The organism is Acidithiobacillus ferrivorans (assembly GCF_016250455.1).
GTDB lineage: Bacteria > Pseudomonadota > Gammaproteobacteria > Acidithiobacillales > Acidithiobacillaceae > Acidithiobacillus > Acidithiobacillus ferrivorans.
This window is the reverse complement of sequence record NZ_CP059488.1, coordinates 517,962-573,864: the sequence shown is the minus strand read 5'-3', so window position 1 is coordinate 573,864 and position 55,903 is coordinate 517,962. Positions and strand designations below refer to the sequence as shown.

The following is a 55,903-nucleotide window of genomic DNA, read 5'->3' as shown; positions in this document are numbered from 1 at the left end:
CTCCTTGCCCAACGCCAGGTCCGGGAGGTAGAAAAACGCGCTGATGGCTTGTGCCTGCACTTCCAGGATGGGGACTGCCTTGGCGGCTTGGAAACCATCATCTGGGCCATTGGTCGTCGTCCCAACAGCACCGATCTCGGCTTGGAGCAGGCGAATATTACCACCGACCCCCAGGGGTTCATCGCCGTAGATGCGTTCCAGAACACTGAAACATCGGGTATCTATGCGGTTGGCGATGTGACCACCGGCCCGGCACTCACGCCCGTCGCCATCGCCGCCGGGCGCCGTCTCGCCGACCGCCTCTTCGATGCGCAGACAGAGCGCCATCTCGACGTCCAGCTGGTCCCCACCGTTATCTTTAGTCACCCGCCCATCGCAACGGTCGGGCTCAGTGTGGCAAGCGCTCAGGCGCAATATGGTGAAGAAGCGGTAAAGGTGTATCAAACGATCTTCACCCCGTTGGTTCGCGCCTTTTCTGCGGAACCGGAAAGAACCGCGATGCAACTGGTCACGGTAGGTCGGGAGGAAAAAATAGTCGGTCTGCACGCCATTGGCGACGGCGTGGATGAAATGCTTCAGGGCTTTGCGGTGGCTCTACGTATGGGAGCCACCAAACACGATTTTGATGACACCATCGCCATTCATCCCACCAGCGCCGAAGAGTTCGTCACCATGCGCTGATGCCCACCGTACAGCCGTCGGGGATTACTTTTTGCTATGTAACTGTTTGAGGGCTTCCGGCCCCACCCCAGTGCCACAACTGCACTGGGGACAAACCGCGAGCAGCGGCACGGCCTGTTCCAACACCTTGCGCACCCGTTCCATCCCCTCGTGCATGACCGCGTCGATGGCCTCCATGGTAATGGGCTCTGCCGACTTGCCCGCCGCCGGATTAACCACCAGCGACAAAGGCGCGTAGCACAGTCCGATTTCCCGTGCCAGCACCGCCTCTGGAGCGCCCGTCATCCCCACGACATCCCCGCCATCCTGCTCAATGCGGCGGATTTCCGCCTTGGTCTCCAGACGCGGCCCCTGCGTAGCCGCATAGGTACCACCACCAACCACGGCAATGTCGGCAGTTCCTGCGGCTTGCAGCAGACGCGCACGCACTCTCGGGCAATATGGCTCGGAAAAATCGATATGCACCACCATGCTCTCCCCTCCTTCAAAGAAGGTACTCGGACGCCCGCTGGTGTAATCAATCAGCTGATCAGGCAGACAAATAACGCCTGACTGCATAGCTGCAGAGATTCCGCCCACCGCCGCCACCGCAATAACATGGGCCACCCCCACATGGTGGAGTGCCCAGATATTAGCGCGATAATTGACCAAGTGCGGAGGAATGGTATGGCCGTAACCATGGCGGGCGATGAAAACAACCTCCTGCCCGCCCAGCAGACCGAATGTCAGGGGGCCAGAAGTCTCGCCAAAAGGGGTACGGATGACCCGGCGGTTGTTAATCTGCAGATTCTTGAGACGGGTCAGGCCACTGCCACCGATAATGCCGACCACACCCATCAATCATCCTCCAGCAAAACAAAAATGCCCGGTGCATTACGCCCCAAGCCTCGCGCGTCCAGTCCGTAACCAAAAACAAAATGATCCGGCACTTCCAGTCCGACGTAATCCACCTGCACTTCTACCGTGCGCGGACGCTTTTTCCGCACCATCACCGCCGTATGAATAGCCGCGGCACCTTCCGCCACGCAGTATTCCTGCAAGGCCTGTAGGGTAATCCCCTCATCCAGGATATCATCCACCAGTAACACAACCGCGCCCGCCAGGGTTTCTTTGGGGCGTGTGCGCCACTGCAAACTACCACCACTGGTTTCCGCGCCGTAGCGACTCACTTGTACGCAGTCGAGCACCAGGGGGAAATGCAGGTGAGGCAGCAGTTGACCAACCACCACCACGGCCCCCGTCAGCACGCAAAGCAACACCACCGGACGCCGCGGCGTCAGATGTTCAAAATCCTTATTAATGGCAACGGCCATCTGCTGGATGGCCGTCTCCACCTCTTCCGCGCTAAACAGATGCTCGGCAGGTCCCAAATGGGTAGGGGTCATAATATCAGTAGGTAAAGGTAACCACGTTGTCGTCCATGGCCTGCTCAATAACATAAGCGCCACCAACGATATCCTGGATTTCGGGAATCAAGTCTTCCTTGGTGCAATCCCACAATTCAAGGGTTGGGGTGCAGACAAAGAACTTTACGCCCGCCTCATGAGCGTCCTTGATAAAGTCATAGACACTCTTGGGGCTGCCCGGCATAACAAACATTTTCTCTGCAACACCCTTCTTGGCCAGCTCGCCCGCGCGGGCGGTCAGCACAACTTCCACCTCAAAATCCATCGCGGCAGCCACCGTCGCCTGAAAGAAAGGCGCACCCAACTCCTGGGGGTTGGAAGGATCGGTGTTCACCATAACCATCAACAATTTATCAGCCATGCGTATCTCCTAAAAAAATCGGCCCGTCTATCATAGCTGCCGCAGAACAGCGCCGCGCCATGAAATGATTGATTACACCATAAAAAGTCGCAAGGCCTTATCAAGAATTCTCAGATGTCTGTGTCCAGTGTCTCCATACGGCGCGCCCGGCTGGCTCGGGTCAGAATATCCCGCTCCTCTGCCAATGCCCGCTTGGCCACCTGAATGGCCTCTTGCAGATCCTGGCGCTTGGACTCAACCAGGTCACCACCAGCATCCATCAGGCGTGCGGTTTTCTCCTGGATTTCATCAATGAGTACGCCGATACGTTCTTCCGCCAGCGACTCCAGATTACGCAAGCGATCCCGTCCCTTATCCATAGCGCGACGCAGCTCCTGGCGCGTCTCTGCGCCACTGGCCGGGGCCAGCAACAGGGCACCAACCGCACCAACCAGCACTCCGATAACAAAGCCTTCCGCATTCTTCATAGTGCTCTCCTCGCTGTTTCCAGCTAATGTTTCCGGGAAAAATAACGCCATCCCGTGCGCAGCGCACGGTACCATAAGCCCAGTTCGTGAAGCGGCTGAACCAGGGTATCCGTCGTGTCCATAATCTCCCGACTCAGATATTTGAGCGTGGAATCCACCCGTCCCATCTGTGCACGCCCAGTCTGGGTGATATGCTTAATGTCCGCCAAGGCTATCTTAATATCAAACAGCAGCGGTCCAAGGTCCTGCTCAACCCTGGCCAACAGCCTTTCCAGACGCAAGTGAGTCCGTATCAGCACAGCCGCCGTCACCGCAATGATCAACAGAATAATGATCATGACAATGGCAATGATGGTTACTCCTGTGCCGACACTCATCTTTTCCCCCAGAACTTCCGCATACCGGAAGCAAATCCCTTAACGCAGTGAAGAGCAAAAACTTCGGCCATAACGCTTTGCCCACCCGCCGTCTCGTCCTATTATAGGCTGTATCTGCAGCCTGGGTAAAATTGCAGGTGCCGATGTGATGCGCACAGACTTCATTAGAATGACAATACCTGCCCCATCACCGCCAGTCCGGCGATACCCAGCAACCCCAAAGCCACTCTGCTCCAAATCTGTCGCGCACCGGTCAGTACATATTGTGGATGCCGGTGATGATACGTTCGCCAAACCACCCAGAGCAGGCCCAGCCATAAGCCGGACAGCAACCACGCCCCCAACACATCGCTGGGCCAATGCACCCCCAGGATCAGGCGGCTCCAAGAGATAGCGGCGACCAATGCCGCGAGCAATGTCACCATCGCCAGACGCAGACCGCGATGCCGCACCATAGTAAGGAGGTACAGGGCCAGAAGGCCATAGACCACCAGACTGAAACTCACGTGTCCGCTGGGAAATGCAGGCGACAGCATTTTTATTGCGGTCGGCGACCGGGCACGCGCCGTAGTCACCTTTATCAATTGAACGAGCACGGCGAATACTGTCGTACCTGAAACCACCAGAATACCATCGAAGAAACGCCATGCAGCGAAGCAGGCCGCCGCCATCAGCGCCACCAGCCAAGGCAGAAAATCTGGCCCACCGAGCCGCGTCACGCCGGCCCAGAACGGCTGCCAGGCAAGGTCACGAAACTGCAGAATCTCCGCCTCCCAACGGGCATCCTGCAGCACCATCCGATGCACGAACACACCCGCCAGAAAATCACCCGCGTAAAGCCAGAGCAACGCTGCCACCCCCAGACCGAGCAGCAATAAAGCCAACAACTCCCAGCGTTGTGGTCCCCGCAAATTTCAAAACCCCATATGAAAGCGTCGCCACAACAGCAACGCGGCAATCAATAGCGCAGCGATGCTCAGCACCAACACCGCCGCCGCGCCATAATCCTTGGCGCGCGCCACCAGAGGATGATATTCCGGGTTTACCAAGTCAGCGATGGATTCTACGGCGCTGTTGAGCAGCTCTGCCGCCAACACTGCACCCATAAGCAAAATACCAACCCCCCACCAGATGAGCGATGCCTGGGTCCAGTACAAAAGGATCACACCCACCACAACTGCCAACAACTCTGTCCGAAAACTGGCTTCCTCACGGGTCGCGACCCACAGCCCATGCCCCGCAAAAAAGGCACGCCGCCAAAGTGCGCTGTTTTTTTTCACCAGCCCCCCCGTTCGCGCAGGGACAAGGGTTCGCCATCGCCGACAATAAAGTGATCCAGCAAACGCAGGTCAACCAGTTGCATGGCCTGATCCAGACGCCGCGTCAGGGAAAGATCTGCCGCACTGGGTTCCGCTACGCCGGAGGGATGGTTGTGCGCAACGATGAGCGCCGCAGCATTCAACTCCAGGGCACGCTTGAGCACTTCGCGAATATGCACGGTAGCACCGTCAATGGTCCCCAGGAACATCTCCTCAAAACGCAACACCCGATGACGATTATCCAAAAAGATCACCGCAAAAACCTCACGACAGCGATCGCGCAAAGTGGCAGACAGATACTGTCGCACCCGCTGCGGCGAATCAAGACGATCTCCTCGCTGCCATTCCTCGGCGAGGTGACGCTTGCCCATTTCCAGCACCGCCTGCAAGAGCGCATATTTAGCATCTCCGAGCCCTTTATGCGCACAAAAATCATGATGAGACGCGGTGAGCAATGCCCGCAGACTGCCAAAGTTTTGCAACAAGTCCCTGGCCAAATCCACCGCACTTTTGCCCACCACGCCCACCCGCAGAAAAATCGCCAGCAACTCCGCATCCGACAGTGTCGCTGCCCCTTTTTGCAATAATCTTTCCCGCGGACGCTCATCCGCCGGCCAATCAGTGATGGCCATACGCTCCCTCCTTCCCATTACACTAGGAATGTGATATCCATTGACGCCACCTTGTGACACTCTCCCGCATCGACTAATTGATACATAACATCATCTCGAGAGTGAAGGATTATTAACCGGCATGGCTACGATACGTAAACAGAAGGATCGCTGGCAAGCGATGCTGCACGAAAAGAATGCTGGACACATGAAACTCTTGTTCACCGGTGCCAACGGCTTCGTCGGCCAGCATGTGCAGGCGGCACTGCGCTGCGTGCAGTTGCCCCACGGGCTGGATCTGCGCGACCGCGCAGCCCTGACTGCCGCGGTGGCCGCCATCCAGCCTGACACCGTCCTGCACCTGGCGGCCCAGAGTTTCGTGCCGGCCGCCTTCGAGAATCCCCGCGAGACCTTCGACATCAATTTCTATGGCACCTTGAATCTGCTGGAGGCCTTGCAGGCCGCGAAGTTCAAAGGGCGGATGCTCTTCGTCGGCTCGGGTGACGCCTATGGGCAAGTGGAGGAGCGAGATCTGCCGGTGCGCGAAGATCACCCCCTGCGCCCTCGCAATCCCTATGCCGTGAGCAAGGTGGCCGCCGAGGCGCTGTGCTACCAGTGGAGCCAGACGGCGGCCTTCGAGATCGTCATAGTGCGGCCCTTCAACCATATCGGACCCAGCCAGAGCCCACGCTTCGCCATTGCCGACTTTGCCCGGCAGGTGACGGAAATCCGCCTGGGCCTCCGTGCGCCAGTCCTGCAGGTGGGCGACATCGACGTCACCCGAGACTTCACCGACGTACGCGACGTGGTACGCGCCTATAGCCTGCTGTTGGAGCAGGGCCGGAATGGCGGGATCTATAACGTCTGCTCGGGGCGGGAATACAGTATCCGCGACCTGTTGCTGCGATTGATCACCCTTGCCGGTGTCGATGCCACGATTGAGCAGGACCCGGCGCGCTTACGCCAGGCCGAACAGCGCCGGATGGTCGCCAGTTTTGAGGCATTGCATCGGGACACCGGCTGGCAACCAGCGATCTCCGTGGAAGAAAGCCTTCAGGATTTACTCAACGATTGGACGGAGCAACTACAATGACGAAACACGCCCTCATCACCGGCATTACCGGCCAGGACGGTGCCTATCTGGCTCAGCTACTCCTGGAAAAAAACTATCACGTTTACGGCCTCATCGCCCGCCGCGGGACAGATACCACGGGCCGTTTGCACGAACTGGGCATCGCCGGTCAGGTGCATTTGCTGGATGGCGATCTGATCGATCCGTCTTCCATGATCCGCGCCCTGGAAAAGTCGAAAGCCGAAGAAGTGTATAATCTGGGCGCGCAGAGCTTTGTGGCCACCTCCTGGGATCAGCCCATCCTCACGGCGGAAGTGACAGGAGTCTCCGTGGTGAAAATGCTCGAAGCCCTCCGCATCGTCAATCCCAAGGCCCGCTTCTATCAGGCATCCACCAGTGAAATGTTCGGCCAGATTCAGGAGCCGCTGCAGACAGAACGCACGCCTTTTTACCCACGCAGCCCTTACGGCGTCGCCAAGCTCTATGGGCATTGGATTACGGTCAATTACCGGGAGAGTTTCGGCATGCATGCCTCTAGCGGCATTCTCTTTAATCATGAGTCCCCCCTGCGTGGTACTGAGTTCGTGACGCGCAAAATCACCCTGGCCCTGGCGCGTATTCGCCATGGCCTGCAGGACGTACTGGAACTCGGCAATCTCGACAGCAAACGCGACTGGGGTTTTGCCGGAGACTATGTGCGCGCCATGTGGGCGATGCTGCAACAGGAGCAGCCAGATGATTATGTAATCGCCACTGGTGAGACCTGGACGGTACGGCAGTTTGTCGAAAAAGCGGCGGTGCATGCCGGGTTTGATATAGAGTGGCGGGGTGAAGCCGAGCAGACACAAGGCATCGATCGGAAAAGCGGAAAGATTATCGTCCGCGTCAATCCCGCTTTTTACCGACCTGCAGAGGTGGATGTGCTGATCGGCGATCCCGCCAAAGCCCATCAGAAACTAGGCTGGAAACGTGAGGTCAGCTTCGATGCACTGGTGCAGATGATGGCGGAGGCCGATTTGCAGCGGGCGGCAAAGTAATCGCGTTCAGCCTAACCGTTCAGACTGCGCAAGAACGCTTCCCACTGGGGCAAGATTCGCTCCGGCAGATAGCGAGCACTTTGCTCTGCACCCTCCGCACGCAGGCGAGCTTGCAAGCTTTCAGCATCAGGGCTGTAGATAATCTGCCGCAAAGTCTCGACCACACTGGCGGTATCATAGGGGTCAAAGTAGCAGGCGGCATCGCCGTAGACTTCACGGTGCACCGGAATGTCGGAGGCGGCAACCACGCCGCCGCAGCGCATGGCCTCCGCACCGGAAAAGTCGAAGCCCTCGCCGACGCTGGGACAGACTGTCACCACCGCCTGCCGGTAGAGCAGGCGCAGGGCATCGGCGGGAACGCCGTGGAGCAGAAAGAGGCTGCCCTGCTCGATCCACGGCAAGAAGCCCTCCAGAGCGGTCTGGTAATCCCAGCCGATATGGCCAACCAACACCAGTTTGAGATCGGGGTCCGCGGCGCCGCGCAGTGCCTCCCAGGCTTCCACCAGACGGGCATGATTTTTACGCGGCTCGATGGTGGAAACCATGAGTACGAAACGGCTGTCCGGCCCCAGCGCACGCGCATAAAAAGCGGTTTTCTCTTCTTCGCTCCCAAATGCGCGGGCGAGACGAAAGACCTTTAACTTTGCCTTACCTCTGATCTTGCCCTCAAACTCGCCATGCAAATGACGGCGGACGATATCGGCTACCCGCTCGGGCGCCGGTTCCGCCGGATAATAGTGTGTGGGCAGCATGTTGTGGATAGTGTGGGCCAGCGGCTCCGCCTCGGGGAAGAGGCTCAGCAGATCGCGGCGGGTGGCCTCCGATACGCAGACGAAGTGGGCACCGGAGCGCACGTTCGCGGCCATGGCCTGAAAATGGCTGGCCTGATGAAAGGCACGGTCGGAGATGGTATGCGGCATCAACACCGGAATGGCGTCGTGATAATGCACCACCAGCGCCGTCCCCTGACTCACCCGCCCCGGAAAGGGGGTCTGGGCGACAAACACGTCCAGCCCGCGGGTATCCAGCACCGGATAACGGGAGTGGGACAACACCTGCGCCCGCTCGATCCCCACCAGATGCATGCGCCGCCACGGATAGCCACAAACCCGATAGTCGCCCAGCAACACCTGTTCCCGATCGGCGGCGGGCAGGCTTCGACCATACAGCTCCTGCCAGATAAAATCGCGGAAATAACGGGTCTCGAAGTGGCCCAGAGGAATCTGCCCCAGCCCAGTCCACGCCGCATAACGCAAGCGCCAGGTCTGCCAGAGATTGTCCAGCCACTCTATGACATCGCCTTTCCAGTCCAGCGCGCTGCGGCCCTTGAGGGACACCACCACGCGCGCAAAGCGATGCACCCGCTCCGCCTCCGACAGCGCCGCATTCCCGTAGACTCCGCCGCGCACGCTTCGCATGGACATTTGCAGCAAGCCGGACAACTCCAGCTCTGGCAAGGTGGACAGCACCCCATAGAGCAGACGGGTCTCCTGGGGGATGCCGTAAAAGCCGTCCAGGGCGGGGCGCATTTCCATAAGGACGCGCAAATTTTTTGTTGAATTTTGCATAGGTAATCGCTACCAAACGGTGTGAGGGTAATACTGCGCAATCAGCCGATCTTTGCTCACTAACGGCCGTCCATACACCATCGCCTGAGCGACGATGAGCCGGTCAAAAGGGTCGCGTGTCCAACTCAGCGCAAAGGCCGACCTGCTGATCATCGCAAAGGGGATGGTGCATACCGCAAGCCCTATGGTCTGCGCCAACTCGGCAAATAACGTGTCCGGCGTTACCGTCACGACACCCTTCTCGCACAGATACTGAATCTCCAGCAAGGCCATAGGAGACACCAGCAGGTCGTGGGTCTCGATAACACGCTGACTCGCTGCCGCGAATCGCTCCACCACGCCGGCGTAGAGCCAGACCAGAGCATGGCTATCAAGATAGGCGACTGTCATCACCGCCCTGCCACTCCGACGACCAGTCCAGATGAACGATGCTTTCCGGGTCGCCCCGCAAGGCTTCGGGATGGGGCCGGAGGCGCGCGAGCTTTCCTAAAACGGGCATGGGATCGCGTGGGACGATCTGCACGTGCCGCCCCTTCCACTCAATTTCTTCTGGCTTGCCGGTACTGAGTACCCGACGCAGCACCACAAAAAGATTCGCCCTAAGCTGTGTCGCATTCATCATGCCCCTCCAGATGTACATTAACGGCTCTGACTGTACGTATTAAAAATACAAAGTGCAACCGGAAAGCGACGACCCGCAAATCAGCGCACGCGCGGGGGTTTTTCGTTCCTCTGCGCCCTAAACCACACCTCCGGGAGGGAGACTTCCCTTCTGGTGGGCAACATGGATAAAATGGGTCTGACATAATTAGGGGGAACAAATATGGATACCCATCAATACACCGTTCATGTGGACCAGCGCGGACGCTTGGTACTGCCCGTCGGCATTCGTCACCAACTGGGCATTGAACAGGGAAGCACGTTGATCATGACGATGCACGAAGATGGGATGCTGCGCTTGATCAGCCCTGCAGAATCGGCTCGCAGGGGCCGCGGCCTATTACGTGAATTGGCTCCTGACACCACGAGGGATCGGCACTTGGCGGATGAGCTGATCGCCGAACGACGCATCGAAGCGGAACATGAATAAATCGGTACTCGACGCCTCGGCCTTGCTGGCCTATCTCAACGAAGAACCGGGTGCGGAGGCCGTGGAAAAATCGCTCGCCGCGGGGAGCGCCATCGGCACGGTGAACTGGGCGGAAGTCCTGTCAAAAGCCATGGAAACCGGCATTGCCCCGGAAACACTGGCCGCTGAGCTAGAAAAGCGCGGCATTCTGGGGAATACCCTGGACGTGCTGCCCCTGACCATCGAGGACAGCATGGAGATTGCACGACTTCGGCCGTTGACCAGACCCTTTGGGTTATCGCTGGCTGATCGGGCCTGTCTGGCGCTCGGAAAACGTTTGCACATTCCGATACTGACCGCAGACCGGATCTGGGCGAAAGTGCCAGGCGTTCATGTCACCGTTATCCGATGACGTGCAGGGGGGTTACCGGACATAGAAAGATGGACGGGTTTATTCAGGGTGCGGCTGACATTGGGTTCAGCACGATGCATTCCGTCACCCGCCCCCCAATCGAATCCATGTTGGAGCGTCGGGCACCACCGAACCCCGCCACAAAGCACTCTCTGCATCCTGGGTAAAGCCGTGGGCGGACCAGAAGTCGCGACAGGCGTCATTGCGGGCGGTGGCGGTGAAATGCCCCACAAAATCCGCGTGCCCGCCCTCCCGCAGATGTCGCAACGCTTCGACCAATAAAGCACTTTCGATACCCAGACTAAATACCCGGCAGGATAGCACCACCTGCTCAATCCCATGGTCGCGCAACAGGGCCAAAGCAACGAGGCCATGATTGGCAAAGCGATCTTCGGCGCGCGCTGCCAGCAACCAGCCGCCAGAAGCCAGCCAGTCCCGCAATTCCGCATCGCTCCAGCGCTGGCCGGTGGTATTGAACTGATTGGTCCTGTTCAGCAGTTCCAGAGCGCGGGCATAACGGGAGTGCCCGCCATCGACAATGCGGTCAAAACGCAGAGTCAGCTCCAAAGACTGCAGCCAGGCGTCCCGATCCATACTCGGCGCCACTGACTCCCGCGCCGCTTTGGCCTGGATCGAATCGGTGCGAAGGGCGGATTCCTCGCTCACGCGCGCCACCTGGGTTTCGGGGGCATAGAGCAAGACATGTCGCCAGCGCTCGGGTGCCCCCGTCAAAAAGCGCATCCGCGGAAAAGCCCGGCGCACCTCTTCGATCTCCAGGGGGTGGTCATCGATGAACAGGGCATGATCGGGCAGAATGTTGGTTGTGCGCAAAATCTGAGCGATGTTTTGGGATTTGGGCTGCCAGTTGATCTGCACGGAGCAAAAATCTTCCAGACGCAAGCGCTGGCCCCACAACTGCTGGAACCGCTCGCGGGTCGGTCCCTCATCGTTCTTGCTGCAGATGGCCAGCAATATCCCACGCCGCTTGCACTCCAGCAGGGCCTCGGCATAGCCCAGCGGCCAGCCTTCGGTATGCTGCCAGGGGACGATCTCGTCCTCTTCTGCCAAGACGCCGCGCCAAAGGGTATTATCCAGGTCGGTGATGATCACTTTGACGGGGTCCTCCGCGCGCAATACCCGCATGGCGCCTTCCAGGCGCTCCAGAATATCCCGACCTATCCATTCGCCCTGCACGCTCAACGGCGACAAGCCATTATGGGTATAGTGGGACAGATAACCGTCGTACGCACTGGCATCGCCGTAATACTGGCGGATATCGTTGATTTCCAGATAATAGCCCCGCGGCGACGCGGCCAGATGGTCCTCCAGGGCATCGTTGAGGCCTCTGACCAGGCCATACAGGGAACCCTGACGGTTACGTCCCAGCACGCCCGCCACCTGCGGAGGAGGCTCCAGCAGAGACACAAAGAACACCGGCAAACCCGGTGGAATGGCGGCTAATATATGATCCACCACCTGCTGCACGTTGAGGACAGCCTGCGCCTGAATCTGCCCCATATCCAGCTCTAGGCGCAGATGAAAAAGATCGCCGTCGCCTGCTTCTACCGACATGCTGAGGAGGGTCCGCAGGGTGAGATTGACAAGGACCACATCAAAAGCATCGGCAACGATCTGTCGATCCACCTCCTGCAAGCCCGAATCCATGAGGTAATGCCGCATGGACCAGCCCATATCCAGGGCCACCTGCAGCAAGCTCTCGGCAAGACAGGTTCCGAGCAGTGCGGTGCGGGGGTTTTGTGGCGGACATCGGCGCAGTTCATCAGGCAGCAAGGGGGACTGCTCCGGGCGCAAAATCGTTTTCAGAAAATCGCGGTGCTTTTGATGCCGAGCATAACGCCGGGCCTCCGGTGCGCGCTTAAAGTCCCGCAGCACCCTAGGTCGCGTCCATCCGTGCTGCAACAAGTGCAGGTAATGCGCCTTGCCGTGGCCATCGGCAACACGACCGAGGTGACGCTGATAGAGCGCTTCTACAAAATCACCATCCGAGAGTGCAAGCAGGGCAGGCTCCAGTCGGATCGCAAAAGGCCAGTAGTGTTTCATGCGCATTTGAGAAATACCCAATTATTTGGCTTTATGTTTTTCACTCATGAGTACATCCCATGGGTTCAATAGCGGAACGCCGGTTGGCTCAAAGTCGGCCAAGTTCCGGGTGACAACCGTCATGCCATACACCAACGCGGTTGCCGCGATCAGCGCATCCCTGTCAGAACGAGGGTCAGGCACATGCAGACGGGCGCAGCGCAACGCCACACGTGTGTCGATTGAAAAGGTGCGTTCCGAGAATTCAGGGAGGATATAACCATCCATCCAGGATCGCAGCATGGCTCCTTGGGCCGGATCGCGCCGCTCGATCCGCAAAATGCCGAGCTCAAGCTCCATAATTGTGACCGTGGAGAGATAAAAAGCTGCGGCATCCACGCTGGAAAGCCAGGCAACGACATTAGCATTAGCCTTGCCGTCGCCGGCCTTGCGCAACTCGGAAATAACGTTGGTGTCCAACAGGAACATTATGAAAAATCAGCCGAACGTGCGAGTTCGCGCAATCGGGGAAATTCAACCTCGATATCTGAAAGGCCTGGCATGGATAGGGCTTCAATGATGTTCCGGTGTTGGCCCGTGAGCCGTTGATAATCCTCAATACTGATGAGCACATGGGCAGGTTTGCCGCGGTCTGTGATAAACACTGGCCCGGCGGTCGCGGCCTTCTTGGCGCGACCAGTGTCTTGATTGAACTCGCGGCTGGATATGGTCGTGATGGTCATGACAGTGCTCCTGCTTTCCAATGGCAATCCAGTTTGTATAAACGTTAATACAATGCACCGCTTTCGTCAAGTTTCACGGTACCAGCCCAAAAGTACCTAAAGTTCCCGGTCACATCTGCTCATAGGTGCAGATGGCTTCGTCAACCGAATCGAAAAAGTGCAGCTTGCCATGCTGCAAAAAGGCCACGTGATCACAGTTGTTGCGGATAATATCCAGATGGTGAGAGACCAACACCATCGCCTTGTTCTCCCGGCTTCGCAGTTCTTCTTCACATTTGCGATTAAAGCGGATATCGCCCACGGAGATGACCTCGTCCACCAAAAAGCAATCGAAATCGATGGCCATACTCAGGGCGAAGCTCAGACGGGAATTCATGCCCGAGGAATAGGTCTTGACGGGCTCATCCAGATAGGCCCCAAGTTCCGCGAAGGCCTCCACCCCCGCCACGGTCTCATCCACGTCCACACCGTATAACCTGGCAATAAGTCGAGCATTGTCCCGCCCCGTCAGACTACTGTGGAATGCCCCACCAAAGGCTATGGGCCAGGAAACATTCATTCCCCGGTGCACGGTGCCTGAATCGGGCGTGAGAGATCCACTAATAATCTGAATGATGGTGGACTTGCCTGCACCATTGGGACCCATGATGCCCCAGCGCTCTCCAGGACACACACGAAGCGACACACCATCCAGCACGACGCGCTTATCGTGACCGTGATGGATGGGGAAGGTTTTGGTGATATTGGTAAGAATCAGATCATTCATGGCCAGTTCCTGGGTCATCCTCGCACCCATGGCATATCCCACAATTTCACAAATGCATTGGTCTTTGATGCCAGTGAGATAGAGCCAGTCTTCTGCTGTAGAGATATAGGTGATGTCCACATGCCAGACGGCATCAGGTCCCTGCACGTCAAAGTGCTGGTCCAGCAGATTTGGCGCCACAGGGGAATCATGGTCCGATTGCGTGGTGATTTTGACGGGGCGGCGTTGTATGCAGTGAATGCCCATCTCCCGCCCGCGTCCAATAACAAAGCCTTCCTCTTGTAGTTCTTTGTGTAATCTTTTGGCGCCATAAGTCCTCCGGGTTTTCTCATGCGCTGCGCGAACAGCCACTTTCAGACGCTCATCTTTCTGGTGATGCTTCGACGGCGGTCGCTTCAGTCAGGCGTGAAAGCCGCTCCGGGAAACCTCGAACACACTGGCCATGACTGTTATGGGGTATTGGCTTCGCCACGCCATCATAAGCGCGTACCTTGCAACGATTCCCTGGCAAAGTACGCAGCCGCTTTTTTTACGATATCCCGCTCCATCCGCATTTGTGCCAGTTCCTTGCGGAGCTGTTTATTTTTCCACCCCCAACTCTGCCACAGTACGCGCCCCAAGGGCGCCCACCGCCCTCCCACCACGCGCGCGGCCACCCATCCTGCCAACGTGCCCCTTGGCACCGTAATGCGCTGGGCGGCCTCTTGCAAGGTGAGACCCTGTGTCAAAATCAATTTGACCGCTTCGGCCCGAAATGATTCAGGGTACCTCAGTTAGAGGCTTACGTTTAAAAAGCGAAAGCCCCCACCTTGCTGGGAAAGTAGCTCTCCAGAAAAGAGAGTTCGTAATATCTGTTATTGACTGACTCAAGCTAGCAATCTCGCCGTCCCGATCCGAGACGGCTTGAGTAAGGCCGACAATCTGCCCGTCTCGCTCTGATATGAACTGACTCAAGCTAGCAATCTCGCCGTCCCGATCCGAGACGGCTTGAGTAAGGCCGACAATCTGCCCATCTCGCTCTGATATGAACTGACTCAAGCTAGCAATCTCGCCGTCCCGATCCGAGACGGCTTGAGTAAGGCCGACAATCTGCCCGTCTCGCTCTGATATGAACTGACTCAAGCTAGCAATCTCGCCGTCCCGATCCGAGACGGCTTGAGTAAGGCCGACAATCTGCCCATCTCGCTCTGATATGAACTGACTCAAGCTAGCAATCTCGCCGTCCCGATCCGAGACGGCTTGAGTAAGGCCGACAATCTGCCCGTCTCGCTCTGATATGAACTGACTCAAGCTAGCAATCTCGCCGTCCCGATCCGAGACGGCTTGAGTAAGATCAGCAATCTGACAATCCCGAACCGCAAGTGCTTTTTGTGACTTTGATGAAGATGCCGACACAATACTTGTCAGCAAATAAATTGAATCATTTTGGCCACCCAAGGACTGAATCTGATAAATCTCAGAGCACGGCAATTGCAATCGCCAAATTTCATTCCAAGAAGTTTTTTCGATTGCCAGAACGCACGCGTTATCAACGCCAGAATGTTCAACATTTCTAGAGCGACTCAAACCAACATAGACAATATCACCAAGAACACAAATACCGCGCGTATATCCATCAAATTGCTTTCTTCGTAAAACAGTACAAGATGGCCCGTATTCAACTATTTCCATAGTCTCAGAGTTTGCTAAAATTAAGTTGTCATTTACAGAAACAAGGCTATGTGGCTGCGAAAGATCGGTTATCAACCGCTGACCGCTATGTAGATCCTGAACGAAACCTGATCCAAGAGACTTCCCTTTATAATCATAGCCAATGCTAAAATCGCCGAAAGCAGAAAAAACGATAGCCCCATTCCATTTTGCCAGACAATTAATATGCATAGAATCAATTTCACCAGGGAATACCCAGCGCTGAAGCTCTTTTCCAAACGCTGAAACTTTAACCACCTCATTTCCCGACGTTCCAACTAGGTAATAAAATTCGCCGTCAATCAGCACATCGTGAACATCGTCAAAACCCATCACCTTGTTATCGATTTCATGAACATTTGACTGATCATAGATTGTAACACCAGAGTCTTGAAAACCACGAATCAACTTTCTTCCATTTACACTTAATCCTGTAGAATAAAAATTGTCTAGTTTTACAGGATTACCTTCGCAGATAAAGTATAATCCCCCGCCATTGGGGGATGATATTATTAATTTATCAAAAATGTCATTATTCGGCATTATTAAATATCACTCGCGATACAAGACAACGGAAATGTATATCCTGCCAGACATGAAGCATGCTGCGCAGTTACAAACAAGATTTCCATAAAAACCATAAAAATAACAGGCCCGCCAAATAAGAAAGCAGAAAACTACAGGTCGTCCCCATGGACCACCACTTGCCTGTTTCGCTGCAATTAGCGGGTGATCTGACGCGTTAATATTAAAATTTTGTTTTCCCATATATTGGCTCATGACTTATCTTAGTCAACAATTGACGAAATGCTTCAAAGCTTTTTGACCAGTCGTACAAACCTAAAGTTATACTCATGCCATGCTCTAATGTTGGGTAAATATCGTCATAAGTGCTTTGAGTAATAGCATCAACTGCCGCATCAACATTACGAGGGATAACAATACAGTTATAACCATCCTTAATGTATTCACGATTACCAAAGGCTTCTGTTACAACGGGTATACATCCGCACGACATCGCTTCGAGGGGAGGGAGGCTTAAACCTTCATGTATGGAAGTCTGCAGAAAAAACTCATGGGTGTTATACAAACGGCACAAATCATGATTGTCTGGCTTGTAAATAAAACTTATATTGTGCGCGCTTGGAACCAATGCAATATCATTACCATAGACTGTAATATTGAAATAAAATTCCGATAATTTTTTAATGATATCTCGTGATAGTTGGTACCCTTTGAGTGGTTCACCCCTAGCACAAACAAGAATTGATCGCTTACGTCTTGGCGAAGAAGTACGATTAAAAGTCTCCTTGTCAACTCCCAATCCTACGTAATTAGAATTGAAATAGAATTTTTCAACAAGATGTGCAGCCAACCACTTGTAACAAGCAATATAAATAAATTCAGGCGCATACGACGCAAGTGCACGCATCTCATTGAACGTATCTCTGCCTTTATAATAGGAGCTTTCAATATCTAAAGATAGCCAAACAGGCAAACCTGAAAATAATGACGATCTCCAGACATATTCTGCTGTTTCCCACCACGTTGCTATTTTAATAGCATCTACATGCTTCAAATCATTTTCTAAAGAGCTAAAACTATTATAAGTGCGAAAGTTAACAAAATGATTCAATTCGAACCAATCAGGTTTGGTGTCAAGGCACCATATTTCAACAGAAAACTGTTCTGACAAACTTGCTAAGTATCCAGCAAACCTATAAATTACACGATGGCCGCCACCAACCCCTGTGTCCTTAGTGACAAATATTACTTTAATTCGTCCATTGCCATCTGTAACTTTACGAGTAAAGAAGGAATCATATTTAAGCCAAAAATATTTTTTCGACGAATCCTCTCTTTCACCCAGTTGTTTTCCTCTTGTAACTGATTCATGGTGAATAATTTCTGATGAACCAACATAATTAACTGGTAGCCCACATTTCCAGACACGAAGGCAGTAATCTACATCTTCAAATCCCATAGAAAACTTCTCGTCGAAAACTCCTACAACTCTACGCGTTTCCCATGGAATATAAAGCGCAGCTGCTGTGCAGTATAAAGCATTGTAAGAGGTTAATGCAGGAGGATGAAATCGATCGCGCATGCGGTATCTATGCTCGAACCACTCTGGTGCATTAAAATTTCTAAATCCGCCACCATGCTGAATTTTCATATCAGGATACAGCAGACGAGCACCAGCGACTCCTCCATTTTGCCTGCCAATTGCGCAAAGAGCAGATATTGAATATTCGGTGATTTCAGTGTCACTATTTAATAGTAACACGTCGGCGTTACTAGGAACCTTTAAAAGACCACGATTAACATTCGCTGAGAATCCAGTGTTGATGTCGCTTAGCACCACATCGATTGGAATTTTATAATTATGGTTTTTAGACTTTAGGTGCGACAAGTAATTAGAGTGCTCAGCAGTTGTGCTGCAATCATCTGATATTATTATTTTTGTCAAAAGATGCTGGCCATACTTTTGTAATGAAATTATGCATTTATTTAAAAAAATCGAATCCTCAAAACTAGGAATTACAACGTATAGATCTGGACGGTTACCGATTGCCTTCGTAAAATTATGCATATTTATTTGCTCGCGATAAAGAAAATTGCGCGGCGAATCATTTGGCAAAACCAAGGCTCCCATATCGTTGCTGCAATATATTTTATATTCTGATATGTCAATTACATTCAGAAATAGTTCCAGCAAACTACCTTTCTTTATTTGCACTCTGGCCTTATAAAGAGTCTCCTCATCAACATCGACATCAAGAATGCCTTTGTATAAATCTTTTATCCCATCTACAAGCAAGTCATCATTTAGTATAAATTCACTTGCCCATCCCACCCAATCAAAAGAAGTTTTTTTTGCATGTTTATGGCCAAAAGACGGAAGCAATGACCACTTCATTTTTCCAAGAGGTATCACTCGCAATATCTTGTATGCTTTAAGCAGTTTTTTGCTCCCTGGTGTCTGGCATGCAGCGTCTAATCGCGCATACTCTTGAGAATTCAGTATCTCGGCAATAACAAGCTCCCTGCTAGCTCTATTATGCAATCTATATGTATAATGAATTAACCCTGTAGGATCCGGCCGCCTATTCAACAGACTTGCATAAGCAAATGGAATAAAATGCTCACAATCAGCGTCTAGCAATTGCCGAATGTTTATAGCTCTATCACCTTGCCACATATCATTTTCCTTGTTTAAAATCTACTGTTTACTGTAATCGTGCCACTGGTGAACAGCTACCCTGATTTAACCTTACGGATAGCCAAATTTGAAATGGCAATACCTAGTAGCGTTAACCCTATTAATGCAGTTATAGTATATCGTAAGTGATAGTAACTTGGGACAGAAGCACCAAAATATCCGTGATGAAAATAATCCACCGCATCAATCAATGGAAAATAGAGCAAATAACCCCGATATGGTTCTGGCACCATGAATGTGGGAATAAAAACTCCGCAAAACGGCAGCATTAAATACAGGATGATATGAGATGTCTTTTCGATTGTTTCACTGAGTTCTGCAAGCCCCGCCATAATAAGCACAAAACCGAACGAAAACCAGATGATTAACAAATAGCCAACTGCCATGATTAGGAGGTTGTTTGGTAAATGACATATTCCCACTGCGATAAATATAGGAAAAAGAAACAGAAATACCGCCATTCCGCTGGCGAACTCCAGAAATATTCTGGCATAAATAATGTCCATAGGCCGGATAGGCTGATGGTGCAGCAAAGATCGGTTCCCCTCTATTGCTTTGGTCACCCTGCCTGTACCATTTCTCCAGAACAACAATGTGGGATAGCTCACAGCAAGCCATTCTGCAATGCTGATGCCATAAGGGTATCCGGCGTCAATAAACGAAAAGATAATTATCACTCCGACGACAAACATCGCCGGTTCTGCAATCATCCACAGCATGCCCAGACCTTCACGCCCGAATCGGGTGACCGTCTCCCTTAAGGTGAGTGCCCAAATCACCCGCCCCTGTAACCGCAATTGATCCCAAAATGTCAGGTTGTTGTTAGCGGGCATGGTGCTCCCGAACCCCTGCGAGCAAGATGCTCAGCACGCCCCAGATCATCAGCGACACCAGTAATATGCCCAGCACATCTTCAAAGCGTTTCGGCTCCTGTGGCGCGTCGGGCAAATTCGGCCTGCTGATGGTCTCCAGATACAGCTCCTGCTTCTGTGCCGTAAGGCGCGCCTGCTCCAGGGAGGTCACCGCCGCTTCCAGCAGTTTCTGCGCGAGAAGCTGGTTGACGTTCAGTCGCTCATACTCGGTGTCTTTGCTGGCCAGCGATTGTTTGGAGCCGGTGACCTTGGCGTTTTCCGTCTGTATCTCGCCCTGGAGCGCCTTTATGGAGCTTTGTAGCACCGGTATCTGCGGGTTACTGGGGGCGTGCGCGCGGATGGCATCAAGCTGGGTTTTTTCGGTGATGAGGTGATCCTGGAGCTTGGAAACCATGCCCAGTTGCAAAGCCGATTGGGCGGGCGGGCTGAAAACGCCGTGCCGGTTGCGGTAATTGGCAAGCGCTATGGTGGCATCCCGCAGCTTTTGCTCGGCGGAGGTGACGTCTTTCCGCGCGTAGTAAACCCCTTTAGATCTTGCCCTTTCGTTGAGCCGATTGACGATATCCTGACTTTTTTGCAGCAGGAAGGCGTTGATCTTACGCGCATCTTCTGCACCGTAGGCGCGCGCTTTGAGCTTGCTGATACCGTTGGTACTGTCCAGTTTGTCGGTGACCATGGACTGGTAATAGCGCAAGAGCTTGACATAGCTGCTATGGGGGAAGAATACGCCGCCGAAGCGGTCGAAGATGTCGATATTATCGCCACCATAGACTTTTTTGAGATCGTAAGCTTTGTTGAGGGCCATCATGGCATCCCAGGACTCCACATATGCATGGATGGTTTCTGCCGCGCTGGTGGAGTTGCTGCCACCCAGCCCGCTCAGCAGGCTGGCGAGGCCGGAACTGCTGACCTGCTGGCTGGGGCTGTAGACCACGAAAGAAGATTCACTGATGTACACCGGTGAGGCAATCAAACCGAAGTACAGGATGGCTAACCCCGTCGGCAGCAGCACCACGTAGATAAACAGTTTATTGAGGTTCTTGACCCGGTTCCAGATGGATTGCAGCACAGATGTTCCTTTTATTGCTTGGCTATCGGAGCTGATCCACTTTGCGCATCGGGTAGCGCCCGCCCATAGATATCTTCAAAACGCACGATATCATCTTCGCCCAGATAGGCGCCACTTTGCACCTCGATCAGGTGCAGGTCTATGACGCCTGGGTTACTGAGACGATGGGTTTCTCCTGCCGGGATAAAGGTGGACGCATTGGTCATGATCAAGCGTTCTTCACCGCCCACATGGATGAGCGCGGTACCGGTCACCACAATCCAGTGTTCACTGCGATGATGATGCATCTGCAAGGAGAGCTTTTCTTTGGGCTTGACCACGATGCGTTTGATTTTGAAATGATCACCTTCCTCCAGCACCGTATAACTGCCCCAGGGACGATAGCAGGTAACATGCGTGTCGACGGCGGCGTGGCGACGCGAGCGGAGGGTTTCCACGATGCGCTTGACGTCCTGGTCGCGACTTTTGTCGGCGACCAGCAGGGCATCCGGAGTGTCTACGATCAGCAGATCACGCACCCCCAGCAATGCCGTCACCCGGTCTGGGCTGTGTACTACGCAGTCCGTACTGTCCACGAGTACGCTGTCCCGAACCACCATGTGGTTGTTATGCGCGTCGACCTCCATCAAGGCACCGTAGGCATTCCAGGCACCCAGGTCATTCCAGCCGAATTCCGCGCGGATCACCGCGACGTTACTGGCCTTCTCCATAACGGCGTAGTCAATGGAAAGATCGGGCGCACCCTGAAGCGCCTCGTCCAACTCGATACTGTCTCCGTTACGACTGCTGCAGTCCCAGGCAGAAGTGGCGGCGGCGTACACTTGCGGAGCGTGCTCTGCCATGGCTTGCAGCAGCACATCGGCCCGCATGCAGAACATGCCGGAATTCCAGAGGTAATCGCCGCTCCTCAGGTAATTCGTGGCGGTTGCGGCATCGGGCTTTTCTACAAAGCGCGCGACCTGATGCCCGTTCTGCTCCAGCGCGGCACCCATCTGAATGTAACCATAGCCGGTCTCCGCAGTGGTGGGCACCACCCCAAAAGTCACCAGATACCCGGCTTCTGCCAACGCTGCGGCATGCGTGACGGCCTTGGAAAAGGCCTGGTCACCCTGAATAATGTGATCTGCTGGCAAAAACAGGAGAATGCTGTCTTCTCCCGCTTCTGCCTGCGCCCAGTGTGCGGCGGCGGTCATGGCCGGGGCGGTGTTGCGTCCGACGGGTTCCAGCAGGTACTGTGCCTTTGGGAGTGTGCAGCCATGATGTTTGGCATAAGCCGCGAAGGTATCCCGGGTGAGGAAGTAGTAATCCCGGTTGGTGACGGTCAGTATGGGGCCTTGCAGATCCAGTTGCATAATGCGGCACAGCGTTTTCTGAATGAGGGTTTCGCCATCCGGCAAGGCGATAAACGGCTTGGGGAAAGACTTGCGGGAAAGCGGCCAGAGTCGGCTGCCGGAGCCACCGGATAGAATGGTCGGTATAATCTGCATGATTTTGGCCGTCCTTAAATTTAAGTGTTATGCGCTGTTCTACTATTAGTTTATTTTATGGTACATTACGTCGGCGGGAAAATACAAGTTTCCACGATCAGGCATCTGGGGCGTGCGTCCGCCTTGGTCCGGATCCTCGGTCCCAAATTAAATGCGGAGAAAGATTGAACAAAAAAGCAAACACAGGGATGATCCGCGCTGGTGTCATGGCTGCATTATTGATGGGCATGACTGGTTGCGCCTCTTACATGCCGTATTCCGGGCCTCGCGCGGGTACTGTGGATGATGTGGCACACAATAAAACCCTGGCGGGGATTCAACTGGTGGATGTGAATTACGCCATGTCTCATTACATGAAAGAGGAGATTGGTCAGGCTCATCTGGATTCATTGAAGGGTTTCATTAATCCCAACCCCCTCCGTTACGCCGTTGGGCCCGGCGATACGCTGCAGGTGTATATTTGGGAAGCACCGCCCGCCATGCTTTTTGCCACGGGGATTTCTTCCATGAGCAAACTCTCGGGATCCATGATGACGGCTATCCCTGTACAGATGGTGGGGAGCGACGGCGATATCATGATGCCTTTTGCGGGCAAAATTCCTTGTACCGGCAAAACCCTCAATGAGATTGGTGCCGAGATCCGCGATCGGCTGATTCATATGGCCCACGATCCGCAGGTGGTGGTACGGTTGGTGAAGAATCATGCCCAGAGCATTACGGTGGTGGGCAATGTGAAAAAAAGCACCATGGTGCCCATGATTCCGGGCGGGGTCAGCGTACTACAGGCCATAGCGGCGGCGGGTGGCGTGGCCAAGCCGGTCAACAAGGTAACCATACAACTGTCCCGCGGCGGCAAGGTGCTACAATTGCCCCTGGAAGAAATCATCCGTAATCCCCGTGAGGACGTTTCTTTGCGCGGTGGCGATGTGCTGACGGCACTCTACAAACCCTTGCAGGTGACCGTGATGGGCGCCACCAAGGAAACCAAGGAAGTGGACTTTCAGGCCTCTGGCATCAGCCTGGCCCAGGCCTTGGCGCAGGCGGGGGGGCTCAATGGCAGTCAGACGGATGCCAAGGCGGTATTTGTGTTTCGCTTTGAGAAGCCATCTTTGCTGCCACACTGGCCGAAACCGGTGCAGCTCACCGCCAATGGCGAAGTGCCGGTGGTATTCCGCTTTGATTTCAGCGATCCGGCCACCCTCTTTGCCGCGCAGACCTTCCCCATCCAGAATCATGACCTGATTTATGTGGCATCGGCGCCAATCACCGATCTGCAGAAGTTCCTGGGGCTGATCATACAGATCGTCTATCCGATTCAGGGTCTGACAACGGCGGGTGTGGTCCCCTAGGAAACTCACATGAGCGGATTTGGTGATGCACCGATTTTTCTGGATGTGACTCGCCTGCTGTACCGCCTGATGCGAGGACGCATGCCGACCGGGGTGGATCGCGTGTGTCTCGCCTACGTGCGGCACTTTCACCATCGGGCGCAGGCCATGGTGATCTGGGGCGGTGTTGCGGTAGGCTTGTCCCCGTCGGCTTCCGTGGCGCTTTTCGACCAGTTGGTGGGGTGGGAAGATGGTAAGCGCCCTGCCAGTTTGAGGAACACCCTGAGGGCCTCGCTCAAATGGCCGTTGCGCGCGGTGCCTGCCGGGAGCTGGGTGCTCAATATGGGGCACAGCGGGCTGGACCAGCGGAGTTATCTTGGCTGGCTACGCCGTAAAAACATGCGCTTGCTGGTGATGGTCCATGACCTGATTCCCATTACCCACGCGCAGTTTTGTCAGGCGGGCGCGGCAAAACATCATGTCCGGCGAATGGGCTTGATTCTGGGGCAGGCAAAGGGGATCGTCAGCAACTCCCGGCATACGGCGGAGATGCTCGACGAACATGCCCGGCAGACCGGGGCAGTGGTGCCGCCGGTGGCGGTAATCCCGCTGGGCGCCAAAAAGCACTGGACGGTCTGCGAGGATACGCCTGGCGCGGTAGCGGGGCCTTATTTCGTGATGGTGGGTACGCTGGAGCCCCGCAAAAACCATGCGTTCGTGCTGCATCTGTGGCAGCGCATGCTGGACGAATGGCACGCTGCGGAGATCCCGCATCTATTGGTCATCGGGCAAATCGGCTGGATGTGCGGTGAGGTGGTCCGTCAGTTGAAGACCGACGAACGACTGAAACAGGTTGTGCATCTGATGACGGATTGTGACGATGCCCGGCTCGGGCATTATTTGCGCCATGCCCGCGCCATGCTCTTTCCTTCGCATGCGGAGGGCTACGGATTACCTCTGCTGGAGGCGATGGATTTGGGTGTGCCGGCGCTGACGAGCCCGTTGCCGGTGTTTCGCGAAGTGGCGGGCTTGGTGCCGGATTACCTCGATCTGGACGACGGGGACGCGTGGTTGGAGGCGATTCACGATTATGCGCAACCTGCGAGTGCTCGACGGGAGGCGCAATTGCACCGCCTGCGCGGATTTTCGGCACCCAGATGGTCTGATCATTTTTCCGAATTCGAAAACTTTGTGAGCCGTTTATGAAAAATAAAAAAATCGCGATCATTGGCTATGCGTCGCGCTTACCGCAAACATCGGATGCCACCTTCTGGGAGGACTTGCTGGCGGGCCGAAACCTGGTGACGCGGGTGGCGGAGGAGCGCTGGGCGCAGTACGGGCTCGAGCATCCGTCACGGGCCCATCCAGGGAGCTCGGTGACCTTCGCGGCGGGTTCGCTGGGGGATGTGGGGGGCTTTGATGCGGGGTTTTTTCGCATTTCCCCGCGCGAGGCGGCGGCCATGGACCCACAGCAACGTCTGCTGCTGGAGATGAGCTGGGAGGCTTTCGCCCATGCCGGTATCCCGGTTCTCCGCTTGCGCGGGAGTCGTTGCGGCGTCTTCATCGGCCTCGCCAGTACCGATTATGGCTACCGCTTGGCCGATGATTTGGCGGCCATCGGCACGAACTCGGCGACGGGTTCGACGGCGAGCATTGCGGCGAATCGCCTGTCCTATTTTTATGATCTGCAGGGGCCGAGCATGGTGGTGGATACGGCCTGCTCTTCGGCACTGGTCGCTTTTCATCAGGCTTGCCAGTCGTTGTTGCACGGTGAGAGCGATCTGGCGCTGACCGGGGCCATCAACCTGCATCTGCATCCTTTTGGTTTTCTGATTTTTTCCAAGGCGTCCATGCTTTCTGCCGAAGGCCGCTCGCGCCCTTTTGACGCGGCGGCGGACGGCTATGTGCGCGCGGAGGGCGGCGGGGTCTTCGTGCTCAAGGAGCATGCGGCGGCGCTGCGCGACGGGGATCGCATCCTGGCGGTGGTGGCCCATACCGCCATCAATACGGATGGACACAAGGCGGGGCTGACCATACCACGAGTGGCGGCGCAGGCGGCTTTGCTCACCGCGGCTTATGCGGCGGCGGGCATTGATCCTGATGCCGTCGATTATATCGAGGCGCATGGTACCGGCACGGCGGTGGGCGACCCCCTGGAAGTGGAGGCCATTGGTCGCGCGCTGGGCGCCCGGCGGCGCGCCGACAACCCGCTGCCGCTGGGCTCGGTAAAGAGCAATCTGGGGCATATGGAGACGGCATCGGGAGTGCCTGGGTTGTTGAAGGCCATTCACTGTTTGCAGCAGCGGATCGTACCGGCAACGATCGGCGTGACGCGACTGAATCCGCGTCTGCCGCTGGCGGACTTCGGTCTGGAGGTGGTGACTGCGGCGCGCGCGCTGCGTACTACAGGGCCGCTGACGGTCGGGGTGAACGCCTTCGGTTTCGGCGGTGCCAATGCCCATGTGATACTGGAGCGGGCGGCGGAGCCCCGACGGCGGCTACGTTCCCCCGCAAAGATGCGCCGTTCGCAGCGTTGGCCGCTGCTGCTGTCGGCGGCGACACCGACCGCTTTGCGACAGGTGGCGGCGGATTTCGCCGGGGTGCTGACGGGGGTGGCGGAGCAGGATTACGCCTGCCGCTATCAGGCGAATTTCCGTAGCGAGCGACTGGGTCAGCGCGCCCTGTTCTGGGGTGATGACGGCTCCGATCTGGCAGCGGATGTACGCGCTTTTGCCGCCGGTGAGGATGCGCCCCCGGCGGCACTGGGGAAAGGGCTGGAGACGCCGCGCGGTCCGGTATTCCTCTATTCCGGAAACGGCAGCCAATGGGTGGGCATGGGTCGGGCCCTGCTGAATGAGCCGGTGTTTACGCAAACGCTGGCGGCGATAGACGCGATCTTCCTGCCGCTGGCGGGCTATGCTTTGCGGGATGAGTTGGCGGGCCTGCTCGGTGAGGGACGCTATGTGCTGACGGAATTCGCCCAGCCGGCGCTCTTTGCGCTCCAGGTGGGGATCACGGAGTGCCTGCGCGCGTTGGAGATCGAGCCGGTGGCGGTGGCCGGGCACAGCGTTGGTGAAGTGGCGGCGGCATGGGCCTGCGGCGGTCTGAGTCTCGCTGATGCCGTGCGGGTGGTCTACGAGCGTAGTCGTTTGCAGGGCCAGTCGCGGGGGCTGGGGCAGATGACGGCAGTGGCGGCTAATGCGGATACGGTCATGGGTTGGTTGCAGGACTGGGATCTGGCGGACAGGGTATCCATTGCCGCATGGAACAGCCCGCGCGGGTCGACGGTGGTGGGCGCCCAGGACGCATTGACGGCACTGGAACGGCGATTGCGCAATCGGGGCGTGGGCTATAAACGCCTGGATGTGGATTATCCCTTTCATAGTCCGCAGATGGACGGCTTCCGCGCGGCGCTGCTGGACAGCCTGGCGGATCTGCACCCGATGGCGACGCGCATCCCGCTACTGTCGACGGTAACCGGCGCGGTGCTCGCCGAAGAGACGCTGGATGCGACGTACTGGTGGCGTAATATCCGCGAGCCGGTGCGTTTTCAGCAGGCGGTGGAAGAGTTGCTGCAGTCATGGAATATCTTTATCGAACTGGGTGGGCATCCGGTGCTGCGCGGTTATGTGCAGGATGCACTGAATGCGGCAGAGCAGGATGGGCGGATCATCACCACGCTGCGCCGTGGCGAGGAAAATGCCCAGGTGTTGACGCAGGCGGCGGCCGCGCTCTGGGTGGCCGGGGTGGCGACGGATTGGCAGCACTATTACCCGGTACCGGCCCCGGTGGTCGATTTGCCCCGTTATCCGTGGGAGCGGGAACATCACTGGCATACGGTCACCAGCGAGTCGGCGCGAACGCTCACTGCTTATCCGGTGCATCCGTTGCTGGGGCATCCGCTTGCTGGCCATGCCGGAGAATGGGAGCAGCAGATCGATACGGCGCGGCTGCCTTTTCTGGCGGATCATCGGGTGGGAGACGGGATAATCTTTCCCGGAGCGGGTTACGTGGAGTTGCTGCTGGCGGCAGCGCGCGAACGCTTTGGGAGCTCCGCGCATCTCGTCATCGAAGATCTGGAAATCGTGGCGCCGCTGCTCCTCGATGATGATGACAGTAAGGTGCTGCGCGTCAGCGTGGATGAGGGCGGCGTGGCGACCATTCAGGCGCGCCCGTTGTTGCAGGAGGGCTGGACGCTCCACGGCAAAGGGCGGATTCGCCAGGGTAATGCGGGCGCGGGACCGGATACGCTCCAGGAATGCTCGACGCCACCCTCCCGGCTCCCGGATTTTGATGCGGATCGGCACTATCGTTTGGCGGATATGGCCGGTCTCCACTATGGCCCGGCGTTTCAGTCGGTACAGGCGGGATGGCTGCAAGAGGACGGCGTGCTGGCGCGATTGGCGCTGCCGGCGCCAGCGGATGCCACGGATTATTTGTTGCACCCCGTACTGCTCGATGGGGCATTGCAACTTTTTGTGAATCTGCTGGCTGCCGAGGGTACTGCACAGGCGGGCTGGGGTTATGTGCCGGTGCGTGTCGAGCGACTGAGCTTGCTGGCGGCGGCAGAGGGCGTGCTTTGGGCGTCCGTGCGGCTGCTGCGCCGCTCGCCACAGTCCTTGTTGGCGGATCTGAGCCTGACCGACGGACAAGGCCGGGTGGTGGTACGATGTGAGGGCGTGCGTCTGCGCCGGGTGCGTTTGCTGCGCAGCGACGTCGAGCACCTGCGCTACCTGCACAGCAGGCTGACGCCGGTACCATTGGCGCAGTGTGCCGATGCGCGGATTTCGCTCGATCTGGCCGCCATACACACGCTATTAGCCGATGCGCTGGCGGATAGTACCGCTGCGGCGCGTTATATCGAAGAGTTTTCGCCACTGGTGGAGGGGCTGCTGCAGGCCTATGGGGCGGAATCTGCGACAGTGAGTGGCGAGGAGATCGCGGCAGCGGATATCTGGCAGACCCTTCTGCAGGATTATCCGGAGTTTTTCCCGATCACCCTGCAGGTCGGGCGCTGGGGTTTGCATCGGTCCGGCAGCGGCGAGTCGGGCACATGGCCGCAGATCGCGATAGCCGCTTACCCGGCCATCCTCCAGACCATGACCCCACCGATGATGGCCGGAATGAGTGCGCTGGTCGCCGCGTTGCGGATGGAATTATCTGCGGGCCAGCGCCTGGGGATACTGGAGATCAGCCATTCGGCGGCGGAGTGGTTGCCGACACTCGCGGCGGGCGTGGGGGAAGATGTCCGCTGCGCACTCTATCAGGCAGGGTTGAATGACGCCGAGGCATCGCTGACGGCGCCGTGGACGACCATCCATCTGCGGGACGAAAACCGGCCTGTGGTGCATCTGGCATGGTTGCGCCTGGATGTGGCCGACAAGGATTTGCAGTTGCAAATGCTGGACTGCGCCGTGGACTGTGTGGCTGCGGAGGGCGTCTTGCTGGTACAAGGGGTGCATCCGGAGCTCTGGTGGCGAACGATAGATGAACACGATCCGTCCCTGATGGGTATGGCGGAGTGCCGGCAGTGGCTGGAGGACCGTGGTTTCGCCGGATGCAGGGTCTTGGGTGCGGAAGAGGCTGGCACGGGTGCGTACGCCTTATTACTGCGTAAAGCAGCGGCGGTGGCGGTGCCGGAAAGCCGTTCCCCGGCCGGATGCTGGTTGCTGGTGGGTACGCCGGGAGCGGAGAACGTACCGGGGGTGGTGATGCTGCGGACGGCGCTGACGGCGGCTGGCGCTGAGTGCCATTTCATTGTCGCCGACTCTGATGCCTTACTGACGGCGGCCCTGGCCGAAAACGCGGGGGACAAGCATTGGGCGGGGGTGGTCTACCTGGAGCGGCCTGCGCTGACAACCCCTTTCTCGCCGGCGACGTTGTCACGATCCTGTCAGATACTCCGCGCTTTGGGCTTATGGGGCGTGAGTCAGACGGCTGTGGCGCCCGTCTTTGTGCTAACGGCGGGTGGTGTCCGGGCAACCTGCCCGTTGGCGGATGAACAATCAGTCGATCTGGCGGCGCTGGATGCGGCGGGGCTCTGCGGCTTTGCCCGCAGCCTGCAGAACGAGTGGCCGGAATGGGCGCTGCGCCTGATCGACTGGGGGACGACATCGCCCACGGCGGCGACGGTGGTGGCCGTCGTCGGTGCGCTGCTCGATCCCGATGCGGAGACCGAACTGGTTTTTGATGCCGAAGGCCGGCGCTATGCCCCACGGGTACAAGAACTGACCTCGCCAGCGGTGGCAGACCCGATGCAGGCCTCGTCCTGCCGACAGTTGGGTTTTTCGCTGCCCGGCCAGTTACGCAATCTGCAATGGGCTGATCATCCGTGTCCGGCCCTTGCTGACGATGCCGTAGAGGTGGTCGTGGCAGCGGCGGGGCTCAATTTCCGCGATGTGATGTATGCCTTGGGCATGCTTTCCGATGAAGCCCTGGAAAATGGTTTCTCCGGCCCCGGTCTGGGACTCGAGTTCGCCGGGCGGATTGTCGCAGTGGGGCGGCAGGTGACGCGCTGGGCGCCGGGGGATGCGGTGCTCGGCTTTGCCCCTGCCAGTTTCAGTACCCATGTGCAGACATCGGAAACGGCCATTGCCGCACTGCCACCGGGTATGGACATGGCGGCGGCGGTGACGATTCCGACGGTGTTCTTCACCGCCTGGTACGCATTACGCGAACTGGCGCGGCTGGAGGCTGGTGAACGCGTATTGATTCATGGCGGTGCCGGCGGTGTGGGTATCGCGGCGATTCAGATCGCGCAGCAACTCGGCGCGGAAGTCTTTGCGACGGCGGGTTCGCCGGAAAAGCGGGATTTTCTGCGCCTGTTGGGGGTAAATCGGGTCTATGATTCCCGCTCCCTCGACTTTGCCGAGGCGATTCTGCGCGATACGGGCGGCACCGGTGTCGATGTGCTCCTCAACAGCCTTTCCGGCGAGGCGATACGCCGTAATCTACAGGTGTTGCGGCCTTTTGGACGTTTTCTCGAACTGGGCAAGCGTGATTTTTACGAAAATACCGCTATGGGTCTGCGTCCCTTCCGCAATAATCTGAGTTATTTCGGGATCGATGCCGATCAATTGCTGCTGGCGCGACCGGCGCTGACGCAGCGGCTGTTCACGGAGATCATGGAACACTTTGCACAAGGCGATTTCTTTACGCTGCCGGTGATCCGTTTTCCTGCGGCAAGGGTGGTGGAGGCGTTCCGGCATATGCAGCAGGCGCGGCAGATTGGCAAGATCGTGGTGGATATGGAAGCACCCTTCACCCCTGCCGCGCGGCCCTCGCGGCAGAGCGGGCCGGGTCTTCGTCTGTCTGCCGACGGTGTTTATCTGGTCACCGGCGGACTCTCCGGTTTCGGGCTGGAGACGGCGCGATGGCTGGTGACACGGGGCGCGCGACGGCTGGTACTGATCAGCCGCTCCGCACGCCCCGATGCGTCTGGCCAGGAAGCTTTGATGGCGATGACGGCGGCGGGCGTCGATCTGCACTGCCTGCCCTGCGATGTCGGCGACGGTGCGCAGGTACAGGCGCTATTTGCGCGGATCGCGGCGGAGATCGGACCCTTACGGGGCATCATCCATGCGGCAGCCGTCATTGACGACGCCCTCGCCCAAAACCTGACGGCGACGCAGATAGACGCCGTGCTGCGCCCAAAAATCGCCGGTGCATGGCATCTTCACCAGAATAGTCAGAGCGCTCCGCTGGATTTCTTCGTGCTGTACTCGTCGGTGACCACCCTGCTCGGCAACCCTGGGCAGGCCCATTACGTGGCGGCGAACACCTGGATGGAAGCCCTGGCCACGCAACGCCGGGCCCAGGGCCTACCGGCCACCGCGGTGCTGTGGGGGGCAATCGGGGATGTCGGTTACCTGGCCCGTAATCCGCAGACGCGCGATGTGTTGCAGCAGCGGCTCGGCGGCGCGACACTGCGGGCGGCAACAGCCCTCAACGTCCTGGAGTCGATGCTGCTGACGCATGCCAGCGCCCTGGTGGTGGCCGATCTGGACTGGGGCGCGGTACGCCGCTTTTTGCCGGGAGCCCAAGCGCCGCGCTTTACGGAACTGTCACGTGAGGTAGAGGACGCCGCCGACGCGACCGACGCGGATCTCTGCGCCACACTACAGACGCTGCCGCTGGGCGAAGCGCAGGCGTTGCTGACGGAGCTGGTGCGCCGCGAAGTCGGGCAGATCTTGCGGCTAGCCGTCGAAAAAATTCCGCCGGACCAAAATCTCGGTCAACTCGGGCTCGATTCGCTGATGGGGATCGAGCTGGCACTGGCGCTGGAGGAACGCTTGGGGATCAAGCTACCCGCCTTTCTGCTCAGCGAAGGACCGACGCCCGGCAAATTGGCCCAGCGGCTGCTGCAGACATTGCGGAAAAGGGATACGGCGGATGCCGCGCTGGCGGAGCAAACTCCCGATGCCGAATTCCAGCGACTGGCTGCGGCGCATGGCGTCGTCCAACAAGAGGTGGATGCTGCGCTACGCACCGGCACGGGAGGCCACTGAGATGAACAAACCCCATCGCAGCCTTGCCGCGCAAGTCAAGGAACGCCTCATTCAGAAGGGATTGGAGAAGCGTCTAAAGCAGATAGATGCGGCGCCGACGACGCAGCCGCGTCAGGAAGATGCCGCCGTACCCGAGGCCTTTACCCGTTTTGATCAGCAGCCTGGTTTCCGCCAGGTACGCATGCTGCAGGAAGGCGCCCAGCGTTTTGGTGTGGAGAACCCGTTCTTTCATGTGCATGCGGGTACGGCGGCCGCCCACAGCGAAATTGCCGGGCATCCGGTTATCAACTATGGCAGCTACAACTACCTTGGGCTTTCCGGGCACCCGAGGGTCAATGCCGCCGCCAAGGCCGCCATTGACCGTTATGGCACTTCGGTTTCCGCCAGTCGCATCGTCGCGGGAGAGCGGCCCCTGCACCGCAACCTTGAGCGGAGCATTGCAGAACTCTACGGCGTCGATGACGCCCTGGTCATGGTCAGCGGTCATGGGACCAACATCAGTCTCATCGGACATCTTTTGGGCCCGAGAGATATAGTGCTGCATGACGAATACGCCCATAACAGTATCCTGATGGGCATACAGATCTCGCGGGCGCAGCGCTTCTCCTTTCGTCACAACGACATGGCTGACCTCGAACAATTGCTACAGAACCACCGTCATCGCGCCGAACGCTTGCTCATTGCGGTAGAAGGGATCTATAGCATGGACGGCGATTACCCCGACTTAGCCGCCTTGATTCACCTGAAAAAACGCTACGGCGCGTGGCTCATGATCGATGAGGCACACGCGCTGGGGGTTGTTGGTCAGCGTGGCCGGGGAATTGCCGAACACTTTGGCATCGACCCTCGGGAAGTAGATATCTGGATGGGCACTTTGAGCAAGTCGCTCGCCGCTTGTGGTGGCTACGTGGCCGGAGAAAAAGCCCTGATCGAAAACCTCCGCTATCTTGCTCCGGGATTTCTGTACAGTGTGGGGATGTCACCACCCGTGGCGGCCGCAGCCCAGGCGGCATTGGATCTCTTGAAAGCGGAACCGGAACGGGTAACCACCTTGCAGGCACGGGGGGCATATTTCTTCGATCGAATCCGGGCCCTTGGGTTGGATACCTGCAGTAGCGCAGGGATCGCCATTATACCCGTTATTTTTGGAAGCTCCCTGCATGCGGTGCGCCTATCCAGCGAACTTTTGCGGCAGGGCATCCACGTGCAGCCTATCATTTACCCGGCGGTACCCGAAAAACAAGCCCGCCTGCGCTTTTTCCTGAGCTCCACCCATAGCCAGGCCGATATCGACATCACCCTGGATGCACTCCGCGCGTGCCTCTAGATCCACGTCACAAAAGAAGCATCTGCGGAGAAAATATGCGAATCGAACTCTATGATTCCATCACGAAGGTCCCCCGGGAAAGCTGGAATCGGCTCGCCAGGACCCATTCGGAAACGCTGTCCTGGGAGTTTTGGCAGGTGGTCGAGCGTTCGGGACTGAATGATTTTGAATACCGCCATGCCATGTTGCTGGATGAACAGGGAGAACCGCAGGCCATCACCAGCTTTTACTCCGTTACCACCGACATCGCCATTTTTGCCCCGCCCGGATTGCGCGTCTTCCTGAATCGTATCCGGCGATGGTTTCCGAACTTTCTCAAGCTGCGGATGTTGGAGTGGGGCTCACCAGTGACCATCAACAGCCCCCCTTTTGCACGCAGCGAGGCGCTCAGCGATAAGCAGGTTATCGAAGCGATGGATGCGGTATTGCGCCGCACCGCACGCGCCGAAGGACATTTCCTCATCGTCGTACGGGATTTCGAGCCCAATGCCCAAAACCTGCGATCCATTTTTCGCCGACGGGGTTATCATTGGACGCCCAGTTTACCCAACACCTATATGGAGATTCATTGGTCCACGCCAGAACAGTACGGGGACGCGATGCGCAGCTATTATCGGAGCAAACTCAAAAAATACCTTAACCGCAACCAGCAGGCAGGCGTGCACCACCGCCTCGTCGATGACTTCGAGAACATGGCCGAAATGCTGCATCACCAGTGGATGGTGGTGCACCAGCATGCGAAGGAGTTTCAGCGGGAGACCCTGACCCCGACTTTTTATGGTGAACTCGCCCGCACTCTGGAGGGACGGGCCAAGGTAATACTCTTTTATCGGGGCGAGGCCTTGGTGGGGCATGCCCTGCTGCTCGTCGATGGCGACATGTTGCGCTGGCTGTATGTGGGTCGCGCGGAGGCAGAAAACGACGGTCTCTATATCTACATCGCGCACCAGGTTGTGGTTACGGCCATCGCCTTGGGGGTAAAGCGCCTGGAAATGGGTCTGACCACCTATCCCATCAAGCAAGATCTCGGTGCGGAGGTCACTCCCATTTTTATGGCCCTGCGCGCTGCCAGTGGATGGATCAATCCCTTCGTCGGCTTGGGGTATGCCTTGCTCAACCACGTGCCGCAACCCAATCAACGACCGGTCTTCAAGAACACGAACGTGGCGGCATAGGCGCATTGCTGTCATCCAATAAACGCCGTGCCGCCTCGCACACCGCATGGCTCAGGCCTGGCTCCTGGAAAAATACGCCGCGGATATGCACCATGGCGGCCAACACCTTGATAAAATCCCGGGTGAGCAATGGATCGGGGGAACTGGGCTGATTCCAGAAGCTTCGCAGGTTTTGCGTAGAACATAAGCCAGGCACGTCGTAGATGGCTTGCCCCAAGGTCTTCACCGGACGCCCCAGTTGCAGGGCTCGTATCCCCGTGGTGCTATTGACGGTAACGACGCCAGCGCTGGCCTGAATCAGGGCATCCAGGTTGCCCCCGCGCAAAAAATACACGCGATCTTTGATGCCCAGGTCTTTGGCGCGCTCTTGGGTGAAATGCTCCCAATTGCTCAGGGCCGGGTCCCAGGGATGTTCCTTGAGCACGAGCCGCGTCTCGGGTGGCGCATCCCGCGCGAAGGAATCGAGCACCTCGCCAATGGCATCTCCCATAGTGGCATAAGGAGAATAGGCCACAATCTGGAAATCGAAGTCGAGCTGCAGCGGAAAGACGAAATATCTTACGTCCGAAGCCAGAATCCCTCGAACGATGTGGTCCATACGGGAGCGGAGGCGGGCATTGGCATAAAGACGCCACGCGCTGGCCAGGGTATAGATGGGGGTCGGTGGGCGCATGTCACTGCGCCGATAACCGGGGTACCATAGCCACCCAAACAGCAGGTTGACCATGTTATAGAGGAGATCGGCGCGCGCCATCCGAAATGCACTATCGACAAAGCGCACGGACCAATCGGGTTCGGACACGCGCGCGGCCAATTGCCGAATCGCTTCGGGCTCGCGGGGAAAACGCGAATTGCCGCTCATTCCGTCCCGCTCCAGGGTGATCCAATCCGGACGTAAATAGCCGAAATCCGTGACAATCACTTCTATACCGCGCAATTTGGCCTGGTGAACGGCCTCCCGATGATAACGCCGCTGCTCTCCCAGCAGCACTATATGGGTGACCGCTTCTCGCGCAAAAAACGCGTCGATGAAAGTCGGCCAACGGGAGTAGCTGCCGCGATAGTCGACGGCCCCAGCACTCCGCCAGAATAAGCGGTCCCCAAGACAAAGGTTGATCCGGGTGACGCGACACCCCTGCTGGCGGAGGATATCGGCGATCCGCGCAAAGAATGGGGACGGCATGCCCTGCAAAAAGACAAAGTGGCGCTGGCTGCTGCCAGCGCTAACGGTGGGCTCGATGGCTTGCGAAGGGGGGAGTGGCTTCACTTGCCCACTCCAGATTTCCGATACCAGGCCATGGATTCCCGCATCGCCTGGGCGTAAGACACCCGTCCCACTGGACAGCCGGCGGTCGCGATACGGTCAGCCCGGTGTCCGCAGGTGCGACCAAAAATCCGCACCAATAAACGATGCAACAAGGGCTCGCGCGTGCTTCCCAACCAGTGGTAGGGCGCCTCGATGAGCGCAGCCACGGCATTCGCCAACCCGTAGGGCAAGTCCAAAATCACTCCCTTGCCTTGGATACCCGCCCGGAAATCATCCAAGAAACGGTGCCAGGAAATGGCTTCCGGATCGGCCACATTGTAGCACTGATCTGACGCCGCCTCGGCCTGGGCGGCCCACAGCATGCAGTCCACCAAATTGTCCACGGCCAGGAATCCACAGTCCTCCACGCCCCCATGAATGGTCAACATCAGTCCCCGGCGCAACTCATCACCGACACGCTGGATGAAGGGACTACGTGGTCCCATCACGTTGGTGGGTCGCAAGACGGTATAAGGCAGGTGCATGCGGGCAGCCTGCTCACAGAGAAGTAACTCTCCTTGGAGCTTACTTTGACCGTACGCAAAGTCGCCACCGTTGGCCGGGCAATCCTCATTGCAGGGAGTCTTGGGGAAACCATAAACATCCACTGAAGAGAGATGCACAAAACGGTGCGGCCGTTGCCCGGCTTGTTCTATGGCCCTCAGCAAATGGCCCAAACCTGCCACGTTCACGGCATGATAATTTTGGGGAAGATCCCAGGTCCTGACATTGGCCGCGCAGTGAAATACCCAGCGCACACCCTGTACTGCCGGGAGTAGGGAATCGGTGTCCTCCAAATTACCCTGGATGATCTCAGCACCGTTCCTGAGCAGAGGAGATAAGCGGGATGGATCGCGCACCAAGAGACGCAGCGGTTGCCCCATGGCAAGGAGTCGTTCGGCCAAATGGCCGCCAATGAAACCAGTCGCACCCGTGACCAGGGATGGGCTTTCTGAACTCGGCATACCGGTCTTTCCCCATAAGTTAGTTCTTACATGTTCGCGCTGTGCATACTGGCCACGTAGAATCGGGTGATCAAGTGGTTTTTCCGCACCTGACTAGCTGATTGTTCATGAAAATGAAAGTAGTGATATGCCACAGAAGTATCGTGTCTAATCGCACAGCTCGCCAGGTTACAAGAACTGCCAAGCATCCATAAAGCGGTCGAGGTTATCCAACTCCACACGAAAAGTCATCTCGAATATCTCATGGGAAAGAAGGACACATCCTGCCATGCAAAAAATACAAGCTACACGGAGCTTAGCTTTCGATCGCGACAATCGAGCCGCTATAGTTCGCAAATCCAGAAGCCTCACATAGGGGGCTTTCTGTTACTATAGAGAACAAACGTTGTCGAAGGATTGTGACAAATGACCGGAGGTATAAGATAGCCTGGATGATGGAAAGCGTATTCAACACGACAGAGCCCCTCGCTGGCAAACGAATTCTTCTGGGTGTAGGCGGCAGCATTGCCGCCTACAAGAGTCCGGAGATCGTGCGCGCCCTGCGCCAGGCTGGGGTCGAGTTGCGTGTGGTCATGACACGAGGTGCTGCACAGTTTGTCACACCGCTGACTTTGCAGGCCGTGAGTGGGGAGCCCGTGCGTAGCGACCTCTTTGCCGCCGCCGAAGAGGCGGCCATGGACCACATCCGCCTGGCACGCTGGGCCGACGCCCTCCTCATCGCACCCATCTCCGCCAATGGCATGGCCCGTCTCGCCCAAGGCTTGGCCGATGACCTGCTCAGTACCGTCGTTCTCGCCAACCGTGCGCCGCTCTTTCTCGCGCCCGCGATGAACAGCGCCATGTGGGCACACCCTGCGACACAGCGCAATGTCGCCCAGTTGCGAGCGGATGGTGCCCACTTTTTGGGCCCGGACAGCGGCAGTCTCGCTTGCGGTGAGGAAGGCACCGGACGACTGTTGGCACCAGAGCGCCTGGTGGGCGAACTACGTCTCGCTCTGACCAAGAAAACGCTGTGCGGACAACGTGTCCTCATTACCGCCGGTCCGACCTGGGAGGCCATCGACCCAGCGCGAGGCTTCAGCAATCGCGCCAGTGGCCGCCAAGGTTTTGCCCTCGCTCAGGCCTACGCGGAAGCCGGAGCGGAAGTATTGCTGATTACCGGCCCTACCCATGAGCAGACTCCGCCGGGAGTAAGCCGCCAGGACGTTCTCTCTGCACAGGACATGCTCGCGGCCTGCCAGCAGGGGCTGGACAAAGCCACGGACATCTTCATCGCCAATGCCGCCGTCGCCGACCACAGGCCGAGTCAGTTTAGCGCGCAGAAGCTGAGCAAAACGGATATTCCCAACCCTTTACCTCTCAGCATGAATCCCGATATCGTCAGCGCGCTCCATCAGGACCCTCGGCGGCCACGCTGGATTGTCGCTTTTGCTGCCGAGACCCGCGACCACCTCGCCGCAGCAAGTGCCAAGGCACGGCGCAAGGGGGCGGACGTCATCGTAGTCAACGATATTACTTCTGTCGATGTGGGGATGGGTGCTGCCGACAATGCCTGTAGTGTCCTGCAGGGCGAGCGGGTACTGCACATCCCCCGCTGCAGCAAAATAGATCTCGCGCGCTATCTGGTGCGTCACCTCAGCAGCATTTTCTCACTTCCCGCTACGGAGTCCGAAGACCTTCATGAATAGTCTGCAAATTTGCATCCTTGATCCACGCATCGGGCAGGAATGGCCTCTCCCTCATTATGCCAGTGCCGATGCCGCTGGCATGGACCTGCGCGCCTGCCTGGACGCCCCGTTGCACCTGGCTCCCGGGCAGGTAGAGCTCGTCTCCGCCGGATTTGCCATGCATATCGGCGACCCGCAGGTTACAGCACTGTTGCTACCGCGCTCGGGTCTCGGGCATCGCGGCCTGGTACTGGGTAATCTGGTCGGCCTCATTGATGCGGACTATCAGGGGCCGCTGAGTATTTCTCTGTGGAATCGAGGTGCTGCAGAGATCGTCATTGAACCCGGTGAGCGCGTGGCGCAAATGGTACTGGTACCGATCATTCGCCCTGACATTACGGTGGTGGACAGCTTTACCACTTCCCAACGGGGCGTCGCCGGCTTTGGCAGCACCGGACGTCGGTAGACCCAAACATGTCAATATCCCCTTATACAGCCCGGCGTCGCCGAGCTTCCGCATGCTATTTATCTTCCAGAAAATAAACCGACATTCTTTCATCCTGAAACCAGTTAAAAAAAAACGGCCTCAAGTATCAGGCCGGTTTTGGTCAACACCATTTCTAACTAATCAGCAGCAACCGCTTGCCGATCCACAAGCTCAACAATAGCCAACGGCGCATTATCACCAGCCCGGAAGCCATATTTAACAATACGCAAATAACCACCTGGACGCGCCAGATAGTGTGGACCGAGGTCATCAAACAACTTGACCACAGCCTGGCGGTCACGCAAGCGCGAAAACGCTAAACGCCGCTTTGCCACTGTCGCATCCTTGGCCAGAGTGATCATCGGCTCCGCAAAACGCCGCAACTCTTTCGCCTTGGGCAAGGTCGTAACAATTCGCTCATGATGAAACAAAGACACCATCATATTGGCAAACATCGCCTGCCGATGACTACTATTACGATTTAACTGTTTACCACTTTTGCGATGACGCATAACCCCATTCCCTCTACAAAATTTCTAACGTTAACTGCTGATAGAATCCGCATCAGTTGACCGCCCAGGTATCGGGGGCAAATTTTCCGGTGGCCAATTGTCGAGCCGCATCCCCAACGCAAGGCCATGCGCCACTAAGACTTCCTTTATCTCGTTCAGCGACTTGCGTCCAAGATTAGGGGCTTTCAAAAGCTCCTGCTCCGACTTCTGAACCAAATCACCAATATAAAAAATATCCTCGGCTTTCAAACAGTTCGCGGACCGCACCGTAAGCTCCAAGTCATCAACCGGCCGAACCAACAAGGGCGTAAGGCTCTCATTGGCCTGCATCAGTGACGCCTCGGGTATATCCTTGGATTCCGCACCGGCCAACACACCGAGCTGACTGCGGAAAATACGGGAAGCCTCTTGCACGGCCCAAATCGGGTCGACCACGCCATTCGTCTCGACATCGAGTATCAGACGATCCAGATCGGTCCGCTGCTCCACCCGAGCACTTTCCACCAGATAGCTTACGCGCAATACGGGACTGAAACTTGCGTCCAGCGCCATGACGCCAATGCGCTTTTCATGACTCTGACGCCGCGTGGCAGCCGCGTCATAGCCCCGACCTTCGTCAATACGCAAATGGAGCACCAGTTCAACGTCGCGGGTCAAAGTCGCAATTACCTGATCAGGGTTGGCCACCTCAATGCCGTGTTCAGACACGATATCCGCACCCGTCATTTGACCAGGACCGCGTTTACGCAACGTCACCACCGCGTCTCCACGCCCATGTGCTCGCACTGCCAACATCTTCAAGTTGAGCAGAATATCCACAACATCTTCCTGCACCCCTTCGATGCTGGAATACTCGTGCAACACCCCTTCAATCTCAACCTCCGTAACCGCCGCACCTTTGAGAGACGATAACAACACCCGGCGCAACCCACTACCCAAGGTGTGACCAAAGCCACGCTCCAGGGGGCCGAGGGCAATACGCGCACGGTGCACTGAAACCTCTTCCACATCGACGCCCTGCGGACGCAACAGCTCTCCTACCTCAGTCATAAGCGTTCCTCAATCCCCGGTCTTACTTAGAGTACAACTCCACGACGACCTGTTCGTTCAAATCCGGAGCGATATCTTCTCGCGCCGGTACTGCTTTGATTGTGGCCTTGAGTTCGGTAGTGTCCATACTCACCCATTCCGGGAAACCACGGCCAGCCGCAGCCTCTACCGCAGAGACAATACGCATGTGCGCCCGAGCGCTCTCGGCAACGCTCACGACATCGCCAGCGCGAACCTGGTATGACGGGATATCCACACGCCGTCCATTCACCAGAATGTGGCCGTGACGAACCACCTGCCGCGCTTCAGCACGAGAGGCTCCGAACCCTAAGCGATAGGCCACGTTGTCGAGACGCAACTCCAGAAAACGCAACAACAATTCGCCGGTAACACCCCGTGTCTGACTGGCCCGCTGGAAATAGCGACGGAACTGTCCTTCTAATACGCCATAGATACGACGAATTTTTTGCTTTTCACGTAACTGGCCGCCGTACTCACTGACACGTCCGCGTCGCTGACCATGCTGCCCTGGGGCATAGGCTCGTATACTTACTGGACATTTATCAGAAAAGCACTTCTCGCCTTTGAGAAATAATTTTCCACCTTCGCGCCGACACAAACGACAACTCGGACCCGTATATTTAGCCACAGATAATCTCCACCTAAAAATTAAACACGCCGCTTCTTAGGCGGACGGCATCCGTTATGGGGAATCGGCGTCACGTCGCGAATGCTCGCGATACGGAAACCAACAGAATGAAGTGCACGCACCGTACTCTCCCGACCCGGCCCCGGTCCCCGCACTTCGACATCCAGGTTCTTCACACCAAATTCCTGTGCTTTTTTACCCGCGTTTTCCGCCGCCACCTGTGCCGCGAAAGGTGTGCTTTTGCGTGAACCGCGGAACCCCGACCCGCCAGAACTGGCCCAGGTTAAAACATTGCCCTGACGATCACTGATCGTGATAATCGTGTTGTTGAAGGATGCATAAATGTGCGCAACACCATCAAGAACGTTTTTCTTGACTTTCTTTCGCACACGGGAGTTCGCTTGTGTTTTCGCCATTGCTAGAATCTTCCTGCTTAACGCGTAATGGACTTAGCGGGACCCTTGCGCGTACGCGCATTGGTCTTTGTCCGCTGGCCGTGAACGGGGAGACCGCGGCGATGCCGTATACCGCGATAACAACCCAAATCCATCAGACGTTTGATATTCATGGTGACTTCGCGGCGTAAATCGCCCTCCACCAGAAACTTCGCAACTTCTGAACGTATGCGTTCCAGCTCAGGCTCGCTGATATCCTTGACCCGCATATCAAAGGCGATTTCCGCAGCGCTCAAAACATGCTGAGCACGCGTCTTACCAATGCCATAAATATACGTCAAGGCAATTTCTATTTGTTTATTGTTCGGAATATTTACACCAGCGATGCGGGCCATCCGCAATTCCTCCAAGAGACTGAGTGGGGTGATCCCACAGACCAAACAGTTTCGCCTACCGCCTTAACCCTGGCGCTGCTTATGGCGAGGTTCAACACAAATCACGCGAACCACACCATTACGACGAACAATTTTGCAGTTACGACAAAGTTTCTTAACCGACGCACGAACCTTCATGTCTATCCCCTATTTGGCACGATAAATGATGCGACCCTTGGTTAAATCATAAGGCGTCATCTCTACGGTAACCTTATCCCCAGGTAGAATACGGATATAATGCATCCGCATTTTACCGGAAATATGTGCATTAACCACATAGCCATTCTCCAAGCGTACCTTGAACGTCGCACTTGGCAAATTCTCTATTACCTCACCCTGCATTTCCAGGGTATCTTCTTTCGACATTTAGCCTGCTACCCCTACCGCTTTCACGATTCTAGAGAATACATCATCGACTTCGCCCTCCCCACTCACCAGGTGATAGGCAGGTCGATCGTGATAGTAAGCGATCAAAGGCGCAGTCTCCGCCTGATAAACAGCCAATCGTTTGCGAATTACTGCAGGCTGATCATCATCACGTTGCTGCAACCCGCCCCCACAGATATCACAGAGCCCATAAACTGTGGGCGCATGGTAGCGTATGTGATAGATCGCCCCGCATTTCGAACATACCCTCCGTCCGGAGAGGCGTCCGACAATTTCTTCGTCATCCAAATCCAAATGCAGCACCGCGCCAATTTCATCGCCATGCGCAGCTAATAAGTTATCAAGCGCATGCGCCTGGTGGATAGTCCGAGGAAATCCGTCGAAAATAACGCCATCCGACGCGTCCTCAAGAAGTAGCCGCTCCTCAACGATACGGACAATAATTTCATCACCCACCAGCGCGCCGGACTCCATCACTGCCGCCGCACGCAGCCCGGTCTCTCTGCCAGACTGAACAGAGGCGCGGAGCATATCACCAGTGGACACATGAGGCAAGTCCATTAACTGGGCGAGCCGCTGAGCCTGGGTACCCTTACCGACGCCCGGAGCACCAAGAAAAATCAAATGCTTTGCCACTATCATCGCCCACTGAGAGGATTTTTACGAATCAACCCCTCGTACTGATGGGTGAGCAGATGACTTTGAATCTGGCCCATCAAATCCATCATCACCACGACGACAATCAACAGACTGGTGCCACCGAAATAGAACGGCACATTGTACTGAACAATGAGGAACTCTGGCAGCAGACAAACCAAGGTCAGATATATGGCGCCCCAAACCGTGAGCCGGGTAAGAATTCGATCCATGTATTTTGCCGTATGCTCGCCAGGCCGGATACCCGGCACGAAGGCTCCAGATTTCTTCAGGTTATCTGCGGTATCCCGCGGATTAAACACCATGGCCGTATAGAAAAAAGCAAAAAATACAATCGCAGTGGTGAACACCACCACGTAAAGTGCAGACCCTGGGCTCAACGCCTGTCCAAAGCGCGCAAGCCACTCCATTCCCGGTACGTTAGCGAACCATCCAGATAACGTCGCCGGCAACAAGATGATGCTAGACGCAAAGATTGGCGGAATTACGCCGGACATGTTCACTTTGAGCGGCATGTGCGTGCTTTGGCCCCCATATATCTTACGGCCAACTTGGCGCTTGGCATACTGGATGGGAATACGCCTCTGCGCACTCTCCATAAATACCACAAAGCCGGTCACCCCAAGCGCAAGGACAAAAAGCGCCACAACGAATAACGGCTGAAACTGACCGGTTTTGGTGAGCTCAACAGTCGTCCCGATGGCGTCTGGTAGGCCAGCGACAATACCGGCAAATATGATCATAGAGATGCCGTTACCGATTCCCCGCTCCGTAATCTGTTCCCCAATCCACATCAGAAAGACCGTGCCGCAGGCAAGGGAAATTGTTGTCGTGAACAGAAACAGTGGACCTGGATCAATCACCACGGGAAGATGTCCGGCGTGCATTTTCTCAATCGCGATGGCGATTCCCAAGCCCTGCATCAGAGCAAGTATGACCGTAGCATAACGCGTGTACTCTGTTATTTTACGGCGCCCGGCTTCACCTTCCTTTTTAAGTTCTTCGAGCTTTGGAAAAACCGACCCTGCCAGTTGGAAGATGATTGATGCGCTGATGTAGGGCATGATCCCTAAAGCGAAAACGGTCAGGCGGGAAAGTGCCCCCCCCGAGAACATGTTAAACATGCCCAAGATGGTTCCACGCTGCTGGTTAAAAAATGCCGCCATTGCTGCCGGATCGATTCCCGGTACGGGTATGTGCGCACCGACACGAAAAACCAGAAGCGCGCCTAGCAGGAAAAGAATGCGGTTACGTAACTCATTGATCTTTCCGGCCCCTTGTGCGGCGCCTCCAATGCTACGTAACCCAGCCATTAACCTTCTACCTTTCCGCCAGCCTGCTCAATAGCCGCCCGCGCACCCGCGCTTACCCGCAGGCCGCGCACGGTTAAAGCCTGCGTGATTTCGCCGGTTAAAATAACCTTAACCGAATCTGGCGAGCCACGAACAATGCGCCGAAGCAGCAAGCCTTCGAGATCTACTACGCCGTCAATTGCCGCAGACTCCAGTTGAGACAACGCCACCTCAACAACGCGGGCACCTAAGGGGTTACGGAAACCACGCTTAGGAATGCGTCGTTGCAAAGGCATCTGACCGCCTTCGAAACCCACCTTATGGTAACCACCGGATCGCGCATGCTGACCTTTGTGACCACGACCGGCCGTTTTGCCGAGACCGCTGCCGATCCCGCGTCCAACACGGCGGCGGTCCTTTTTCGAGCCCTCTGCAGGCGCAATTGTATTTAATTTCATGACAGCTCTTCCCACCGTAGTAGATAGGGTATCTTATTGACCATTCCACGAATCTCTGGGGTATCCAGACGTTCTACCGAATGATTTGTATGGCGCAAGCCGAGTCCCACCACAATCCGACGTTGCTTTTCGGCGACGCCAATCAAACTTTTTACCAGCGTGATACGCAGATGCTTACTCATCATGCCCTCCTCCGCCGCGGATTTCCTTCAGACTCTTGCCACGTTTCATGGCGATTGCCTGGGGGCTGGCCAATTTATTAAACGCATCAAAAGTCGCGCGCACAACATTAATAGGATTATTGGAACCGAGTGACTTGGCTACCACGTTGCGTAGGCCTACCGCCTCACAAACTGCCCGCATCGCACCACCGGCAATGACACCGCTACCTTCCGGCGCTGGCCGTAGAATGACGCGTGCTGCCCCATGACGACCCTCTACCGGGTAAGGAATCGTGCCACCTCGCATCAGAGGTATGGTCGTCATCCACCGCCGTGCCTGATCAGTAGCCTTTTGAATCCCCGCAGGAACTTCTTTAGCTTTGCCGCGACCGAAACCGACCTTGCCATCCCCATCGCCCACCACCATAAGCGCTGCAAAGCCGAACTGACGGCCGCCTTTGACTACCTTGGAAACGCGGTTAATGTGAATAAGTTTTTCCTGCATTCCGTCGTTGGACTGCGTATCGCGATTTTCCCGTGCCATCTTAGCTCTCCATCAGAACGACAACCCGCCTTCACGGGCAGCGTCGGCCAAAGCTCTCACCCGACCATGGTAACGATATCCGCTCCGGTCAAATGCCACTTCCTTAACGCCCACAGCCAATGCCTTCGCTGCAACCCGTTGTCCAATAGTTGCGGCGGCCGCAACATCTGCTCCGTGCGGCATTTGCTTGCGAAGTTCACCCTCTAGGCTGGACGCCTGCGCGAGAACCTTCCCTTGCCTGTCATCAATCACCTGAGCATAAATATGCTTGCCGGAACGAAAAACACAGAGCCGTGGTTTAGCCTGCGATGCGATGCGCGCCCGGGTTTTACGTGCCCGACGAAGTCTTGACAAATTTTTATTCATAGTAGTAAGCCTCAACCATTATTTCTTCTTCGCTTCTTTACGTCTGACATTTTCACCGGCGTAACGTACACCCTTACCTTTGTATGGCTCCGGAGGACGGTAAGCACGAATATCTGCGGCTATCTGACCAACCTTCTGCTTATCGATGCCCCGAATAACTATTTCTGTCTGTGTCGGTGTTTCGATGCTGATATCGTCAGGCACCGGATAATCCACCGGATGGGAAAAACCGAGACTCAGGCTGAGCGACTTACCCTTCGCCTGGGCCCGATAACCCACACCGATAATTTCTAGCTTTTGTTCAAAGCCTTGTGAGACACCTTGTACCATATTGTTCAGTATCGCCCGCATCGTTCCCGCCTGAGCATTTTGGTCTTCCACCCAAGTTAGTGACGCCACACCGGCATCCACCTGCAATTCCACAGCGGGGTGGAAAGGCACCGAAATTTGTCCTTTAGGGCCTTTCACTACCAGACGCTGTTCTGCAACATGGACTTCGACGCCCTTAGGAAGAGGCACTGGCTGTTTCGCTACACGAGACATTTTCGTCCTCCCCTTAGGATACAACGCAGAGAACTTCACCACCGATACCCGCAGAACGAGCCGCGCGATCGGTCATAATTCCCTGAGAAGTCGATATAATTGCGATGCCAAAACCGTCACGCACGCGTGGTAACTCTTCGGCGCCACGATAAATACGAACACCAGGCCGACTTACTCGCCGAATCTCCACAATGACACCTGCACCCGCGTAATACTTTAACGTTAAGTTAAGAACGGGATGCCCGTCTAACACGTCTTCTTTCACATCCAGGATGTAACCCTCTTCCACCAAGACCCGCGCAATGGCGCGTTTCAGCTTGGAAGCAGGCATCTGCACTTTCGCCTTATTTACCTGTTGCGCATTACGAATGCGCGTCAGCATATCAGCAATAGGATCCGTCACGCTCATCGTGTTTCCTCACCAGCTCGCTTTGACGATACCGGGAATCGACCCAGCCGAAGCATGCTTACGAAAGCACAAACGACAGAGGCCAAACTTCCGATAGTAACCGCGTGAACGCCCGCACAATTTGCACCGGTGATACGCACGCACCTTAAATTTTGGAGTCCTTTCAGACTTTGCGATCAATGATTTCTTTGCCACGCGTCAAACTCCTTCAAGACCGGAAGGGCATCTTGAAGGCTTTTAAAAGCCCAAGGCCCTCTTCATCATTCTTGGCGGTGGTAGTGAATACCACGTCCAACCCGCGCAAACGATCGATTTTATCATATTCAATTTCAGGGAATATGATTTGCTCTTTCACGCCCATCGTATAATTTCCACGCCCATCAAACGACCGCGGCGAAAGACCACGGAAGTCTCTGATTCGAGGAATAGCCACACTGACCAGGCGATCCAAAAACTCGTACATCAAAATCCCACGCAGAGTCACCATGCATCCAATAGGATAACCATCGCGTATTTTGAAGGCCGCTACGGATTTCCGTGCGCGCGTCACTACGGGCTTCTGGCCTGCGATTTTAGTCATATCGCCAACAGCTGCTTCTAGAATTTTTTTGTCGCCCACGGCCTCACCCACGCCCATGTTCAGAGTGATCTTCCGCAGTTTTGGCACTTCCATCACACTACTAAAGCCAAAATCTTGCATTAGCTTGGGCGCGATAGACGTTTTATACAAAGAATGCAAACGTGCTTCCATATTATTTCCCTTGCTTAACGGCGGCCAATAACTTCGCCGTTGCTCTTAAAAACACGCACTTTCTGCCCGTCCTCAAGCACCTTATAACCAATTCGATCCCCGTTACCTGTGGCCGCATTAAAAATTGCCACATTAGATACATGAATTGGCGCCTCTTTTTCCACGATACCGCCAGGCTTGCCCATGCGATCAGGACGAACGTGCCGCTTAACCATGTTCACCTTTTCGACCACCACCCGTAACTCTTCCCGCAGTACCTTGAGCACTTTACCTCGCTTGCCCTTGTCCTTACCGGTCAGAATCACGACCTCATCGTCCTTACGTACCTTCAACATGGTCATCCCCTACAGCACTTCCGGCGCCAATGAAATTATCTTCATAAAATTAGCACCGCGTAACTCGCGCGTCACCGGGCCAAAAATACGTGTACCAATTGGTTGCAACTGGTTATTTAAGAGCACAGCCGCATTACTGTCAAAACGAATCAAAGATCCATCTTCGCGGCGTACACCCTTACGGGTACGCACAACGAGCGCATTATAAACGTCGCCCTTTTTTACCTTGCCACGCGGGACGGCGTCTTTGATGCTCACCTTGATGACATCGCCGATACCTGCATAACGCCGATGCGAGCCACCAAGCACCTTAATACACATTACTTCCCGGGCGCCGCTATTGTCAGCAACACTCAGCCTGGTCTGCATCTGTATCATGCGGTATCTCCTTCCACAATGCCTTGAGCAAGCACATTCACCAAACGCCAGCTCTTCGTTTTCGACAACGGGCGACACTCTTCAATTTTCACGGTGTCGCCGATCTGGCAGGTATTTTCCGCATCATGGGCGTGAAATTTCTTGGATCGCCGAATATATTTTTTATAAAGCGGATGTTGGATACGACGCTCAACATTGACCACTATAGTCTTATCCATAAGGTTGCTGACCACCGTACCTACCAAACTCCGCGGGTTCTTCGCCTCGGTCATAAGTGCGCTTCCTTCTTCACAGTAATAGCGGTCCGCACACGCGCAATATCACGACGCACAAAGCGTAAACGCGACGTCTTGGCTAATTGACCTGTAGCGTGTTGCATGCGTAATTTGAACTGCTCCTCCAAAAGGAGCATCAGTTGTGCTTGGCAACCTGCCAGATCCAGTTTTTGAACTTCCTGAGCTTTCATCCCATCACCCGTCTACTGACAAATATTGTCTGTATCGGAAGCTTGGCCGCACCCAGGGCAAATGCCTCACGGGCCACTTCTTCCGTTACACCTTCCATTTCATAAAGCACTTTACCGGGCTGAATCAAGGCCACCCAGTATTCCGGGTTACCCTTACCTTTGCCCATGCGCACTTCTGCCGGCTTTTTGCTGATCGGTTTGTCGGGAAAAATGCGAATCCACATACGCCCACCGCGTTTTACATGCCGACTGATGGCGCGCCGGGCGGCTTCGAGCTGCCTGGCCGTGATACGACCCCGACCAACGGCTTTAAGGCCAAATTCGCCAAAGCTCACTTTGTTTCCGCGAGTAGCAATACCACGATTGCGACCCTTGTGTTGTTTACGAAATTTTGTACGTTTAGGTTGCAGCATCGGACACTCCCGTCACTTCTGGCGGGCAGCGGGCATTTGCGCCGTGCTCCACTCGAGGATTTCGCCTTTGAAGATCCACACCTTTACCCCGATAATGCCGTAGGTGGTTTTGGCTTCTGCGAAACCATAGTCAATATCGGCGCGCAACGTATGCAGTGGAACGCGACCCTCCCGGTACCATTCGGTACGTGCAATTTCTGCACCGCCAAGACGACCGGCACAGTTGATACGCATGCCTAACGCGCCAAAGCGCATAGCGTTGGTAACTGCCCGCTTCATCGCACGTCGAAACATAATGCGGCGAACAAGTTGCTGCGCAACGCTTTCGGCTACCAACTGCGCGTCCAGTTCAGGCTTGCGGATTTCTTCCACATTGATATGGACAGGAACTCCCATGCGTCTCTGTACATCGTGACGAAGTTTTTCAATATCTTCGCCTTTCTTGCCGATAACAATGCCGGGCCTGGCGGTGTGCACCGTAATACGCGCACTTCGCGCAGGGCGCTCAATGATAATGTCAGAGACTGCGCCGCCGACGAGTCGTTCACGAATAAACTGACGGACATTGATGTCTTCCAACAGCTTTTGTTGGAAGTCGCCTTTACCATACCACCGGGAATTCCAATTCTTAATGATTCCCAGACGCAGTCCGATTGGATTGGTTTTTTGTCCCATACGTTCCTCAGTTAACTCTCTGCGACGACAACGGTGATATGGCTGGTGCGCTTGAGTATCCGCGAGCCACGTCCTTTCGCTCTGGCCGCGAAGCGCTTGAGCACTGCACCACCGTCAATCATGATCTGCTCGACGACCAAAGCATCTACGTCTGCGCCTTCGTTATTCTCGGCATTTGCGATAGCAGACTCCAGACATTTGCGAATCGGCAGCGCGGCCTTTTTGGTAGTGAAGCGCAAGATCTCCAGTGCCTTACCCACCGGCTGTCCGCGCACCAGATCAGCGACCAGGCGCGCTTTTTGGGGGGACATTTGAAGTCCTTTTAGTACTGCTGATGATTTCATCACATTCCCCTTTAGCGCTTAGCTTTCTTGTCGGCAACGTGACCCTTGAAGGTTCGCGTTAAAGCGAATTCGCCGAGCTTGTGGCCAACCATATTCTCATTGACGACTACTGGAATATGTTGACGGCCATTATGAATGCTAATGGTTAATCCAATGAAATCAGGTGTAATTGTCGAGCGGCGCGACCACGTCTTGATCGGACGACGGCTGCTGCTCGCCTGAGCACTCTGCACTTTACGGTCCAAATGTTCATCAATGAACGGACCTTTTTTAATCGAACGTGGCACGTGAAATCCCCTTAACCACTAACGCGAACGACGACGCACAATCATACTACTCGTACGCTTATTTCTACGGGTACGATAACCCTTTGTTGGCTGACCCCAAGGTGATACCGGATGACGGCCACCGGAGGTGCGCCCTTCGCCACCGCCATGCGGGTGATCCACTGGGTTCATCGCAACACCACGAACCGTTGGCCGTACGCCGCGCCAGCGCGTCGCACCCGCCTTACCCAATTGGCGGGAGCCGTGCTCTTCATTCCCAACCTCACCTATCGTAGCGCGGCAGGATACATGAATTCGCCGCACTTCACCAGAGCGCAATCGCACTTGGGCATAATCTCCGTCACGCGCCATGAGCTGAGCAGATGCACCAGCAGAGCGAGCAATCTGCCCACCCTTGCCGGGCCGCATTTCAATGTTATGCACCACCGATCCCACGGGAATATTGCGCAGCGGCATACAATTACCGGGCTTAATGGGCGTCTGCTCAGCGGAGAGCACAGGATCACCACTGGACATGCCTTTTGCCGCGAGAATATAGCGACGCTCGCCATCGACATAGCAAATCAACGCAATATGGGCCGAGCGATTGGGGTCATACTCTAAGCGTTCGACCTTACCCGGTATATCTAACTTATTACGCTTAAAATCTACCAAGCGATAGTGTGACTTGTGCCCACCACCCTGGTGCCGCCGTGTAATACGCCCAAGATTGTTGCGGCCACCACTGTGCGACTGAGCCTCAACCAGAGCGGGATACGGATCTCCTTTATGGAGCCTCGCGTCGACCGTTTTTACTACAAAACGCCGTCCCGGAGAGGTCGGCTTGGTTTTAATAAGTGCCATCTGTTATCCCTTTTCCTCAGGCAACGCCGTAATCTATGCTGCTGCCCTCGGCCAGCCGTACATAGGCTTTCTTCCAAGAAGAGCGATGGCCGACATGACGACCCATGCGCTTTTCCTTACCTAGATAGTTGCAAGTCTGGACAGAAAGAACCTGAACCGCAAAGAGTTTTTCAACCGCCGACTTGATTTCCAGCTTGGTAGAATCACGAGCAACCTTAAACACGAACTGATTCGACTGCTGCTGCACCATCGTGCTCTTTTCACTGATAATGGGCGCCAGCAAGACAAGATACTTACGCTCAGCATTCATCCGTACACCTCACCTAATCTGGCTGCCGCTTCGGTATCCAGTAAAACACGGCCATACTGGAGAAGATCAGCAGGCCCGATATCCTGCCATCCGGCGATACCCACCCGCGGAAAATTGCGCAGGCCCAAGAAAAGATTCAACGGCACTTCACCCATGACCAGCAGAAAATTATCTCCGCCCGCGCGGCTCAACCAGTCTTTAGCGAGTCGACTCCGCGGCTCACCGAGATCCTCCTGCTGTATAATTTGCAAACGACCCTGACGCAGCAATTCCGCCAGCACAGTGCGCATTGCTCCAGCCCACATTTTCTTGTTGACCTTCTGGGCATAATTTTCATTGCCGCCAGGAAAGGCGCGTCCACCACCACGCCAGATCGGGCTGCGAATACTGCCGGCACGTGCTCGACCAGTACCTTTCTGTTTCCACGGCTTACGTCCACCACCACGCACTGCCGCGCGATTCTTCTGTACGGCGTTTGCCGAACGCATACCGGCCATCTGAGCTACCACGACCTGATGCAATAATGCCTCATTATAAGGCACTCCGAACACACCATCGGCGACCTCAATATCGCTGCTCTTCCCGGTGGTCACTTCCAAGCTTTGCACTTGCATTATTTTTCTCCTAACCACGCACGGCAGGACGAACTATCACGTCCCCGTCACGGGCACCGGGAACAGCGCCCTTAATCATGAGCAGGCGACGATTCGCATCGATACGCACCAATTCAAGATTAAGCGTCGTGACCTGCTCGGCACCCAAGTGCCCTGCCATTTTCTTGCCCTTGAACACCCGTCCAGGTGTCTGCCGACAACCGATAGAACCAGGTGCACGGTGTGACAACGAATTACCATGACTGGCCCGGTTACTCCGGAAATTATGGCGTTTGATGGCACCAGCGAAGCCCTTGCCTTTGCTGACCCCAGACACGTCCACGCGCTGACCTTCCGCGAAAATGTCGAGACCGATGTCCGCACCGCAGACATAAGCAGCGTCCTCCGCTATACGAAACTCCCGTAAAAGCCGCCCCGGGGCTATTCCGCTCTTGCGAAAATGTCCAGCCAGTGCAGAGGTTACCCGTTGTGGACGGCGCTCACCGGTTGCTAACTGTACTGCACAGTAACCGTCAGTGGCGATATCTTTAACCTGTGCCACCGTATTCGGCGCCACATGAATGACGGTTACCGGCAATACACGCCCGTCTTCTGTAACGATGCGCGTCATACCCACTTTCCGTCCGATCAGGCCCATTACCATTGTATCGTCCTTTATAATTACAGCTTGATCTCGACATCGACGCCAGCCGCCAGATCAAGTTTGATCAGGGCATCTACCGTCTTGTCGTTGGGATCGAGAATATCGAGTAAGCGCTTGTGCGTGCGCTGTTCAAATTGATCACGCGCATTTTTATCCACATGCGGTGAGCGCAGGACCGTAAAGCGTTCAATTTTTGTAGGAAGAGGAATCGGCCCACAAACACGGGCACCGGTCCGGCGCGCGGTTTCTACGATTTCCGCAGCGGAAATATCGAGCATACGATAATCATACGATTTAAGGCGAATACGAATTTTAGAACTTTCCATTACTCGACCACCTTTGAGACCACGCCAGCGCCAACGGTACGTCCACCTTCGCGGACCGCGAAACGCAAACCTTCTTCCATCGCAATCGGTGCAATCAGCGCTACCTTGAACAAAATGTTGTCTCCCGGCATCACCATCTCCACACCTTCCGGTAATTCCACCGCACCCGTTACGTCGGTGGTACGGAAGTAAAACTGCGGACGATAACCATTGAAAAATGGCGTGTGACGACCACCTTCTTCCTTGGACAATACATATACTTCTGCTTCAAAACGCGTGTGCGGCTTGATGCTGCCGGGCTTGGCCAACACCTGACCACGCTCTACGTCATCTTTCTTCGTGCCGCGCAGCAGAACGCCAACGTTGTCTCCAGCCTGACCCTGATCCAGAATCTTGCGGAACATCTCAACGCCAGTGACAATGCTCTTGACCGTGTCACGGATACCAATAATCTCAATTTCATCACCAATCTTGACTATCCCACGCTCAATACGTCCGGTCACCACCGTGCCCCGGCCAGAGATGGAAAACACGTCTTCAATCGGCATCAGGAAGGGCTTGTCAATGGGACGCTCGGGCATCGGAATGTAACTGTCCATAGCCTCGGCCAGCCTGAAAATAGCCGGCTCACCAATGTCACTCTGGTCCCCTTCCAGGGCCTTGAGTGCAGAGCCAATAATCACCGGAATGTCATCACCAGGAAACTCATACTTGACGAGCAGTTCGCGCACTTCCATTTCGACCAGTTCCAGCAACTCGGCGTCGTCCACCATGTCAGCCTTGTTCAGAAACACCACAATAAAGGGGACGCCAACCTGCCGGGCGAGCAGAATGTGTTCGCGGGTCTGGGGCATCGGGCCGTCGGCTGCCGAACACACCAAAATGGCACCATCCATCTGCGCAGCGCCAGTGATCATGTTCTTCACATAGTCGGCGTGACCTGGGCAGTCCACGTGGGCGTAGTGACGATTTGCCGTTTCGTATTCCACGTGCGAGGTCGCAATCGTGATCCCGCGTGCCCGCTCTTCCGGCGCATTGTCAATCTGATCATAAGCGCGAACCTCACCACCAAACTTCGCCGACAACACCTTCGTCAGCGCCGCCGTCAATGTGGTCTTACCATGGTCCACGTGACCAATCGTTCCCACGTTCACATGCGGCTTCGTCCGCTCAAATTTCCCTTTGGACATCTTGAACTCTCCCGTTACGACTAGCGCTGACTTTTCTTGACAATGGCCTCGGCCACATGACCGGGGACTTCCATGTACTTCTCAAACTGCATGGTATAGGTAGCCCGGCCCTGAGAAAGTGAACGCACGGTCGTCGCATACCCAAACATTTCCGCCAGAGGCACTTCGCAGCGGATCATCTTTGCACCCGCCTCGTCTTCCATACCTTGCATCATACCGCGGCGGCTATTGATGTCACCGATGATGTCACCCATATATTCTTCCGGAGTTACCACCTCTACGGCAAAAATGGGTTCCAGCAATACCGGGTTGGCCTTCGCCGCGCCCGCTTTGAAACCCATCGACCCTGCGATTTTAAATGCCGCCTCGGAAGAGTCGACATCATGATAAGAACCATCAAAAAGGGTGACTTTAATGTCCACCACAGGGAAGCCCGCAATGATACCATTTTCCAGCGCTTCTTCAATACCCTTTTCGGTCGGGTTGATAAACTCTTTGGGTACGGTACCGCCGACCACCCCATTCTCAAAGATAAAACCGCTTCCTGGTTCAAGCGGCTCAAGACGCAACCAGACGTGTCCGTATTGACCGCGTCCACCTGACTGGCGGACAAACTTCCCTTCTGACTCAACCATTTTGCGAATCGTCTCGCGGTACGCCACCTGCGGAGCACCGACGGTCGCTTCAACGCCGAACTCGCGCTTCATGCGGTCGACGATGATCTCCAGGTGCAACTCGCCCATACCAGAAATGATGGTCTGTCCGGATTCTTGATCGGTACGCACCCGGAACGATGGATCTTCCTGAGCAAGCTTACCTAGGGCAATACCCATCTTTTCCTGATCCGCCTTGGTTTTTGGCTCGACCGCAACATGAATCACTGGCTCGGGGAATTCCATCTGCTCCAAAGCAATCGGCTTACTTAAGTCACAGAGTGTATCTCCGGTGTAGGCGGTTTTCAGCCCGACAGCGGCGGCAATATCTCCCGCGAACACCTCCTTGATTTCGTGGCGCTCGTTGGCATGCATCTGCAGCACGCGGCCAATACGTTCTTTCTGATCGCGGCCTGGATTGAGCACCGTGGAACCAGCAGTGAGCACCCCCGAATAAACCCGGAAGAAAGTGAGCTGTCCAACAAAGGGATCCGTCGCGATTTTGAACGCCAAAGCCGAGAAAGGCTCGCTATCATCTGCAGAGCGGACGATTTCTGCCCCGCTATCAGGATGTGTGCCTTCCACTGGCTTAATATCGACTGGTGACGGCAGGTAGTCCAGCACCGCATCCAACGCTGCCTGCACGCCTTTGTTCTTAAATGCACTGCCGCACAACACCGGCACCACAGCACCGGCAATCGTCGCCCTGCGCAACGCCGCCTGCAATTCTTTGATGCTGATTTCCTCGCCTTCGAGATATTTTATCATCACGACTTCATCGGCATCA

General features: G+C 55.9%; 67 protein-coding genes (2 of these 67 only partly in view). 12 read left to right on the top strand and 55 right to left on the bottom strand.

Features of this window, described 5'->3' with window-relative positions; all coding sequences use genetic code 11:
• Nucleotides 1-681: the 3' portion of a glutathione-disulfide reductase gene (gorA, locus tag H2515_RS02895; RefSeq protein ID WP_065413996.1), read on the top strand. It extends 669 nt beyond the left edge of the window; 681 of the gene's 1,350 nt are visible here — the last part of the coding sequence; its start codon lies beyond the left edge, outside the window; its stop codon occupies nt 679-681.
• Nucleotides 682-705: 24 nt separating this feature from the next.
• On the opposite strand, the gene H2515_RS02890 is transcribed toward gorA, so the two are convergent.
• From H2515_RS02890 to radC, 8 genes are all read right to left on the bottom strand, one after another.
• The gene (locus H2515_RS02890; protein WP_198660888.1) at nt 706-1,518 is read right to left on the bottom strand and encodes an S-methyl-5'-thioinosine phosphorylase; all 813 of its coding nucleotides are present in this window, start codon (nt 1,516-1,518) and stop codon (nt 706-708) included.
• Nucleotides 1,518-2,066 (bottom strand): hypoxanthine-guanine phosphoribosyltransferase, encoded by a 549-nt coding sequence (locus tag H2515_RS02885; RefSeq protein WP_035193946.1) that lies wholly within the window; start codon nt 2,064-2,066, stop codon nt 1,518-1,520. Before H2515_RS02885 ends, H2515_RS02890 begins: the two co-directional genes overlap by 1 nt.
• Before the next feature lie 4 nt (nt 2,067-2,070).
• A complete protein-coding gene (locus H2515_RS02880) occupies nt 2,071-2,448 on the bottom strand; it encodes a DsrE/DsrF/DrsH-like family protein (protein ID WP_014029999.1) in 378 nt (125 codons plus the stop codon).
• 110 nt (nt 2,449-2,558) lie between these two features.
• Complete coding sequence (locus tag H2515_RS02875; protein ID WP_198660887.1) at nt 2,559-2,915, bottom strand: YtxH domain-containing protein; 357 nt, start codon at nt 2,913-2,915, stop codon at nt 2,559-2,561.
• 23 nt (nt 2,916-2,938) lie between these two features.
• Nucleotides 2,939-3,292, bottom strand: coding sequence for a hypothetical protein (locus H2515_RS02870; protein WP_065412815.1), 354 nt, complete (start codon nt 3,290-3,292; stop codon nt 2,939-2,941).
• Nucleotides 3,293-3,456: 164 nt separating this feature from the next.
• On the bottom strand, nt 3,457-4,203 hold the full coding sequence (locus tag H2515_RS02865) for a phosphatase PAP2 family protein (RefSeq protein WP_198660886.1): 747 nt from the start codon (nt 4,201-4,203) through the stop codon (nt 3,457-3,459).
• Between the two features lie 3 nt (nt 4,204-4,206).
• Nucleotides 4,207-4,572 carry a diacylglycerol kinase gene (locus tag H2515_RS02860; RefSeq protein WP_065412817.1) on the bottom strand — a complete coding sequence of 122 codons (366 nt, stop codon included), beginning with the start codon at nt 4,570-4,572 and terminating at the stop codon, nt 4,207-4,209.
• Nucleotides 4,569-5,243 (bottom strand): RadC family protein, encoded by a 675-nt coding sequence (radC, locus tag H2515_RS02855; protein WP_035193395.1) that lies wholly within the window; start codon nt 5,241-5,243, stop codon nt 4,569-4,571. Before radC ends, H2515_RS02860 begins: the two co-directional genes overlap by 4 nt.
• A gap of 121 nt (nt 5,244-5,364) precedes the next feature.
• Between radC and H2515_RS02850 the strand changes: the two genes are divergently transcribed.
• Both H2515_RS02850 and gmd read left to right on the top strand, forming a co-directional pair.
• On the top strand, nt 5,365-6,315 hold the full coding sequence (locus H2515_RS02850) for a GDP-mannose 4,6-dehydratase (RefSeq protein ID WP_232821516.1): 951 nt from the start codon (nt 5,365-5,367) through the stop codon (nt 6,313-6,315).
• On the top strand, nt 6,312-7,331 hold the full coding sequence (gmd, locus tag H2515_RS02845; RefSeq protein ID WP_198660885.1) for a GDP-mannose 4,6-dehydratase: 1,020 nt from the start codon (nt 6,312-6,314) through the stop codon (nt 7,329-7,331). The genes H2515_RS02850 and gmd overlap by 4 nt, the downstream gene beginning before the upstream one ends.
• An 11-nt stretch (nt 7,332-7,342) precedes the next feature.
• Here gmd and H2515_RS02840 read toward each other — a convergent pair whose 3' ends face one another.
• Genes H2515_RS02840 through H2515_RS02830 form a run of 3 tightly spaced genes read right to left on the bottom strand, consistent with a single transcriptional unit; the run spans nt 7,343 to nt 9,521 of the window.
• A complete protein-coding gene (locus H2515_RS02840; RefSeq protein ID WP_198660884.1) occupies nt 7,343-8,899 on the bottom strand; it encodes a glycosyltransferase family 4 protein in 1,557 nt (518 codons plus the stop codon).
• Nucleotides 8,900-8,908: 9 nt separating this feature from the next.
• On the bottom strand, nt 8,909-9,289 hold the full coding sequence (locus H2515_RS02835) for a type II toxin-antitoxin system VapC family toxin (RefSeq protein ID WP_198660883.1): 381 nt from the start codon (nt 9,287-9,289) through the stop codon (nt 8,909-8,911).
• Entirely contained in the window at nt 9,270-9,521 is a 252-nt protein-coding gene (locus tag H2515_RS02830; RefSeq protein ID WP_065412819.1) for a hypothetical protein, read from the bottom strand. Before H2515_RS02830 ends, H2515_RS02835 begins: the two co-directional genes overlap by 20 nt.
• Before the next feature lie 201 nt (nt 9,522-9,722).
• Between H2515_RS02830 and H2515_RS02825 the strand changes: the two genes are divergently transcribed.
• Both H2515_RS02825 and H2515_RS02820 read left to right on the top strand, forming a co-directional pair.
• The gene (locus tag H2515_RS02825) at nt 9,723-9,989 is read left to right on the top strand and encodes an AbrB/MazE/SpoVT family DNA-binding domain-containing protein (protein ID WP_198660882.1); all 267 of its coding nucleotides are present in this window, start codon (nt 9,723-9,725) and stop codon (nt 9,987-9,989) included.
• Nucleotides 9,982-10,380 (top strand): type II toxin-antitoxin system VapC family toxin, encoded by a 399-nt coding sequence (locus H2515_RS02820; protein WP_198660881.1) that lies wholly within the window; start codon nt 9,982-9,984, stop codon nt 10,378-10,380. The genes H2515_RS02825 and H2515_RS02820 overlap by 8 nt, the downstream gene beginning before the upstream one ends.
• Before the next feature lie 84 nt (nt 10,381-10,464).
• Here H2515_RS02820 and H2515_RS02815 read toward each other — a convergent pair whose 3' ends face one another.
• From H2515_RS02815 to H2515_RS02770, 10 genes are all read right to left on the bottom strand, one after another.
• Nucleotides 10,465-12,447: an HAD-IIIC family phosphatase gene (locus tag H2515_RS02815; protein ID WP_232821515.1), complete on the bottom strand. Its 1,983-nt coding sequence runs from the start codon at nt 12,445-12,447 to the stop codon at nt 10,465-10,467.
• Nucleotides 12,448-12,462: 15 nt separating this feature from the next.
• Entirely contained in the window at nt 12,463-12,909 is a 447-nt protein-coding gene (locus tag H2515_RS02810) for a type II toxin-antitoxin system VapC family toxin (protein WP_232821514.1), read from the bottom strand.
• Nucleotides 12,909-13,163, bottom strand: a complete 255-nt coding sequence (locus H2515_RS02805) for a type II toxin-antitoxin system Phd/YefM family antitoxin (protein WP_198660879.1) — start codon at nt 13,161-13,163, stop codon at nt 12,909-12,911. The genes H2515_RS02810 and H2515_RS02805 overlap by 1 nt, the downstream gene beginning before the upstream one ends.
• A 109-nt stretch (nt 13,164-13,272) precedes the next feature.
• Entirely contained in the window at nt 13,273-14,286 is a 1,014-nt protein-coding gene (locus H2515_RS02800; protein ID WP_332873305.1) for an ATP-binding cassette domain-containing protein, read from the bottom strand.
• 119 nt (nt 14,287-14,405) lie between these two features.
• Nucleotides 14,406-14,663 carry a hypothetical protein gene (locus tag H2515_RS02795; protein WP_198660878.1) on the bottom strand — a complete coding sequence of 86 codons (258 nt, stop codon included), beginning with the start codon at nt 14,661-14,663 and terminating at the stop codon, nt 14,406-14,408.
• A gap of 25 nt (nt 14,664-14,688) precedes the next feature.
• A complete protein-coding gene (locus H2515_RS02790) occupies nt 14,689-16,161 on the bottom strand; it encodes a DUF4915 domain-containing protein (protein WP_198660877.1) in 1,473 nt (490 codons plus the stop codon).
• Between the two features lie 205 nt (nt 16,162-16,366).
• A complete protein-coding gene (locus H2515_RS02785; protein ID WP_198660876.1) occupies nt 16,367-18,820 on the bottom strand; it encodes a glycosyltransferase in 2,454 nt (817 codons plus the stop codon).
• Nucleotides 18,821-18,876: 56 nt separating this feature from the next.
• Entirely contained in the window at nt 18,877-19,674 is a 798-nt protein-coding gene (locus tag H2515_RS02780; protein WP_198660875.1) for an ABC transporter permease, read from the bottom strand.
• Nucleotides 19,664-20,782, bottom strand: a complete 1,119-nt coding sequence (locus H2515_RS02775; protein WP_198660874.1) for a capsule biosynthesis protein — start codon at nt 20,780-20,782, stop codon at nt 19,664-19,666. The genes H2515_RS02780 and H2515_RS02775 overlap by 11 nt, the downstream gene beginning before the upstream one ends.
• An 11-nt stretch (nt 20,783-20,793) precedes the next feature.
• Entirely contained in the window at nt 20,794-22,269 is a 1,476-nt protein-coding gene (locus H2515_RS02770; RefSeq protein WP_198660873.1) for a mannose-1-phosphate guanylyltransferase/mannose-6-phosphate isomerase, read from the bottom strand.
• A 164-nt stretch (nt 22,270-22,433) separates the two neighbouring features.
• Between H2515_RS02770 and H2515_RS02765 the strand changes: the two genes are divergently transcribed.
• From H2515_RS02765 to H2515_RS02745, 5 genes are read left to right on the top strand one after another with little or no spacing between them, the layout of a single operon-like run.
• On the top strand, nt 22,434-23,618 hold the full coding sequence (locus tag H2515_RS02765) for a polysaccharide biosynthesis/export family protein (protein WP_232821512.1): 1,185 nt from the start codon (nt 22,434-22,436) through the stop codon (nt 23,616-23,618).
• A 9-nt stretch (nt 23,619-23,627) separates the two neighbouring features.
• The gene (locus H2515_RS02760) at nt 23,628-24,803 is read left to right on the top strand and encodes a glycosyltransferase family 4 protein (protein ID WP_198660872.1); all 1,176 of its coding nucleotides are present in this window, start codon (nt 23,628-23,630) and stop codon (nt 24,801-24,803) included.
• On the top strand, nt 24,800-32,104 hold the full coding sequence (locus H2515_RS02755) for a type I polyketide synthase (protein ID WP_198660871.1): 7,305 nt from the start codon (nt 24,800-24,802) through the stop codon (nt 32,102-32,104). The genes H2515_RS02760 and H2515_RS02755 overlap by 4 nt, the downstream gene beginning before the upstream one ends.
• Nucleotides 32,016-33,431 carry an aminotransferase class I/II-fold pyridoxal phosphate-dependent enzyme gene (locus H2515_RS02750; protein WP_232821511.1) on the top strand — a complete coding sequence of 472 codons (1,416 nt, stop codon included), beginning with the start codon at nt 32,016-32,018 and terminating at the stop codon, nt 33,429-33,431. The genes H2515_RS02755 and H2515_RS02750 overlap by 89 nt, the downstream gene beginning before the upstream one ends.
• Before the next feature lie 35 nt (nt 33,432-33,466).
• Nucleotides 33,467-34,606 (top strand): GNAT family N-acetyltransferase, encoded by a 1,140-nt coding sequence (locus H2515_RS02745; protein WP_198660870.1) that lies wholly within the window; start codon nt 33,467-33,469, stop codon nt 34,604-34,606.
• On the opposite strand, the gene H2515_RS02740 is transcribed toward H2515_RS02745, so the two are convergent.
• Both H2515_RS02740 and H2515_RS02735 read right to left on the bottom strand, forming a co-directional pair.
• A complete protein-coding gene (locus H2515_RS02740; protein WP_198660869.1) occupies nt 34,581-35,873 on the bottom strand; it encodes a capsule biosynthesis protein in 1,293 nt (430 codons plus the stop codon). The two genes, H2515_RS02745 and H2515_RS02740, sit on opposite strands and share 26 nt — an antisense overlap.
• Nucleotides 35,870-36,877, bottom strand: a complete 1,008-nt coding sequence (locus H2515_RS02735; protein WP_198660868.1) for an NAD-dependent epimerase/dehydratase family protein — start codon at nt 36,875-36,877, stop codon at nt 35,870-35,872. Before H2515_RS02735 ends, H2515_RS02740 begins: the two co-directional genes overlap by 4 nt.
• A gap of 431 nt (nt 36,878-37,308) precedes the next feature.
• Here H2515_RS02735 and coaBC point away from each other — a divergent pair, with 431 nt between their 5' ends.
• Together coaBC and dut are read left to right on the top strand one after the other, a co-directional pair.
• Nucleotides 37,309-38,565 carry a bifunctional phosphopantothenoylcysteine decarboxylase/phosphopantothenate--cysteine ligase CoaBC gene (coaBC, locus tag H2515_RS02730; RefSeq protein ID WP_198660867.1) on the top strand — a complete coding sequence of 419 codons (1,257 nt, stop codon included), beginning with the start codon at nt 37,309-37,311 and terminating at the stop codon, nt 38,563-38,565.
• On the top strand, nt 38,558-39,010 hold the full coding sequence (dut, locus tag H2515_RS02725) for a dUTP diphosphatase (RefSeq protein WP_198660866.1): 453 nt from the start codon (nt 38,558-38,560) through the stop codon (nt 39,008-39,010). The genes coaBC and dut overlap by 8 nt, the downstream gene beginning before the upstream one ends.
• Nucleotides 39,011-39,168: 158 nt before the next feature.
• Here dut and rplQ read toward each other — a convergent pair whose 3' ends face one another.
• The 32 genes from rplQ to fusA all read right to left on the bottom strand — a co-directional run.
• Complete coding sequence (rplQ, locus tag H2515_RS02720) at nt 39,169-39,543, bottom strand: 50S ribosomal protein L17 (RefSeq protein WP_014030007.1); 375 nt, start codon at nt 39,541-39,543, stop codon at nt 39,169-39,171.
• A 30-nt stretch (nt 39,544-39,573) separates the two neighbouring features.
• Nucleotides 39,574-40,593 (bottom strand): DNA-directed RNA polymerase subunit alpha, encoded by a 1,020-nt coding sequence (locus tag H2515_RS02715; protein ID WP_198660865.1) that lies wholly within the window; start codon nt 40,591-40,593, stop codon nt 39,574-39,576.
• 22 nt (nt 40,594-40,615) lie between these two features.
• A complete protein-coding gene (gene rpsD / locus H2515_RS02710; RefSeq protein ID WP_035193411.1) occupies nt 40,616-41,242 on the bottom strand; it encodes a 30S ribosomal protein S4 in 627 nt (208 codons plus the stop codon).
• A 20-nt stretch (nt 41,243-41,262) separates the two neighbouring features.
• Entirely contained in the window at nt 41,263-41,658 is a 396-nt protein-coding gene (gene rpsK / locus H2515_RS02705) for a 30S ribosomal protein S11 (protein ID WP_014030010.1), read from the bottom strand.
• 17 nt (nt 41,659-41,675) lie between these two features.
• Nucleotides 41,676-42,032, bottom strand: coding sequence for a 30S ribosomal protein S13 (gene rpsM, locus H2515_RS02700; RefSeq protein ID WP_014030011.1), 357 nt, complete (start codon nt 42,030-42,032; stop codon nt 41,676-41,678).
• 63 nt (nt 42,033-42,095) lie between these two features.
• Nucleotides 42,096-42,209 (bottom strand): 50S ribosomal protein L36, encoded by a 114-nt coding sequence (rpmJ, locus tag H2515_RS02695; RefSeq protein ID WP_009568281.1) that lies wholly within the window; start codon nt 42,207-42,209, stop codon nt 42,096-42,098.
• Nucleotides 42,210-42,218: 9 nt separating this feature from the next.
• Nucleotides 42,219-42,437 (bottom strand): translation initiation factor IF-1, encoded by a 219-nt coding sequence (infA, locus tag H2515_RS02690; RefSeq protein ID WP_010639668.1) that lies wholly within the window; start codon nt 42,435-42,437, stop codon nt 42,219-42,221.
• Nucleotides 42,438-43,100 carry an adenylate kinase gene (locus tag H2515_RS02685; protein ID WP_065412824.1) on the bottom strand — a complete coding sequence of 221 codons (663 nt, stop codon included), beginning with the start codon at nt 43,098-43,100 and terminating at the stop codon, nt 42,438-42,440. It abuts the gene before it with no gap.
• Complete coding sequence (gene secY / locus H2515_RS02680; RefSeq protein WP_065412825.1) at nt 43,097-44,428, bottom strand: preprotein translocase subunit SecY; 1,332 nt, start codon at nt 44,426-44,428, stop codon at nt 43,097-43,099. Before secY ends, H2515_RS02685 begins: the two co-directional genes overlap by 4 nt.
• A complete protein-coding gene (gene rplO, locus H2515_RS02675) occupies nt 44,428-44,865 on the bottom strand; it encodes a 50S ribosomal protein L15 (RefSeq protein WP_065412826.1) in 438 nt (145 codons plus the stop codon). Before rplO ends, secY begins: the two co-directional genes overlap by 1 nt.
• Nucleotides 44,862-45,047 (bottom strand): 50S ribosomal protein L30, encoded by a 186-nt coding sequence (rpmD, locus tag H2515_RS02670; protein ID WP_014030015.1) that lies wholly within the window; start codon nt 45,045-45,047, stop codon nt 44,862-44,864. The genes rplO and rpmD overlap by 4 nt, the downstream gene beginning before the upstream one ends.
• On the bottom strand, nt 45,040-45,570 hold the full coding sequence (rpsE, locus tag H2515_RS02665) for a 30S ribosomal protein S5 (protein ID WP_014030016.1): 531 nt from the start codon (nt 45,568-45,570) through the stop codon (nt 45,040-45,042). Before rpsE ends, rpmD begins: the two co-directional genes overlap by 8 nt.
• Before the next feature lie 12 nt (nt 45,571-45,582).
• Complete coding sequence (gene rplR / locus H2515_RS02660) at nt 45,583-45,936, bottom strand: 50S ribosomal protein L18 (protein WP_014030017.1); 354 nt, start codon at nt 45,934-45,936, stop codon at nt 45,583-45,585.
• A gap of 18 nt (nt 45,937-45,954) precedes the next feature.
• On the bottom strand, nt 45,955-46,479 hold the full coding sequence (rplF, locus tag H2515_RS02655) for a 50S ribosomal protein L6 (protein WP_035193420.1): 525 nt from the start codon (nt 46,477-46,479) through the stop codon (nt 45,955-45,957).
• 13 nt (nt 46,480-46,492) lie between these two features.
• Nucleotides 46,493-46,888, bottom strand: coding sequence for a 30S ribosomal protein S8 (gene rpsH, locus H2515_RS02650; protein WP_014030019.1), 396 nt, complete (start codon nt 46,886-46,888; stop codon nt 46,493-46,495).
• Nucleotides 46,889-46,897: 9 nt separating this feature from the next.
• Entirely contained in the window at nt 46,898-47,083 is a 186-nt protein-coding gene (locus H2515_RS02645) for a type Z 30S ribosomal protein S14 (RefSeq protein ID WP_012536091.1), read from the bottom strand.
• A 13-nt stretch (nt 47,084-47,096) separates the two neighbouring features.
• On the bottom strand, nt 47,097-47,639 hold the full coding sequence (rplE, locus tag H2515_RS02640; protein ID WP_014030020.1) for a 50S ribosomal protein L5: 543 nt from the start codon (nt 47,637-47,639) through the stop codon (nt 47,097-47,099).
• Between the two features lie 14 nt (nt 47,640-47,653).
• Nucleotides 47,654-47,974, bottom strand: a complete 321-nt coding sequence (gene rplX, locus H2515_RS02635; RefSeq protein ID WP_014030021.1) for a 50S ribosomal protein L24 — start codon at nt 47,972-47,974, stop codon at nt 47,654-47,656.
• 9 nt (nt 47,975-47,983) lie between these two features.
• Nucleotides 47,984-48,352, bottom strand: a complete 369-nt coding sequence (gene rplN, locus H2515_RS02630) for a 50S ribosomal protein L14 (protein ID WP_014030022.1) — start codon at nt 48,350-48,352, stop codon at nt 47,984-47,986.
• Nucleotides 48,349-48,624, bottom strand: a complete 276-nt coding sequence (rpsQ, locus tag H2515_RS02625; protein ID WP_014030023.1) for a 30S ribosomal protein S17 — start codon at nt 48,622-48,624, stop codon at nt 48,349-48,351. The genes rplN and rpsQ overlap by 4 nt, the downstream gene beginning before the upstream one ends.
• Nucleotides 48,621-48,818: a 50S ribosomal protein L29 gene (gene rpmC, locus H2515_RS02620; RefSeq protein WP_014030024.1), complete on the bottom strand. Its 198-nt coding sequence runs from the start codon at nt 48,816-48,818 to the stop codon at nt 48,621-48,623. Before rpmC ends, rpsQ begins: the two co-directional genes overlap by 4 nt.
• A complete protein-coding gene (gene rplP / locus H2515_RS02615; RefSeq protein WP_014030025.1) occupies nt 48,815-49,231 on the bottom strand; it encodes a 50S ribosomal protein L16 in 417 nt (138 codons plus the stop codon). Before rplP ends, rpmC begins: the two co-directional genes overlap by 4 nt.
• 12 nt (nt 49,232-49,243) lie before the next feature.
• Nucleotides 49,244-49,906, bottom strand: a complete 663-nt coding sequence (gene rpsC, locus H2515_RS02610; protein WP_035193426.1) for a 30S ribosomal protein S3 — start codon at nt 49,904-49,906, stop codon at nt 49,244-49,246.
• A gap of 11 nt (nt 49,907-49,917) precedes the next feature.
• Nucleotides 49,918-50,250 carry a 50S ribosomal protein L22 gene (rplV, locus tag H2515_RS02605; RefSeq protein WP_014030027.1) on the bottom strand — a complete coding sequence of 111 codons (333 nt, stop codon included), beginning with the start codon at nt 50,248-50,250 and terminating at the stop codon, nt 49,918-49,920.
• Nucleotides 50,251-50,261: 11 nt separating this feature from the next.
• Complete coding sequence (gene rpsS / locus H2515_RS02600; RefSeq protein WP_014030028.1) at nt 50,262-50,537, bottom strand: 30S ribosomal protein S19; 276 nt, start codon at nt 50,535-50,537, stop codon at nt 50,262-50,264.
• An 18-nt stretch (nt 50,538-50,555) separates the two neighbouring features.
• Nucleotides 50,556-51,380, bottom strand: a complete 825-nt coding sequence (gene rplB / locus H2515_RS02595; RefSeq protein ID WP_035193428.1) for a 50S ribosomal protein L2 — start codon at nt 51,378-51,380, stop codon at nt 50,556-50,558.
• 16 nt (nt 51,381-51,396) lie between these two features.
• On the bottom strand, nt 51,397-51,690 hold the full coding sequence (gene rplW / locus H2515_RS02590; protein WP_035193429.1) for a 50S ribosomal protein L23: 294 nt from the start codon (nt 51,688-51,690) through the stop codon (nt 51,397-51,399).
• On the bottom strand, nt 51,687-52,304 hold the full coding sequence (rplD, locus tag H2515_RS02585; protein WP_065412827.1) for a 50S ribosomal protein L4: 618 nt from the start codon (nt 52,302-52,304) through the stop codon (nt 51,687-51,689). Before rplD ends, rplW begins: the two co-directional genes overlap by 4 nt.
• 10 nt (nt 52,305-52,314) lie before the next feature.
• Nucleotides 52,315-52,947, bottom strand: coding sequence for a 50S ribosomal protein L3 (gene rplC / locus H2515_RS02580; RefSeq protein ID WP_065412828.1), 633 nt, complete (start codon nt 52,945-52,947; stop codon nt 52,315-52,317).
• A gap of 17 nt (nt 52,948-52,964) precedes the next feature.
• Nucleotides 52,965-53,273, bottom strand: a complete 309-nt coding sequence (rpsJ, locus tag H2515_RS02575) for a 30S ribosomal protein S10 (protein WP_014030033.1) — start codon at nt 53,271-53,273, stop codon at nt 52,965-52,967.
• Entirely contained in the window at nt 53,273-54,463 is a 1,191-nt protein-coding gene (gene tuf, locus H2515_RS02570) for an elongation factor Tu (RefSeq protein WP_014030034.1), read from the bottom strand. The genes rpsJ and tuf overlap by 1 nt, the downstream gene beginning before the upstream one ends.
• A 20-nt stretch (nt 54,464-54,483) precedes the next feature.
• Nucleotides 54,484-55,903, bottom strand: partial view of an elongation factor G gene (fusA, locus tag H2515_RS02565; RefSeq protein ID WP_198660864.1) — the 3' portion only. It continues 680 nt past the right edge of the window; the window shows 1,420 of its 2,100 coding nt (coding positions 681-2,100); its start codon lies off the right edge, out of view — the gene reads right to left on this strand; it ends in the stop codon at nt 54,484-54,486.

Bases quoted from the DNA above. Each gene is read 5' to 3' on its own strand.
- H2515_RS02870 (WP_065412815.1), bottom strand. From the start codon at position 3,292: ATGAGTGTCGGCACAGGAGTAACCATCATTGCCATTGTCATGATCATT.
- H2515_RS02685 (WP_065412824.1), bottom strand. From the start codon at position 43,100: ATGATAGTGGCAAAGCATTTGATTTTTCTTGGTGCTCCGGGCGTCGGT.
- rplE (WP_014030020.1), bottom strand. From the start codon at position 47,639: ATGGAAGCACGTTTGCATTCTTTGTATAAAACGTCTATCGCGCCCAAG.
- H2515_RS02760 (WP_198660872.1), top strand. From the start codon at position 23,628: ATGAGCGGATTTGGTGATGCACCGATTTTTCTGGATGTGACTCGCCTG.
- rplV (WP_014030027.1), bottom strand. From the start codon at position 50,250: ATGAAATCATCAGCAGTACTAAAAGGACTTCAAATGTCCCCCCAAAAA.
- H2515_RS02830 (WP_065412819.1), bottom strand. From the start codon at position 9,521: ATGATGAATGCGACACAGCTTAGGGCGAATCTTTTTGTGGTGCTGCGT.
- rplF (WP_035193420.1), bottom strand. From the start codon at position 46,479: ATGTCTCGTGTAGCGAAACAGCCAGTGCCTCTTCCTAAGGGCGTCGAA.
- H2515_RS02715 (WP_198660865.1), bottom strand. From the start codon at position 40,593: ATGACTGAGGTAGGAGAGCTGTTGCGTCCGCAGGGCGTCGATGTGGAA.
- H2515_RS02750 (WP_232821511.1), top strand. From the start codon at position 32,016: ATGCCGAATTCCAGCGACTGGCTGCGGCGCATGGCGTCGTCCAACAAG.
- coaBC (WP_198660867.1), top strand. From the start codon at position 37,309: ATGATGGAAAGCGTATTCAACACGACAGAGCCCCTCGCTGGCAAACGA.
- rpmD (WP_014030015.1), bottom strand. From the start codon at position 45,047: ATGAGTAAGCATCTGCGTATCACGCTGGTAAAAAGTTTGATTGGCGTC.
- rplC (WP_065412828.1), bottom strand. From the start codon at position 52,947: ATGGTAATGGGCCTGATCGGACGGAAAGTGGGTATGACGCGCATCGTT.
- rplP (WP_014030025.1), bottom strand. From the start codon at position 49,231: ATGCTGCAACCTAAACGTACAAAATTTCGTAAACAACACAAGGGTCGC.
- H2515_RS02805 (WP_198660879.1), bottom strand. From the start codon at position 13,163: ATGACCATCACGACCATATCCAGCCGCGAGTTCAATCAAGACACTGGT.
- H2515_RS02790 (WP_198660877.1), bottom strand. From the start codon at position 16,161: ATGCCGAATAATGACATTTTTGATAAATTAATAATATCATCCCCCAAT.
- H2515_RS02755 (WP_198660871.1), top strand. From the start codon at position 24,800: ATGAAAAATAAAAAAATCGCGATCATTGGCTATGCGTCGCGCTTACCG.
- H2515_RS02785 (WP_198660876.1), bottom strand. From the start codon at position 18,820: ATGTGGCAAGGTGATAGAGCTATAAACATTCGGCAATTGCTAGACGCT.
- rplQ (WP_014030007.1), bottom strand. From the start codon at position 39,543: ATGCGTCATCGCAAAAGTGGTAAACAGTTAAATCGTAATAGTAGTCAT.
- radC (WP_035193395.1), bottom strand. From the start codon at position 5,243: ATGGCCATCACTGATTGGCCGGCGGATGAGCGTCCGCGGGAAAGATTA.
- rplB (WP_035193428.1), bottom strand. From the start codon at position 51,380: ATGGCACTTATTAAAACCAAGCCGACCTCTCCGGGACGGCGTTTTGTA.
- tuf (WP_014030034.1), bottom strand. From the start codon at position 54,463: ATGTCCAAAGGGAAATTTGAGCGGACGAAGCCGCATGTGAACGTGGGA.
- rpsJ (WP_014030033.1), bottom strand. From the start codon at position 53,273: ATGGAAAGTTCTAAAATTCGTATTCGCCTTAAATCGTATGATTATCGT.
- rplR (WP_014030017.1), bottom strand. From the start codon at position 45,936: ATGAATAAAAATTTGTCAAGACTTCGTCGGGCACGTAAAACCCGGGCG.
- H2515_RS02745 (WP_198660870.1), top strand. From the start codon at position 33,467: ATGCGAATCGAACTCTATGATTCCATCACGAAGGTCCCCCGGGAAAGC.
- H2515_RS02850 (WP_232821516.1), top strand. From the start codon at position 5,365: ATGGCTACGATACGTAAACAGAAGGATCGCTGGCAAGCGATGCTGCAC.
- rplN (WP_014030022.1), bottom strand. From the start codon at position 48,352: ATGATACAGATGCAGACCAGGCTGAGTGTTGCTGACAATAGCGGCGCC.
- H2515_RS02810 (WP_232821514.1), bottom strand. From the start codon at position 12,909: ATGTTCCTGTTGGACACCAACGTTATTTCCGAGTTGCGCAAGGCCGGC.
- rplO (WP_065412826.1), bottom strand. From the start codon at position 44,865: ATGAAATTAAATACAATTGCGCCTGCAGAGGGCTCGAAAAAGGACCGC.
- H2515_RS02840 (WP_198660884.1), bottom strand. From the start codon at position 8,899: ATGCAAAATTCAACAAAAAATTTGCGCGTCCTTATGGAAATGCGCCCC.
- rpmJ (WP_009568281.1), bottom strand. From the start codon at position 42,209: ATGAAGGTTCGTGCGTCGGTTAAGAAACTTTGTCGTAACTGCAAAATT.
- rplX (WP_014030021.1), bottom strand. From the start codon at position 47,974: ATGTTGAAGGTACGTAAGGACGATGAGGTCGTGATTCTGACCGGTAAG.
- H2515_RS02835 (WP_198660883.1), bottom strand. From the start codon at position 9,289: ATGACAGTCGCCTATCTTGATAGCCATGCTCTGGTCTGGCTCTACGCC.
- H2515_RS02780 (WP_198660875.1), bottom strand. From the start codon at position 19,674: ATGCCCGCTAACAACAACCTGACATTTTGGGATCAATTGCGGTTACAG.
- rplD (WP_065412827.1), bottom strand. From the start codon at position 52,304: ATGCAAGTGCAAAGCTTGGAAGTGACCACCGGGAAGAGCAGCGATATT.
- infA (WP_010639668.1), bottom strand. From the start codon at position 42,437: ATGTCGAAAGAAGATACCCTGGAAATGCAGGGTGAGGTAATAGAGAAT.
- H2515_RS02890 (WP_198660888.1), bottom strand. From the start codon at position 1,518: ATGGGTGTGGTCGGCATTATCGGTGGCAGTGGCCTGACCCGTCTCAAG.
- rpsH (WP_014030019.1), bottom strand. From the start codon at position 46,888: ATGAGCGTGACGGATCCTATTGCTGATATGCTGACGCGCATTCGTAAT.
- H2515_RS02885 (WP_035193946.1), bottom strand. From the start codon at position 2,066: ATGACCCCTACCCATTTGGGACCTGCCGAGCATCTGTTTAGCGCGGAA.
- rpsM (WP_014030011.1), bottom strand. From the start codon at position 42,032: ATGGCCCGCATCGCTGGTGTAAATATTCCGAACAATAAACAAATAGAA.
- H2515_RS02825 (WP_198660882.1), top strand. From the start codon at position 9,723: ATGGATACCCATCAATACACCGTTCATGTGGACCAGCGCGGACGCTTG.
- H2515_RS02820 (WP_198660881.1), top strand. From the start codon at position 9,982: ATGAATAAATCGGTACTCGACGCCTCGGCCTTGCTGGCCTATCTCAAC.
- rpmC (WP_014030024.1), bottom strand. From the start codon at position 48,818: ATGAAAGCTCAGGAAGTTCAAAAACTGGATCTGGCAGGTTGCCAAGCA.
- H2515_RS02735 (WP_198660868.1), bottom strand. From the start codon at position 36,877: ATGCCGAGTTCAGAAAGCCCATCCCTGGTCACGGGTGCGACTGGTTTC.
- H2515_RS02770 (WP_198660873.1), bottom strand. From the start codon at position 22,269: ATGCAGATTATACCGACCATTCTATCCGGTGGCTCCGGCAGCCGACTC.
- secY (WP_065412825.1), bottom strand. From the start codon at position 44,428: ATGGCTGGGTTACGTAGCATTGGAGGCGCCGCACAAGGGGCCGGAAAG.
- dut (WP_198660866.1), top strand. From the start codon at position 38,558: ATGAATAGTCTGCAAATTTGCATCCTTGATCCACGCATCGGGCAGGAA.
- rpsK (WP_014030010.1), bottom strand. From the start codon at position 41,658: ATGGCGAAAACACAAGCGAACTCCCGTGTGCGAAAGAAAGTCAAGAAA.
- rpsE (WP_014030016.1), bottom strand. From the start codon at position 45,570: ATGGCACGGGAAAATCGCGATACGCAGTCCAACGACGGAATGCAGGAA.
- H2515_RS02815 (WP_232821515.1), bottom strand. From the start codon at position 12,447: ATGCGCATGAAACACTACTGGCCTTTTGCGATCCGACTGGAGCCTGCC.
- rpsC (WP_035193426.1), bottom strand. From the start codon at position 49,906: ATGGGACAAAAAACCAATCCAATCGGACTGCGTCTGGGAATCATTAAG.
- gmd (WP_198660885.1), top strand. From the start codon at position 6,312: ATGACGAAACACGCCCTCATCACCGGCATTACCGGCCAGGACGGTGCC.
- H2515_RS02875 (WP_198660887.1), bottom strand. From the start codon at position 2,915: ATGAAGAATGCGGAAGGCTTTGTTATCGGAGTGCTGGTTGGTGCGGTT.
- H2515_RS02880 (WP_014029999.1), bottom strand. From the start codon at position 2,448: ATGGCTGATAAATTGTTGATGGTTATGGTGAACACCGATCCTTCCAAC.
- rpsQ (WP_014030023.1), bottom strand. From the start codon at position 48,624: ATGACCGAGGCGAAGAACCCGCGGAGTTTGGTAGGTACGGTGGTCAGC.
- rplW (WP_035193429.1), bottom strand. From the start codon at position 51,690: ATGAATGCTGAGCGTAAGTATCTTGTCTTGCTGGCGCCCATTATCAGT.